This window comes from Phaeodactylibacter luteus, from assembly GCF_007993045.1.
GTDB lineage: Bacteria > Bacteroidota > Bacteroidia > Chitinophagales > Saprospiraceae > Phaeodactylibacter > Phaeodactylibacter luteus.
Genome location: NZ_VOOR01000002.1, coordinates 114,264 through 171,934 on the forward strand (window position 1 = coordinate 114,264; position 57,671 = coordinate 171,934).

General features: G+C 53.7%; 45 protein-coding genes (2 of these 45 cut by a window edge). 20 read left to right on the top strand and 25 right to left on the bottom strand.

Features of this window, described 5'->3' with window-relative positions; translation table 11 throughout:
• On the top strand, positions 1 to 1,240 hold the 3' portion of the coding sequence (ade, locus tag FRY97_RS01440; protein WP_147165632.1) for an adenine deaminase. It extends 398 nt beyond the left edge of the window; 1,240 of the gene's 1,638 nt are visible here — the last part of the coding sequence; its start codon lies off the left edge, out of view; the stop codon is at positions 1,238 to 1,240.
• 83 nt (positions 1,241 to 1,323) lie between these two features.
• On the opposite strand, the gene FRY97_RS01445 is transcribed toward ade, so the two are convergent.
• The gene (locus FRY97_RS01445; protein ID WP_147165633.1) at positions 1,324 to 2,439 is read right to left on the bottom strand and encodes a fatty acid desaturase family protein; all 1,116 of its coding nucleotides are present in this window, start codon (positions 2,437 to 2,439) and stop codon (positions 1,324 to 1,326) included.
• Positions 2,440 to 3,095: 656 nt separating this feature from the next.
• Complete coding sequence (locus FRY97_RS22265; RefSeq protein WP_170254447.1) at positions 3,096 to 3,266, bottom strand: hypothetical protein; 171 nt, start codon at positions 3,264 to 3,266, stop codon at positions 3,096 to 3,098.
• 180 nt (positions 3,267 to 3,446) lie between these two features.
• Here FRY97_RS22265 and miaE point away from each other — a divergent pair, with 180 nt between their 5' ends.
• Positions 3,447 to 4,070: a tRNA-(ms[2]io[6]A)-hydroxylase gene (gene miaE / locus FRY97_RS01450; protein ID WP_147165634.1), complete on the top strand. Its 624-nt coding sequence runs from the start codon at positions 3,447 to 3,449 to the stop codon at positions 4,068 to 4,070.
• Between the two features lie 283 nt (positions 4,071 to 4,353).
• Positions 4,354 to 7,611: a maltose alpha-D-glucosyltransferase gene (gene treS, locus FRY97_RS01455; protein WP_147165635.1), complete on the top strand. Its 3,258-nt coding sequence runs from the start codon at positions 4,354 to 4,356 to the stop codon at positions 7,609 to 7,611.
• Positions 7,612 to 7,654: 43 nt separating this feature from the next.
• Here the strand turns inward: treS and FRY97_RS01460 are convergent, their stop codons facing one another.
• From FRY97_RS01460 to FRY97_RS01490, 7 genes are all read right to left on the bottom strand, one after another.
• Positions 7,655 to 8,290, bottom strand: coding sequence for a phosphoribosyl-AMP cyclohydrolase (locus FRY97_RS01460; protein ID WP_147165636.1), 636 nt, complete (start codon positions 8,288 to 8,290; stop codon positions 7,655 to 7,657).
• Between the two features lie 617 nt (positions 8,291 to 8,907).
• The gene (locus FRY97_RS01465) at positions 8,908 to 10,977 is read right to left on the bottom strand and encodes a TonB-dependent receptor plug domain-containing protein (RefSeq protein ID WP_170254448.1); all 2,070 of its coding nucleotides are present in this window, start codon (positions 10,975 to 10,977) and stop codon (positions 8,908 to 8,910) included.
• Between the two features lie 64 nt (positions 10,978 to 11,041).
• Positions 11,042 to 12,097, bottom strand: coding sequence for a hemin-degrading factor (locus FRY97_RS01470; RefSeq protein WP_147165638.1), 1,056 nt, complete (start codon positions 12,095 to 12,097; stop codon positions 11,042 to 11,044).
• Positions 12,078 to 12,953, bottom strand: coding sequence for a heme ABC transporter ATP-binding protein (locus tag FRY97_RS01475; protein WP_449429898.1), 876 nt, complete (start codon positions 12,951 to 12,953; stop codon positions 12,078 to 12,080). Before FRY97_RS01475 ends, FRY97_RS01470 begins: the two co-directional genes overlap by 20 nt.
• A gap of 3 nt (positions 12,954 to 12,956) precedes the next feature.
• On the bottom strand, positions 12,957 to 14,003 hold the full coding sequence (locus FRY97_RS01480; protein WP_170254449.1) for a FecCD family ABC transporter permease: 1,047 nt from the start codon (positions 14,001 to 14,003) through the stop codon (positions 12,957 to 12,959).
• Positions 13,978 to 14,889: a heme/hemin ABC transporter substrate-binding protein gene (locus FRY97_RS01485; RefSeq protein ID WP_147165641.1), complete on the bottom strand. Its 912-nt coding sequence runs from the start codon at positions 14,887 to 14,889 to the stop codon at positions 13,978 to 13,980. Before FRY97_RS01485 ends, FRY97_RS01480 begins: the two co-directional genes overlap by 26 nt.
• A gap of 41 nt (positions 14,890 to 14,930) precedes the next feature.
• The gene (locus tag FRY97_RS01490; RefSeq protein WP_170254450.1) at positions 14,931 to 16,208 is read right to left on the bottom strand and encodes a T9SS type A sorting domain-containing protein; all 1,278 of its coding nucleotides are present in this window, start codon (positions 16,206 to 16,208) and stop codon (positions 14,931 to 14,933) included.
• Between the two features lie 97 nt (positions 16,209 to 16,305).
• Here FRY97_RS01490 and FRY97_RS01495 point away from each other — a divergent pair, with 97 nt between their 5' ends.
• On the top strand, positions 16,306 to 16,743 hold the full coding sequence (locus FRY97_RS01495) for a hypothetical protein (RefSeq protein WP_147165643.1): 438 nt from the start codon (positions 16,306 to 16,308) through the stop codon (positions 16,741 to 16,743).
• A 351-nt stretch (positions 16,744 to 17,094) separates the two neighbouring features.
• On the opposite strand, the gene FRY97_RS01500 is transcribed toward FRY97_RS01495, so the two are convergent.
• From FRY97_RS01500 to FRY97_RS01515, 4 genes are all read right to left on the bottom strand, one after another.
• Entirely contained in the window at positions 17,095 to 17,775 is a 681-nt protein-coding gene (locus FRY97_RS01500) for a DUF2490 domain-containing protein (protein WP_147165644.1), read from the bottom strand.
• 244 nt (positions 17,776 to 18,019) lie between these two features.
• Positions 18,020 to 18,763: a tRNA1(Val) (adenine(37)-N6)-methyltransferase gene (locus tag FRY97_RS01505; RefSeq protein ID WP_147165645.1), complete on the bottom strand. Its 744-nt coding sequence runs from the start codon at positions 18,761 to 18,763 to the stop codon at positions 18,020 to 18,022.
• Between the two features lie 86 nt (positions 18,764 to 18,849).
• Entirely contained in the window at positions 18,850 to 20,871 is a 2,022-nt protein-coding gene (locus FRY97_RS01510; RefSeq protein ID WP_147165646.1) for a DUF5689 domain-containing protein, read from the bottom strand.
• Positions 20,872 to 20,911: 40 nt separating this feature from the next.
• Positions 20,912 to 23,701: a carboxypeptidase-like regulatory domain-containing protein gene (locus FRY97_RS01515; protein WP_147165647.1), complete on the bottom strand. Its 2,790-nt coding sequence runs from the start codon at positions 23,699 to 23,701 to the stop codon at positions 20,912 to 20,914.
• A 297-nt stretch (positions 23,702 to 23,998) separates the two neighbouring features.
• Here FRY97_RS01515 and FRY97_RS01520 point away from each other — a divergent pair, with 297 nt between their 5' ends.
• From FRY97_RS01520 to FRY97_RS01550, 7 genes are all read left to right on the top strand, one after another.
• Positions 23,999 to 25,036, top strand: a complete 1,038-nt coding sequence (locus FRY97_RS01520) for an endonuclease/exonuclease/phosphatase family protein (RefSeq protein ID WP_147165648.1) — start codon at positions 23,999 to 24,001, stop codon at positions 25,034 to 25,036.
• Between the two features lie 32 nt (positions 25,037 to 25,068).
• Entirely contained in the window at positions 25,069 to 26,367 is a 1,299-nt protein-coding gene (locus FRY97_RS23245) for an ATP-dependent DNA helicase (protein WP_147165649.1), read from the top strand.
• Positions 26,368 to 26,478: 111 nt separating this feature from the next.
• On the top strand, positions 26,479 to 27,213 hold the full coding sequence (locus tag FRY97_RS01530) for a class I SAM-dependent methyltransferase (RefSeq protein WP_147165650.1): 735 nt from the start codon (positions 26,479 to 26,481) through the stop codon (positions 27,211 to 27,213).
• 7 nt (positions 27,214 to 27,220) lie between these two features.
• Positions 27,221 to 27,811: a phosphatase PAP2 family protein gene (locus FRY97_RS01535; protein WP_147165651.1), complete on the top strand. Its 591-nt coding sequence runs from the start codon at positions 27,221 to 27,223 to the stop codon at positions 27,809 to 27,811.
• Entirely contained in the window at positions 27,798 to 28,535 is a 738-nt protein-coding gene (locus tag FRY97_RS01540; protein ID WP_147165652.1) for a ZIP family metal transporter, read from the top strand. The genes FRY97_RS01535 and FRY97_RS01540 overlap by 14 nt, the downstream gene beginning before the upstream one ends.
• 237 nt (positions 28,536 to 28,772) lie before the next feature.
• Positions 28,773 to 31,550, top strand: coding sequence for a TonB-dependent receptor domain-containing protein (locus FRY97_RS01545; RefSeq protein WP_246141505.1), 2,778 nt, complete (start codon positions 28,773 to 28,775; stop codon positions 31,548 to 31,550).
• Between the two features lie 51 nt (positions 31,551 to 31,601).
• Positions 31,602 to 33,164, top strand: a complete 1,563-nt coding sequence (locus tag FRY97_RS01550) for a T9SS type A sorting domain-containing protein (protein WP_147165654.1) — start codon at positions 31,602 to 31,604, stop codon at positions 33,162 to 33,164.
• 95 nt (positions 33,165 to 33,259) lie between these two features.
• Here FRY97_RS01550 and FRY97_RS01555 read toward each other — a convergent pair whose 3' ends face one another.
• Positions 33,260 to 33,607, bottom strand: coding sequence for a n-acetylglutamate synthase (locus FRY97_RS01555; protein WP_147165655.1), 348 nt, complete (start codon positions 33,605 to 33,607; stop codon positions 33,260 to 33,262).
• Between the two features lie 380 nt (positions 33,608 to 33,987).
• Here FRY97_RS01555 and FRY97_RS01560 point away from each other — a divergent pair, with 380 nt between their 5' ends.
• Positions 33,988 to 34,725: a PPK2 family polyphosphate kinase gene (locus FRY97_RS01560; protein WP_147165656.1), complete on the top strand. Its 738-nt coding sequence runs from the start codon at positions 33,988 to 33,990 to the stop codon at positions 34,723 to 34,725.
• Positions 34,726 to 34,748: 23 nt separating this feature from the next.
• Entirely contained in the window at positions 34,749 to 35,141 is a 393-nt protein-coding gene (locus tag FRY97_RS01565) for an RNA-binding S4 domain-containing protein (RefSeq protein WP_147165657.1), read from the top strand.
• 16 nt (positions 35,142 to 35,157) lie between these two features.
• On the opposite strand, the gene tilS is transcribed toward FRY97_RS01565, so the two are convergent.
• The 3 genes from tilS to FRY97_RS01580 form a co-directional block, all read right to left on the bottom strand.
• A complete protein-coding gene (tilS, locus tag FRY97_RS01570) occupies positions 35,158 to 36,504 on the bottom strand; it encodes a tRNA lysidine(34) synthetase TilS (protein ID WP_147165658.1) in 1,347 nt (448 codons plus the stop codon).
• Complete coding sequence (locus FRY97_RS01575) at positions 36,501 to 37,505, bottom strand: carbohydrate kinase family protein (protein ID WP_147165659.1); 1,005 nt, start codon at positions 37,503 to 37,505, stop codon at positions 36,501 to 36,503. Before FRY97_RS01575 ends, tilS begins: the two co-directional genes overlap by 4 nt.
• Positions 37,506 to 37,623: 118 nt before the next feature.
• Positions 37,624 to 38,937 carry an aspartate kinase gene (locus FRY97_RS01580; protein WP_147165660.1) on the bottom strand — a complete coding sequence of 438 codons (1,314 nt, stop codon included), beginning with the start codon at positions 38,935 to 38,937 and terminating at the stop codon, positions 37,624 to 37,626.
• Between the two features lie 151 nt (positions 38,938 to 39,088).
• Here FRY97_RS01580 and FRY97_RS01585 point away from each other — a divergent pair, with 151 nt between their 5' ends.
• Positions 39,089 to 39,649, top strand: coding sequence for a sugar O-acetyltransferase (locus FRY97_RS01585; protein WP_147165661.1), 561 nt, complete (start codon positions 39,089 to 39,091; stop codon positions 39,647 to 39,649).
• A 230-nt stretch (positions 39,650 to 39,879) separates the two neighbouring features.
• Here the strand turns inward: FRY97_RS01585 and FRY97_RS01590 are convergent, their stop codons facing one another.
• A complete protein-coding gene (locus FRY97_RS01590; RefSeq protein ID WP_147165662.1) occupies positions 39,880 to 41,214 on the bottom strand; it encodes a tetratricopeptide repeat protein in 1,335 nt (444 codons plus the stop codon).
• Between the two features lie 124 nt (positions 41,215 to 41,338).
• Positions 41,339 to 43,954: a DNA gyrase subunit A gene (gene gyrA, locus FRY97_RS01595; RefSeq protein ID WP_147165663.1), complete on the bottom strand. Its 2,616-nt coding sequence runs from the start codon at positions 43,952 to 43,954 to the stop codon at positions 41,339 to 41,341.
• Between the two features lie 212 nt (positions 43,955 to 44,166).
• Here gyrA and ubiE point away from each other — a divergent pair, with 212 nt between their 5' ends.
• The 6 genes from ubiE (at position 44,167) to FRY97_RS01625 (ending at position 51,169) form a co-directional block, all read left to right on the top strand.
• Entirely contained in the window at positions 44,167 to 44,895 is a 729-nt protein-coding gene (gene ubiE / locus FRY97_RS01600) for a bifunctional demethylmenaquinone methyltransferase/2-methoxy-6-polyprenyl-1,4-benzoquinol methylase UbiE (protein WP_147165664.1), read from the top strand.
• On the top strand, positions 44,844 to 45,620 hold the full coding sequence (gene porT, locus FRY97_RS01605) for a type IX secretion/gliding motility protein PorT/SprT (RefSeq protein WP_147165665.1): 777 nt from the start codon (positions 44,844 to 44,846) through the stop codon (positions 45,618 to 45,620). Before ubiE ends, porT begins: the two co-directional genes overlap by 52 nt.
• Positions 45,621 to 45,763: 143 nt before the next feature.
• Positions 45,764 to 48,184: an endopeptidase La gene (gene lon / locus FRY97_RS01610; RefSeq protein WP_147165666.1), complete on the top strand. Its 2,421-nt coding sequence runs from the start codon at positions 45,764 to 45,766 to the stop codon at positions 48,182 to 48,184.
• Between the two features lie 564 nt (positions 48,185 to 48,748).
• Positions 48,749 to 49,813, top strand: a complete 1,065-nt coding sequence (gene rsgA, locus FRY97_RS01615; protein ID WP_147165667.1) for a ribosome small subunit-dependent GTPase A — start codon at positions 48,749 to 48,751, stop codon at positions 49,811 to 49,813.
• A gap of 148 nt (positions 49,814 to 49,961) precedes the next feature.
• Positions 49,962 to 50,726 (top strand): peptidoglycan editing factor PgeF, encoded by a 765-nt coding sequence (gene pgeF, locus FRY97_RS01620; protein ID WP_147165668.1) that lies wholly within the window; start codon positions 49,962 to 49,964, stop codon positions 50,724 to 50,726.
• A gap of 29 nt (positions 50,727 to 50,755) precedes the next feature.
• Entirely contained in the window at positions 50,756 to 51,169 is a 414-nt protein-coding gene (locus tag FRY97_RS01625) for an EVE domain-containing protein (protein WP_147165669.1), read from the top strand.
• 219 nt (positions 51,170 to 51,388) lie between these two features.
• On the opposite strand, the gene ilvA is transcribed toward FRY97_RS01625, so the two are convergent.
• The 6 genes from ilvA to FRY97_RS01655 all read right to left on the bottom strand — a co-directional run.
• On the bottom strand, positions 51,389 to 52,657 hold the full coding sequence (ilvA, locus tag FRY97_RS01630; RefSeq protein ID WP_147165670.1) for a threonine ammonia-lyase: 1,269 nt from the start codon (positions 52,655 to 52,657) through the stop codon (positions 51,389 to 51,391).
• A 93-nt stretch (positions 52,658 to 52,750) separates the two neighbouring features.
• The gene (gene ilvC / locus FRY97_RS01635) at positions 52,751 to 53,815 is read right to left on the bottom strand and encodes a ketol-acid reductoisomerase (protein WP_147165671.1); all 1,065 of its coding nucleotides are present in this window, start codon (positions 53,813 to 53,815) and stop codon (positions 52,751 to 52,753) included.
• Positions 53,816 to 54,126: 311 nt separating this feature from the next.
• Entirely contained in the window at positions 54,127 to 55,491 is a 1,365-nt protein-coding gene (locus tag FRY97_RS01640) for a TrpB-like pyridoxal phosphate-dependent enzyme (RefSeq protein ID WP_147165672.1), read from the bottom strand.
• A 102-nt stretch (positions 55,492 to 55,593) separates the two neighbouring features.
• Positions 55,594 to 56,232, bottom strand: coding sequence for a class I SAM-dependent methyltransferase (locus FRY97_RS01645; RefSeq protein WP_147165673.1), 639 nt, complete (start codon positions 56,230 to 56,232; stop codon positions 55,594 to 55,596).
• Positions 56,233 to 56,244: 12 nt separating this feature from the next.
• Positions 56,245 to 57,402 (bottom strand): DUF3419 family protein, encoded by a 1,158-nt coding sequence (locus FRY97_RS01650; protein WP_147165674.1) that lies wholly within the window; start codon positions 57,400 to 57,402, stop codon positions 56,245 to 56,247.
• 84 nt (positions 57,403 to 57,486) lie between these two features.
• Positions 57,487 to 57,671, bottom strand: partial view of a DUF488 domain-containing protein gene (locus FRY97_RS01655; protein ID WP_147165675.1) — the end only. 190 nt of this gene lie beyond the right edge of the window; the window shows 185 of its 375 coding nt (coding positions 191–375); the start codon falls outside the window, past its right edge — the gene reads right to left on this strand; the stop codon is at positions 57,487 to 57,489.

Below are 57,671 nucleotides of genomic sequence, written 5' to 3' on the forward strand. Positions count from 1 at the left end.
AGCCTTGCTTGACCGGCCGGAAGTCCTCTACCTTGCCGAAATGATGAATTATCCCGGGGTGCTGCACCAAGACGAGGGTGTCATGGCCAAGATCGCTGCGGCCCGGCAGGCAGGCAAGCCCATTGACGGGCATGCTCCGGGGCTGCGGGGCGAAGCAGCCGAGCAGTATTTTGCAGCCGGCATCACTACAGACCACGAATGCTATACTTATGAGGAAGGGCGGGAAAAAGCGCTGCTCGGGGTGAACATCCTGATCCGGGAGGGGAGCGCCGCAAAAAACTATCAGGCGCTTGCCCCCTTGATCAAAGCCTTCCCTAGCCAAATCATGTTCTGCTCAGACGACAAGCATCCGGATGATCTGCTCAAGGGCCATATCAATACAACTGCTGCCAGGGCGATACAAGAAGGGTATGATTTTTTTGACGTCTTGAGGGCAGCCTGCATCCACCCCATCGATCATTACCGCCTGCCCGTTGGGCAGCTTCGGGAAGGCGATCCCGCTGATTTTATTTTGGTGGAGGACTTGGAGCGCTTTACGGTAAGGGCTACTTTTCTAAGCGGGGCTTGCGCTTTTTCAGACGGCGCCTGCCAATGGGAGCGCGCGCCTGTCAAAATCGTCAACCAATTTTCAGCACAGCCCATTAAGCCTGAGCAGTTGCAGATCCCGGAAAAAGAAGGGGCCAAGGTAAAGGCCATCCGTGCACACGATGGAGAACTGATCACGAGCACCACCCTGCTGCCGCCCAAGAGCGAGGGCGGCTTTTGGCTTTGCGACCCTGGCCAAGACCTCCTCAAAATTGCCGTCTGCAACCGGTACAAGGCAGCCCCTGTGGCTACTGCCTTCATCACCGGCACCGGCATAAAAAAAGGGGCGATTGCCTCCTGTGTAGCACATGACTCCCACAACATCATTGCCATAGGAGCAGACGATGAATCTATCTGCCGGGCAGTCAACCTGATCGTCAGGCACAAAGGAGGCATTAGCGCGGCGTGGGAAGAAGGGGAGAAAGTCTTGCCGCTGCCAATAGCCGGGATCATGTCCGAGCAAGACGGCGAGCCGGTGGCCAAGGCCTATCAGGAGATAGATGAATATGCAAAGACTCTGCTGGGCAGCACTTTGAGCGCACCTTTCATGACCCTTTCCTTTATGGGGCTGCTGGTGATCCCCCAGCTAAAGATGAGCGATCTAGGGCTATTCGACGGCCAGGCGTTCCGCTTTACGGAAGTATGGCAAGCATAGCTGTGCTGCAGCGGGGACAGCCTGAAAATTCAATGGCCCACTGCGGTATTGCAGCGGGCCATTGAAAAGGCGCCCATCAAAATTTAGGCAGCAACAGGCAAGACGGTTGCCCCATTGCCCAGCGTTTTCAGCATACGCCAGTGGATGCGCAGAGCTTCCCGGAAAGTGGGCAAAGACTTATAAGGCAGATTATACTCTTTCGCCGTTTCGCTCACGATCTGAGACAGCTTGCGGTAGTGGATGTGGCAAATATTAGGGAATAAGTGATGCTCTACCTGGTAGTTGAGCCCGCCAACGAACCAAGACAGCAGACGGTTGCCCGGCGCATAATTTGTTGTCGTCATCAGCTGATGCACCGCCCAGTTGTACTCTAGATTGCCATCCTCATCGGCCGCAGGGAAGTGAGAAGATTCCATGACGTGGGCCGTTTGGAACACACAGCCCAGCAGAAAGCCCAAGGCACTGTGCATCAGCAAGAACCCGATCAGGGTGACCCACCATGCGAAAGGCGAAAAAACCAGAGGGATGACGAGCAGGTAGGCATAGTACACGACCTTTACCAACAAAAGGTGGGAAAAGGCCCCTGCAAAACTGATGCTGTGCTGCTCAAGCAGCCCGTTGTTTCGGTAGCGAAACAGCTGCTTGAAGTCCTTCGTAGTGATCCACATGTGGGTCATCAGGCTGTAAAGGAACCAAGCATAAAGATGCTGAAAGCGGTGGAACCAAAGGTGCTCTTGCTCCGGTGAAAAGCGCAAGAGTTTGCCTGCGTCAATATCTTCATCCATCCCATGGACATTGGTAAAGGAATGGTGCAAGGTGTTGTGCTGTATCTTCCAGTTGACCGAAAAACCGCCGATGAGGTTGATGACCCACCCTAGGACACCGTTGACGTATTTATTGCGGCTGTAGGCCCCGTGGTTGGCGTCGTGCATGACAGAGAAGCCGATACCTGCTGTGACTATGCCCAGGGTTATCCAGGCTAGGATAGCAAGCCAAGGGGTGGCCACCCACCCGGTGATGATCGCAGCATAAAGTGCCGCGAAAGCGCCGATCAGTACAACCGTTTTGGTGACCATGGCTGCGTTGGCGTACTTAGATATGTTGTTGGTTTGGAAATAGTCGTTCACCCTTTGGCGCAGGGCAAGCGTAAACTCTTTTTGCCACTTATCGCGGCTAAACTTGAAGTCCTGTAAGTTCATAAATAAAAATTGGAAGAGAAGTAGGTTGGAAATATGTGATGGAAAACCACCATTGCGTTTGATGAATCGTATGGCATTTCGCATGGCAGCCTTGGGCAGCCGCCTTCGCCCTTCAAATATACCAAAGATTGAGGAGCCCCGTGCTAATATTCAGGATATTAACCTCTGCTTAAGGCGCGGGGCGCATTAAATGACACAGGTGTGAAAAAAGAGGAGAGCAGCCCCTAAGCACATGCCTGGGGCTCGTTCCTATTGCGAATCAACGCCTTATGAACCTAGCCCTGTACTATATGAGGGGCCTGCCCCTGCCCGATGGCAGGTGCCGCTATGCTCCGGGGCTCGCTGTCCGCTCGGCCCTGTCGGGCTTGCCACCCCTGCGCAGCGCTAGGCCAATGCCAGCCTACGAGCGTGTTGGGATTTTGGCCTTCTAATCGAAAATTAGTGCCTCAAGCCATTTTTTGATTAGCCGAGGCCCGACAACCGGAGTTTAGCCAAAGTTTCGGGGCGAAGTACAAGCGAAAAAGTGTCCCGCTGTCTAGCGGGACAGACCGATTTCTAAAGCCCCAATACGCTCTAAAGCTCGAAAAGCATAAACGCCTGCGGCAATTTAGCTTACCCCCACAGCGCCCACCCTCGATCTTGTTGGCGCGCGGTGTTCAGACCGCTTCAGGTGTCTGCTCTTCCACCTCGTCCGGCGCATTGATACTGTCTGCTTTGCCTTTCTTTTTGGTGAAAGCCACTAGGATGATCCAGACCGGGATAACCACTAGCAGCACGACCATAACGATAAAGGCCGCTTTGGCCGCGAATAAATCTAGGAGGAACATATTCAAAGCTTTTTGTTGAAAAATAGCCAGGCACAGCGGGCTTTTACGGTTCAATATTAAACGCTTCCCCGCAAGAGGCCTGTGATTTTCCGCAGCGCCTGCCGGTGACATTCGTCAGCCTTTGGGTAAATCCCTATATTTGCCAGGCGAAGCATCATTCCAAACCGAAGGCGATACCTTATGAGTGCTCAAACCAAAGAAGAAGAACTGCGCGCAGTCCAAATGCTGGGGCTGCAGCTGCCAACCGACCCCCGCTGGGTCAACTTGGCAGAGATGGACCTCGAAGAGATCCTGAGCGATCATGCTTACTGCGAACAGAAAGCTGCGACCTCCTGCATCTCACTGATTCAAGGCTATCCGGAGCATGCAGCGCTGGTCCGTAGCCTTGCCCCTATTGTCACAGAAGAGTGGGGCCACTTCCGCATGGTGCTCAATGAAATGGAAAAAAGGGGGCTGCAGCTTGGCAAGCAGCGCAAGGACGAATATGTGAACAAGCTGCTGGCGTTCAATAAAAAAGGAGGCAGCAAAATGGACCGCCTGCTCGATAAGCTGCTGACCTGCGCCCTGATCGAAGCCCGCAGCTGTGAGCGCTTCCGCCTCCTTTCCTTACACATCAGCGACGAAAAACTCAAAGACTGGTACCACAAATTCATGGTAGCTGAAGCCGGGCACTATGTACTGTTCATCGACCTTGCCAAACAGTACTGTGAGGAGGAAAAAGTAAAAGCCCGGTGGAAGGAATTCCTGGCCCGGGAAGCGGAGATCATGCAGGAGCTCGAGCTGCGTGGCGACCGTATGCACTGAACAAGCCCCCCCTCCAAACCGCTTGCCCAAAAGCCCTGCCGGGCACTTCCCGCAGGGCTTTTTTAACGCCCTTCCGGCAGAAAGGCTCAGCATGGCTTCCCTTTCTCCCCTATTCTGCCTATTATTAAGCTTCCCGCCAAAGAAGACCACGTTCAAGTACTGCCCAAGCGGCTGCCGGCTCCTGCAGAATGCACATTTGCCCTGCAGCTGTGTTCCCTTTACAGGAATGCCCATGCCGGGCGCAAGTACACTACAACTTTAACTTTGCAAATCCTATCTGCGAATGCCGAAGCCACAAGCCAACGGAAAAGACCCACTTTGGTTCAAAGACGCCATCATTTACGAGCTCCACATCAAAGCCTTTCAGGACAGTAATGCCGACGGCATTGGCGATTTCCAGGGGCTGATCGACCGCCTCGACTACCTGCAGGACTTGGGCGTGACGGCCATTTGGCTATTGCCCTTTTACCCTTCCCCTCAGCGAGATGGCGGGTATGACATTTCGGACTACTACAACATCAACCCTGACTACGGGACCATCAGCCAGTTTAAGGCCCTGCTCGATGAAGCCCATAATCGAGGGCTGAAAGTCATTACCGAGCTGGTCATCAACCATACCTCTGATCAGCACCCCTGGTTTCAGCGGGCCCGTAAAGCACCGCCGGGCAGCCCTGAGCGGGATTACTATGTCTGGAGCACCACCACAGACCGCTACAAGGACGTCCGGATTATTTTCCAAGATTTTGAACGCTCGAACTGGACCTGGGACGAAGAAGCACAAGCCTACTTCTGGCACCGCTTTTACAGCCATCAGCCAGACCTCAACTTCGACAGCCCGGAGGTGCAGCAGGAGATTTTCAACCTGATCGACTTTTGGACGGATATGGGCGTGGATGGCTTCAGGCTAGATGCCATACCTTACCTTTTTGAGCGGGATGGGACCAATTGCGAAAACCTGCCCGAGACCCATGTATTCCTCAAAAAGCTGCGGGCGCATGTCGAGGCCCGCAACCCTAATGTGATGCTTTTGGCGGAAGCCAATATGTGGCCAGAAGATTCTGCCTCCTACTTTGGCGAGGGGGACGAATGCCATATGAACTACCACTTCCCCATTATGCCGCGCATGTTCATGTCGGTTAAAATGGAAGACCGCTACCCTATCATCGACATCATTGAGCAAACCCCCGAGATACCTGAGAATTGCCAGTGGGGCATTTTCCTGCGCAACCACGATGAACTGACTTTGGAGATGGTCACAGACGAAGAGCGCGACTACATGTACCGGGCCTACAACAAGGATGCCTATTCCAAAATCAACCTAGGCATACGGCACCGCCTTGCGCCCCTCCTGGATAACAACCGGCAAAAAATCGAACTGATGAATGCCCTGCTGTTCAGCTTGCCGGGCACCCCTGTGCTGTACTATGGAGATGAAATCGGGATGGGCGATAATGTGCACCTTGGCGACCGGGATGGGGTGCGCACCCCTATGCAATGGAATGTAGACCGCAATGCAGGGTTTTCTCATGCTCATCCGCACAAGCTCTACCTCCCGCTGATCAATGACCCCGAGTACCAATACTCTGCGGTAAACGTAGAAGTGCAGCAGAACAACTCCTCCTCCCTGCTCTGGTGGATGCGCAAGGCCATCAATATCCGTAGGCGGTACCAAGCCTTTGGGCGTGGTGACATACAGTTTTTATCTCCCGAAAATGCCAAAGTGCTGGCCTTTACCCGCTCTTGGGGGCAGGAGCACCTCCTTGTGATTGCCAACCTTTCCCGCCATGCACAATCCGTTGACCTAGAGCTGCCCGATTTTGAACACTACCATCCGGTCGAGGCATTCGGGCAGGCAGCGTTCCCGCCCATTTCGAGAGGGCAAAACCGCTTCACCATTGGCCCCTACGGTTACTATTGGTTTGAGCTGCAGCCTGAAGAAGGGCAAAGCGGGGCACCACACGAGGACCCCCCCGTATTTGAATGGAAGCCTGAAGACTGGGTGCAATTGGGGATGAGCAAAACGGGCAGGCCTGTGCTAAAACAGATCCTGACCGAGTTTATCCAGCGTACGCACAAATACCGGTCAGGGGGGCGCAAGCTTGACCGCGTGGACATCCTCCGCGCGGAAGCCTTGAAGTACGAGGGCGGGCGTTCGCTTTTGCTGATCATACAGAATCAATATACGGAAGGTTTCCCTGAAGTATACTTCCTGCCGGTTGCTATGCGTAAGGGCGATTTCCGAAAGCAGCCGAATGCGCCTAATGACAACGCCATCCTTTGCCGCCTGCAAGGAGCGGAACAGGAGGGCTACCTGCTAGAAGCCACAGAGAGCAGTGGGTTCCGGAACTACCTGCTGCGCTATCTTCTTGGCGGGAGCAGCCAGCTGCCAGAAGGTTTCGCTTTTCAGCAAAACCCAGCCGAGGATTTGTCCCCTCCAGAAGAAAGCCTGCCCCCAGCAAGGCCGGTGAGCACACAGAGCAACCACCGGGCCCTTGCTTTTGGAGACCAATACTTCCTTAAGATCTTCCGCCGGCTGGAAGGCAGCATCAACCCTGAGCTAGAGATCAACCGGATAGGGCATGAGGCCCAGCTGCCGGTCCCAGGCTACCTCAGCCATTTGGAATGCCAAGCCGACGGGGCTTCCCCTTATGTCCTTGCCATTTTGGAGCCATACGTTGCCAACCAGGGCACAGCCTGGCAATATTTCTATGACAGTGCGCTACGGTTTGCCGAAGAAGTGGTGCAAGCCAATCAGCCCTTGCCCAAAGCAGGGGATACTGGGCACATGCGTGAAAAAATAGGGGACATCACCCTATTGCGGGCCAAAATGCTGGGCGAAACGACCGGGCGCTTCCATCAGATGCTAGCAGCGCACACCGAGCCCGGCTTCGAGCCAGAGCCTTTTTCCCTCCACTACCAACGGTCATTGTTCTCTGCCTGGAACTCACAGCTGCGGGCTACGATGCAGGCATTGGGGCGCAAGGCGGGCAATGAGCACCTGAAGGCACAGCTCGGGCCCCAAAAGGCCATTATTGCTGAGCGCCTCAAGAAAATTTACAGCCACAAGATAGACGCGGCAAAAATCAGGGTGCATGGCGACTTGCAGCTCGAAAAGGTACTGTTCACCGGCAAATCGTTTACCATTTTTAATTTTGAAGGGGAGCGTACCCGGAGCTTCAGCGAGCTGCGCCTCCGCAAATCGCCGTTGCGCGATGTGGCCAGCCTTTGCAATTCCCTTTTCTATGCAGCTGGCTCGGCTTTTGCACAGCAGGTACAGCCTGCAGGGCTGTTAGAGACGGCGTGGCTGCCTTTTGCTGAGACATGGTACGCAGTAATGCAGGAAGCTTTCCTGAGCAGCTATCTCCCTATTGCCAGGGCGGCGGGGCTTTTGCCAGATGGCGAAGAAGACGTAGCCATGCTGTTGGATACTTTCCTGATGGAAAGGTACCTGTACGAGCTAGGGTACGAGCTGCGGAGCCAGCGTGGGTGGGAAGAAGTGCCCGCTGCGGGGCTGTTGCACCTGTTGAGGCAAAAAGGTTAGAAAAGCGGGCCGTAGGCTAAAGCCCCCTACGGCCCTTACTGCATTATGGGTTTGGCGCATAAGGCAAAGAAGACTGATGGGCTGCGATGCGCAGCTTACCGTTCTTATCCTTTACGTAGGCGAAGGTATATTCCACTTTCACATCATCCCCTCCTGCAGCAGGAGTAAAAAAGTAATTGCCCATGGCGATGGCTACCCGGCAGTTGTTGTTGATGATGCCGATGTTCTCAAATTTCACATTGGTATAAGGCTTGATCGCAAAACCCTTATCTTCTGGATAGGCATCGTTGCCCCCGACAAAGTAAGACAGGGCGGCATCAAAACTTGGGCGGAACTGCCTTTCAGAGGCCAACGTTGGCTTGAAGAGCACGCTGCCAAGGTCATAGCCGTACATCTCCTGTATAAATTCTGCCGCTTCCTTGCTGTAATCCCCTCCTTTTGAAAACACATTGCCTATCCGGACAATGCCGTCTCCCCATTGCTTTTGTGCTTCCACGACTTCCAGCTCAGAAATGCACTCGTCAGAATACAGCAATGCGTTTTCTTCACTGCTCTTCTGAGGCGCTGCTCCTGTGTTCTGCACCACGGTGCCATTGCCATTAGGGCTTGTACAGCTCATGGCACCTAGTGCTAAAAATAGCGCTGCAAGTACATTGAATCCTGAAAAAAATACCTTCATTGTTTTTTGTGTTTGATTATGATAAATGAGTTTAGAAAGCATGCTGTAGCCCAAAGGCAGTGCACCTTGATGCTGTGGAGGGCCCTTCCGAAGCTTGGCAAAAGGGCATAACAATGACAGCTCAATGGCGCTGGCCATGAGGGAAGCTGACAGCCCCAAGCATAAACCACAATGGCCTGCTAGGACTGGCAGATGGATTTGAACATGTTTTGAGAGGTATTAGAGAGCGGGCGACAGCTGCACTGCCCGGAGACAGTTTGCGCCTTCAACCGGATAAGTGTCAGGCACAAGGCCGGCTGCCTTAGCACTAAAGGCTTTTTCTGCTTTTTGATCTGAATTTGACAAAAAGCGGATGGCAGCTCTTGCGGACAGGCAGGGTTCGGCTGTTTGTACCTTTAAGGAGCGGTGTAGATTGGAAACAACGAACTAAAAAACGCTCCGGTTTTTCTTTTGTTCTTGTGCAAATGGAAAATCCCCTGCCGTAGGGGGCAATTTGAGTAGAGATGACCAATATTTGTCATTTGGGGCAGATACGGCAGCTAAAAGTTGGTCCGAGGAAGGTTTAAGGCTTGCAGCTTGCTTTCAGCCAAGCCGCAAGACCCTCAGCAACGAGGAGGCTACCCCCCTTTTTTTAAAGAGAGCCGCCAAGCAGCTTGGAGAAAGAAGCTCCGCCCCGGGCTGACCACCACCGCTCCTGCCCCCACGCTGTGCGCACCTCCGCCATCAGCTCCTGTGACGTTGGCTTGGCGCACATCAAGCAGGTTGCGGGCACCAGCTGTGAGGCTTAGCTGTTTTTCCTTGCCCAGGGCCTTACGCAGGGTCAGGTCTGCCATAAAAAAACCATCCTGAATGCGTTGCCCGGCAAGCTCACCTGCAGTTGGGCTAGGGAAGTAGCTCACATGCCGGTCGTTGTAGCGCCCCATCAGGGCTATGTTAAGCCCGATGGGCTGAATGCTGTAAGCCACTTGACCCGACAGCTCAAGGGCATAGGTGAATTTCGGCAGGTCGGGCGCTTCCTCGCTCAAGGGCTGGTAATAGCCGACTACAGCAGCGCTCCCCCGGATATCCCAAGCAGAAGTCTTCAAAAAGGCTTCCATCCTGCTGCCCTGCGCAATATATTTGGCCTGGTTGAAATAAGTAAAACGCAAAGTAGAGGTATCTACTGCCGGGGCTATGCCCTCAGGCAACTCCACAAACTCGAACAGGCCAATTTTGTCTTGGATATAATTGTAGAAGAGCTTGGCATTGATGCCCCACCGTGCGCCCTTCTTTTCCCAATTGCGAGAAAGCCCTATCTGAACATTATCAGATATTTCGGCCCCAAGCTTTGGGTTGCCTATGATAAAGTGGTTGATGTCAATAAAATTGAAAAACAATTCTTTTAAGCCCGGGCTACGGAACCCCCGTCCATAGCCAGCTCTCCATTGCCAGCCGGAAGGCGTTTCTATTTTGAGCTGAAGAGAAGGCACTACAGGTGCCTGATACCTGTCGTTCCAAGCATAGCGCCCCCCCAGCTCGAGCTGCAAAAAGCGGCTTGGCCGGAAACGCACTGAAGCAAAGCCTGCTACATCAGCCATATCGATAGGCGCATTGACGGTATCCTGCCCCAGCCGGGCACCAACGCCTTCATCGTAGCGGGCATCAATGCCCACCTGAAACTGCAAAGGCACCTCTTTTTTGGCCCAGCTATAGGCTGCCCGGGCCATAGCGCCAACCAGGCTGCTTGTGTCCTGCATCCCCTCCACCAACGAGGTAGTGTCTGCCTCCATATCGAGGCGGAAAGTGTTTTTTTCCCTCAAAAAGTGGTTGAGCGCTGCTGTTGCCTTCAGATAGCCATTTGCCCCTACCCTGCCCTCAAAATTTAAGGCCTGATCGATGCGGCGGGTAAAGAAGCGGTCATCAAAAGCATAGGGGCGGAACTGTGGCCTGCGCAAATTGCCTGGGCTGGCGACCACCTCTGCAAAATAGCGAGACTGCAAAGCCAGGCGCCCATGGCCGAGGCTACGGTGCAGCACGCCATCGAGCTGCAGCTGTTCTTTTGGGTTCCATAGCATAGCGCGGAGGCTGTCTTGACCAACCCCTGTAAAATGCCCCCAATTGCCTCCAAGCCTTAGCCCCCATTTTGAGCCTAAAGGCGCTAGCAGGCTAACCGAAGCATTGCGCTCTGCCCTGCTTTCTGCCAAGGCCTGTAGCTCCAATGAGGGCGTAGCCCCAACTGCTTTTTTTGTGATCAGGTTGATGACCCCCCCAATGGCATCTGTCCCATATACTACCGACATCGGGCCTTCGACAATCTCAACCCTTGCTATTTGCTGTAGGTTGATCTGGCCTAAGTCGATATGGCCGTCCTGCCGCCCCAATACCGGTACGCCGTCAATAAGGATGCGCACCTGCTGCCCATCGGTACCCAGCAAGCTTAGCCGGCTGCCAAGCACCCGGTCCTGCCCGATACGGACACCGGTTTCCTGCTGCAGCAGCTGTTCTAGGCTGTTGGCCCCTCGGGCTTCGATGAGCGCCCGGTTGAGGACACGGACTTCGTGCAAGGACGCTGCAGCCTTCACGGGGCTGTATTGTGCGGTAACGACAACCTCCTCTGTGCTCAAAGACAAAGCAATGCTATCGGTATCCGTTCCCTGTGCCTGCAAAAAACTGCTTGCCCAAAAGAAACTGGCAACGAAAAAAGCCATTGCTGCACAGAGCCAATTTTTTTGATCAAAAACTCCCATAGTGGTAATTCCGGTTAGCAGCTGTTTAGCCGTTGGTGACGAGCTCGCTCAAGGGGCGTAAACTCCCCAATATCTCCCGCCAAGCACCAAGCTCAGGCTTGCCTGGCTTCCGCGCACCAAAAAAGTAGGCGATCAGGCTGCCAGCTGCATCAAAAAGCTCAAGGGCTGTTACAATCCCATCATTCGTTGGCTTTCGGACAATCCACGACTGTGCCACCCCTTCGAGGTTGAGATGGAGGTTAAAATCGGGATCCATGATATTAAACCAATTGCCCATATCTACCAGCCGCTTCACCTCCCCCGTATGTATCTGAATGCAGCCGGGGCTGTTCACAAACACCATGACCGGCACCTCCCGCTCTGCGGCTTGCAGCATGGCCGCCCGTACCGCCGTTGTGCCGACTTCGATAGCCATGCCTACAGGAGCATGATGCAGTGCCTGCAGCCTACTGACCGCATGCTTGCGAAGCATAGGGAAAAAGTCGTGGGTATCTTCCAGCCCAAGCCAATCTTTTTGGAAAGCAGCTTTTTCGGCAAAGCCCAGCTCATCTGCTAGTGCCTTTTCTTTGACAGGCGAGGGCAATGGCTTTATGGTAGAATCCTGATCAGGCGCCCGGTACGCCCTCAACAGCTGTTCGAAAGCCATCTCATCAGAAGAGGGGGTAAGGTAAATTTTGTGTACCGCCCGGCCATGCCCATCAAAAAACTGGAAGCCTTTCAATACACGATTGCCTTTAGGCACAGCAACAGCATAGCCGTATGCCCATTGGTCCATGAAAAACCGGAGGTCAATGTCAGGATTTACTGCTATCCCCATTTGCCCCTCTCCAATGAAGGATACATTCTGGTAGATGCCTTTACGTTCGTGGACGGCATACTCGTTCCGCGTCAGTGCCATGACTTTTCCTAGTGGGGCCAGGCTCCTCAGCAGTTCCTTCCAATCGCCAGACAAGCGGGTTACAGACTGCCCAAGGCTGGTCTCTAGCAATTCTAGCTCGCTGACGCCAAGGATGTTTGCAGCCTCCCGTATCCGGATGCCAGGCTTTGCCTCTTGCAGGCTCTTATAAGTTTGCTTCAACATAGTTGCTATTTTTTGAATTTTGATCAATAAGCAGGGGCGCTGTACGTTCGGCCACTGTGAAGTGCAGATAAGACAGGCTGTTGTGTGTGACAGGCTGTACGTTGGTGCGATACGCTCTGCTCAGGGCCTCGGCAGAAAGCGATTGCCCCGGCGGCCCTGAGGCCACAACCCCACCATTTTGCATTAGCCATACCCGGTCTGCATACCTGGCTGCCAAGTTGATGTCGTGAAGTACAGCTACTACTCCGATATTACGCTCTTGTGCACAATGCCTGGCCAGTTGCAACAGTTCGTGCTGCCATTTCAGGTCGAGGCTAGCCGTCGGCTCGTCCAGCAATAGGAAACGGCTGTGCTCTCCTTCTCCTTGCAACTGCAGCAGTGCCCGTGCGAAATGCACCCGTTGCTGTTCCCCGCCAGAAAGCGTTTGCACCGACCGGCCCCAAAAGCTAGATAGCCCGACCTCTTTTAGTGCCTTCCTGGCCAATTCTCTGCTGCGCCGCAGGGGCTCTGTATAGGGGTAGCGCCCTAGCATAGCCACTTCCCCCACGCTCATATGGTAGGCGACTTGAAATTGCTGGCTGAGCACTGCCCTGTATTTTGCGAGCGCCACAGCCTTGAACCCTTGTACCGGCCGGTCGTGCAGCAGTACCGATCCAGCTGTCAGAGGGAGCTCGCCAGACAGTGCCCGCAACAAGGTCGACTTCCCGGCCCCGTTAGCACCTAGCACGACCCCTAATTCGCCCGGCAAAGCCGCAAGGCTGACATCCCGCAGCACACTTTCCCCTCCCAGCGATACTTTAACCCCGATAGCTTCTAACATATTGGCATGGTTTAACAATCTAAGAAATCGCCTCAAGGCTTATCCCATGGGCAAGGCGCCACTGCGCATTTGCCTCAGCAAGAGCCAAAGGAAAAAAGGTGCACCCAAAAGGGCAGTAATGATGCCAATGGGCAGTTCCGCAGGTGCGATACAGATCCTGGCGGCTGCATCTGCTACAACAAGCAGGGTGCCGCCCAAAAGTGCTGCTGCTGGCAAGAGCCCACGGTGGGAAGGGCCCTGAAGGGTCCGTACAGCGTGTGGGACAACTAATGCTACGAAAGAGATAGCCCCACAGGCTGCCACTCCTGCCCCAACGCCTAGTGCAGCCGCTGTAATGATGCCCCATTTGACGGGCTGTACTTCCAGCCCTGCATAAAGGGCTTCCCGCTCCCCCAGCAGCAACAGGTCTAAGGCTTGGTGCTGCCGCAGTAGCCAGGCGGTACTCGCCAAGACGAAAGGGAGCGTTGCCAGTACCTGTTTCCATCCCACACCTCCCAGGCTGCCCAGTGTCCAGAACGTGATATCCCGAAGTTCATCTTCCGTAGCCAGGTAACTGAACAGCCCAACGATTGCGCCGCCCAAAGCAGTAAGTGCTACCCCGGCAAGGAGCATAGCTCCTATGCGGGTCTGCCCATTGTAAGTAGCCAGGCGGTAGACCAGCCCGGTAGACAGCAAGCTGCCCCCAAAGGCCAGTAGTGGAATGAGAAAAGCTTGGGCACTGCCGAGAAATGGCAGGCTGCTAAAAGCGACTATCCCTATGACTGCAAAGACCATGGCACCACTTGAAATCCCGATAAGGCCAGGATCGGCCAAGGGGTTGCGGAATAGCCCTTGTATGGCAGCCCCTGCTACAGAAAGCCCAGCCCCGACAGTAAAACCCAAGGCCAGCCTCGGCATGCGGATATGCCATACAAGATAGCTTGTGCCTTCCATATGGAAAGGCCCTTGCAATAGGGCGGATGGCCATTCAGATGGGCTGATGACGTAAGCCCCTGCTGCCAAGCTGCCTAATAAGGCACCAATCGCTGTGCCCCAGTACAGCATTTTGCCAGCCTTAGATTTATAACTCAGCATCTGTAGGCTCATAAGCTTCAGTTCCGCGCTGTGCGATGCTGGCAAAAAAGGCAGACAGCTCGGCCGCTGCAGCTGTGGCCCGTGGGGTAAAACCCAATAGGTACAGCCCATCCATACCAAGTATGTCCCCGTTCTGGCCAGCAGGTGTCTGAAGGAGCCCGGGCACCTCAGCTAATCCTGCTGTCCCGCCCAGGCTCTGTATACCAGAATCGAAAAATAACAAAGCTTCCGGGGCTGCCGCGATTAGCCCTTCAGCAGATAAGGACCGGAACCCCTCAAATTCATTGATGGCGTTCTGCCCACCGCTGTGCCGGATCATGGCGTCTGCTGAAGTGCCTTTGCCGGCAACCATAAGGCTCCCTTTGCCTCTGGCGTAGACAAATAAAGCCCGTACGGGCCTCTGCCCGGCAGCCTTAGCTTGCTGCAGTGCCTCATGCCCTTTCGACCAAACTTGCCTGACCGGTTCGGCAAGAGAAGGGTCGCCCCAGTATCCGGCCAATACCTCCGCTTGCTGCAAGGGCAGCTCTAGCTCATGCCCCGCAGGGAGCGCCAGCATCGGCACCCCACTGTCGGCGATCTGTTTCAGGGCAGGCTCTGACAGCGCAGCAGAATCAAGCACGATGAGATCAGGGCGGAGCGCAAGGACGGCCTCTACATTGAGATTACGGACGTGCCCTAGGTTGGGCAGGGTAGCCGCCAGCTGCTCGGGGTAAGTACTTGTGACATCTCTCCCAACCAGCTGACCTGAAAGCCCCATGGTGTAGAGCAGCTCTGTAATGCCTCCGGAAAGGGATACCACCCGTTGTGGGGCTCTAGCTTGCCGGGGCGTTTGGGCAGCTTGTGGGGCACATGCCCAGCACAGCACGGCAATGGCAGATAGCGTTGCGATTCGGCTCATGTCGTTCTTAATTAGAGGTGGAAAATACAGCAGTTAGCGCGCTACCTTTTGATGGTTATACGGGCAGCGGCAGACTGCCAGGATGCCCCTGAAAGGCGGAGGGCATAAACTCCGTTTGGCAGGCCATTTACGGGCAGTGAAAGGGCATTTAGCCCGCTATTTACCTCCACCGGCACTTCCATTAGGCGTTGCCCATGAATGCTCCAAACCGTGAGGCTAGCGCTCCCGGCTGAGGCAGCGTCAAAAAGGATTTGGACTTCGTCTCTAGCAGGGTTCGGGTAGGCCTTCAGCGCGGTGCCAAGTGAGCTTTCCACTTTAGTGGAAGACAAAATGCCAAGCGGTTCAGCCTGCAGTACGGCTAAGCCTGTAGATGCCCCTTCAAAGTCGACAAAACTCAGTTTCCACGTCTCGCCTGAAGCACGGCGGACAAAATAAACGCGGTCTTGGGGGACCATCCACTGGAAAGTCCCTAGATCGAACGTTTTCCAGTCATAGCCTATGGCATCTGCACGGGGGTTCAGGCTAGCAGCGTAGTCAGCAAATTGGACAGCTGTGGGGTCTACCCCATTTGCAATAGCTACTTCCACTCCGGGCGCAGAAAGCGTACCGGCCACTAGATAGTCAAGCGTATTGCCTTCGCCGTCGTCGAGCGGTGTGATGTAGCGGGTAAACAACAAGTCCCAATTGGAAGTGGCAGGGATGTTAGTGGCTATGGTATTCGAAGAGATATTGACAAAAGCCAAGCTGGTGTTGGTGAAGCCTGCCTTGTCCACCTCCAATACCTGTTCATCGCTCCCGTCTAAATTCGCATGGCGTATGGTATATACCCCATTTGACAGGCTTTCAATCCATATTTTGCGGAGGCGCCCGTCCCGGAGCTGCAGCACGAATACCCTGTTGCCTGAAATGCTATGGGAGGTGGTGCTATATTGCCCCCAACCATAGTCGAACGGATCCTCTGGGTCGCGCAGGGTATTGAAAGCACCATTGGACCAATCGGCCTCTGTGTTGAAAATTGGCCCTTGGAGGCTTGCTTCCCCAATGTCCGCTCCGAAATCTGTTTCATCTGTATAGAAAAGGTTGAGCGGTGCCCCTTCGCTACCGGCCGCCTCATTGAGGAAGATGCCGGCATCCGGGCCTGGGGCTACCGACAGCGCCAAGTCCCATGTTGTGTTCCCTACAACCGTCTGCTGCCCGCTTTGCAGGTCCAAAAAAGCTTGCTGGGCGTAACCAGCCCCATAGGAGACTTCTATAAATTGGGCTTGCCCGTATTGCAGGGTACCGAAAGCGAGTAGCAGCAGTAACGACGCTTGTCTCATCTTAGATAGGCTTTTGCAGTTCATTATGTTTATTTAGACAAAATTTAAATAATGATGCAAATGTAGCCTGCTCCTGCACTTGGGGCAATACCGTCCTTTGGGTAATTCGAAAGTGGGCTATATGAGCTGCCTGCCAAAATTAGGTACCCAAAAGTGGGCATTATCATGGCTGCAGAAGGAGCAGATGCCGGGCACAGAAACAAAACGCTCCGTATACCTCCGCGCCATCCCTGTCTCCGTGACGAAAACAGACACAGAGGCACTGAGATCACTGAGGCGCACAGAGGTGAAATGCTCCGTGTACCTCCGTGCACTCCCTGTCTCCGTGACGAAAACAGACACAGAGGCACTGAGATCACTGAGGCCCACAGAGGTGAAATGCTCCGTATACCTCCGTGCACTCCCTGTCTACGTGACGATGACAGACACAGAGGCACTGAGTACACAGGGCGTGAACCAAAATATCGTAGGCGTTTATACTTTTGGGGCTCTAGCCTGGCATTGGCCTAGCGCTGCGAAGGGGCGGCAGGCCTGATAAGGCCGAGCGGATAGCGAGCCCCGTAGCATAGCGGCACCTGCCCTCACGGCAGGGGCAGGCCCCCAAAAAAACGACAATCTGGTTTGCGCCCAGTACACAAAGCTGCACAGAGATAAAATGTTCCGTGTACCTCCATGCACTCCTTGTCTACGTGACGATGACAGACACAGAGGCACTGAGTACACAGAGCTGCACAGAGATAAGATGCTCCGTGTACCTCCGCGCACTCCCTGTCTACGTGACGATGACAGACACAGAGGCCCACTATTACATTCCGCCATATATGCAAAGAGGGCGGGACAACTATTTGCTGCCCGCCCCCAGGTGTGCCCTGCACAAACTCCTTAATTATAAAGTCATATTGTGGTGCAAGGAAAGCTGCAGCTGCCCTTGGTTGCGGCTATTCAGCATTTGGCTCATATACCCTAGTTGGACGCCAAGGTTGTCGCGGAGCTTGTACCCCATCGCACCATAAAGGCGGTTGCGGTCAAAAAGCGGGATATTATCAAGGCGTTCGCCATTGATGAAAATCTCATTGTAAAGCGCTACATACACGCCGCCTTTAGCAAACTTCTTTGCGGTGACCGGCACGTTGATGAAAAGGTTGTAGCGGAAACGCGTCCGGAAGTCCTGCCCATCGATAAACCGCTGCTCGTAGCGGAATCGGTGCAGGAGCTGCACCGTGCTCACGCCCTGCCGGAGGAGGGCTTCCTGGTAAATGCGGTTTTCGTTTACACGAAAGTCTTCATCCCCTACTGGCTCTGAGCCGATATAACCATACCCGAGCGTAAAGGTGGCGCTATTGTCCGGCAGGTTGTATTGGATGCCGCTCCGGATCAGGAGCTGCTCGAGGTCTCCGATCATATTATGGTTCCGGTACTGAATTTCACCGTGCAGGCTGAAAGGGCTATCCGCAGGGCGAAGGTTGCCAAAGTACATATACCAGGCGCCTGTGCCCCGGTCGTCTTGTGCCCATGCGGCAGTGATGGTAATACAGAGAAAAAATACGAGAGCAATTTGTGCTTTCATGTTGTTTGTGTTTGGTTAAGTGAAAAGGAAGGACTGTTGAAGCGGCTGTGGGCCAACTCTACAGGGGTATACAGTTTTTGCATTTTCAGCAATCACCGTATCAACAACACTTCAGCGGGTGTAGATTGGGCAAAACGCCATAATGGCGGGAATTGGGCAAAGCTGTGAAAAATTGCTTGCCCGACTTGTATGTTGTGAAAATCAGTTGCGCGCTGGTTCAAAAACTAAGCAAATGCCTAAAGTTCTAAAACTTTAAATAAAAATCCTGAGTCAGCGCCTTGTACTCCGGGGTATAATCCGTCTCTGCTGGCCCAAGCCGTACGACAAGCTCATCTGTCCTGCAGCGCCCTTGTTCTCTTTCAAACTGCATCAGCAAGCGCTCAGTAGGCTTTGCCGGGACGGTACGTACTTCTGTGCAATGCCGGCAGTACAGGTTGTACTCTTCTGCCCGCTCCTGAAACCGGAGCCCTTCCAAATAAGGGAGCACGACGCAAAGCCGCCCTTGATCAGACAGAAGCCGGCGGGCAGCCACGAGCAAGTCTCCGTGCGGGAGCTTTACGGTATGCCTTACTTGGTTGCGGTCTTCGCGATTACTGAAGGTGCCCCCGGAAAAGAAGGGAGGATTGCTGACGATAAGGTCGAACACACGGCCGGCAGACCGGGCGTAATCCTGTATGGCCTCGGCCACAATATGCACCCTCCCTGCAAAAGGGGAAGCCGCTGCGTTCTGCCGGGCCTGCTCGCAGGAAAGCGCATCGATATCTATGCCGAACACCTCGGCAGAGGGCATGCGCTGTGCCAGCATAAGGGCAATAACGCCAGATCCGGTACCTATATCTAGGGCACTGCCGGCCCCTTCGGTACTGGCCCAAGCCCCGAGCAGTACACCGTCTGTGCCAATCTTCATGCTGCACTGGTCTTGTTGCAGTTCGAATTGTTTGAAGCGGAAAGGCGTGGGCGCTGCCGGTGGGGTTATTTTTTCTGACATAGCATTTTGCGGATTAAAAAAGGGGGAACGAGTAGCCCCGTTCCCCCTTTTAACACTTTTCCTGGGCATCGGTTGAAAGCCCCTGCTTATTGCTCTATATCTGAAAGGTTGCGGATATTGAGCTGAGGCGAATTGAACTGTGACACCAAAGCAGTAATGGTGAATGCCCCTTCTGGCAGGCTGCTGCCCGAAAACGTAGCCTGCGGGCGGGTGTAGATGTCCATTGTGCCTGTCCCGTCGTCGAGCACTTGTGTGCCCTCGAAGGTACCTGTGCCCGTGAAGCTGACATCGGTAATGCGGACCAGCGTGGACTCCCAAGTCTCGAGGTTGCTCAGCACCTCTGCGATGGTAGCTTCCCGCGGCTCAGGAATCTCGCCATTGCCCTGTGTGACCGCATTGGCATTAGGCACATTATTGACCTGCAGCAAGCCATTGAACTCGCTCAGCTCCAGTGCAGAGACATTGATTTCTACTTCTTCTCCCAGCGAGAAATCGTGGTTGTCTTCAAAGCGGACCACAATGCCCCCGGTCGCATCTTGTATGACCATATTCCGGCCAGTGATATTGCCTGCGTCTTTGTCAGAAACCACGATGGCCTTCACAAAGCGGTTAGCAGGAGCAGCACTGCCGCCAGCCTCAAAGACGTCGCGCAGGTTCTCCAGGAAAATCTGCTCTGGGTCGCCATTTCCGGTAGGCTCCCCCCCTACGTCTTCCAGATTGCGGATCAGCAGCTGTGGGTCGTTAAACTGTGAAACGATGGCTACCATATCAATGGGCTCCCCGGGCAGCGGGCTGCCGGAGAATGTCGCTGCACTGCGGGTGAACATATCCATGCTCCCACTTCCATCGCTGACGGTGGTGGAGCCGTTGAACGTTGCACCGCCAGAGATGGTTGCGTTGAGGATCTGGACCAAAGTAGACTCCCAGACTTCAGCGTTTTCCAGTACATCGTTTACTGTAGCCACACGAGGTACTACTGATTCGCCCATGCCATTGGATGTTGCCAGGTCGTTGTTCACAAAGTTCACTTGCAGCAAGCCATTGAATTCGCTCAGCTCCTGGCCAGAGACGACGACCTCAATTTCTTCGCCTTGAGCAAAGTTGTGGGGGTTCTGCAAACGGACTACGATGCCCGCCGTGTTGTCTTGCATGACCAAGTTGCGGATATCGATATTGCCGTTGTCTTTATCCGAAATAACAATGCCCCGGATTTTCTTGTCGGCTGGGCCTTCCAGCGCACCGCCCGCAAAGGCCTCCCGAAGCTCGCGTATGCTCATCAGCTCCTCTTCTCCAGTACCTGCATTGCAGCGCGTGCCGTTCAGCTGTACATCCTCGGGGTTGCGCAGAAAGAGCTGCTTGGTATTGCCAAACACACTGTAGACCGCAGTCAGTGTACCCCGGCCAGCAGGGATGGTATCACCCGCAAAATCAGCAAAGCCGCTCGTTCGGACTACAATCTCATTGCCGTCGCAGTCCTGTAGTGTGCGGTTTAGGGTTTGGAAACCGAAAGGGTCTGCGTAAGTGAGCCCTACCTCGAAAGAGGCAAACTCGACATCTTCCAGCTGCACGAGCGTAGTCACATCAGCTGCGCCAAGGCTGCTGATGGTGCGCACAGCCGGGGCGGGCTCTCCCACGAGGCGCCCACGGTAAAAGCGGGCGTTGAGGTCTACGATATCCCCCAGCTGGTCTGCGCCGTTCTCTTTGTAAATGTAGCCGCCGAGCTGTACGACACCATTGTACTCGCCCAAGACGAGCCCTTGGCAGTCGATGGCGATTTCGCGCCCCAGCGGGTAGAGGTTGAACGCATCGGTCAGGTTGATGAGGACTTCAATGCCGGCTGTACTGTCTTGTACGATCAGCGAACGGAAGAAGTTGCCCCCGGCATCGTTCCCGACCACGACCCCCTGAATGACGGCCTCTTGTTCAATGACAGTGAGGCGGCCGGGGAGGTACAGGTTTTTGAGTTCTTCGATAGTCGTGTTGCCCGTCACCTTGAGGTCTTCCCCTGTTACGGGCGGTTCTTCAAAATCGGTGTCTACGCAAGCAGGCAGTACAGTGAGCCCTAGCAGGAGGCTCAGCAAGAAGAGTTTTGAGAATTTGAAAGTCATGCGATATGCAGTTTTAGCTTTTTGCAAAAATGGGTTGGGGTTAAAACCTGAGGCTGACATTAACGAAAAAGTTGCGGCCATAGAGGTAGTAATACCTTGGCTGGAATACCGAGTTCTGCCCAGCCCGGGCATCAAAATCAAAACGCAGCTGATCGAAGCCGCCGGTAATGAAGTCGGTATTGTCCAGCAGGTTATTGACCCCTGCGTTGATGTAAAGGAAGGTATCCCCAAAACGGAAAGACTTCCCGCCGAAGAGGTCAACGGTAAACTGCCCATCGGCTTGCCGCTGCCCGGTCACCGTTTCATACCCTGGAGATTCCGGGTCGAGCCCGATGACTGCTTCCGTAGTCCGGCTGAGGGGGTTGTAGTCGATGAAGATGTTGTCAAAGTAGTTGAAGTTCAGGTAAGCGAACCAGTAACCCGGGGGGCGAAGGTTGAGCCCGAGGGTATAGGCATTTTGTGGGCGGCCAGGCACCCTAAGGCCTTCAGAATACACCTCAAATTCACTATTGAGCAGTTCGAAAGTCTCCTGGTCGTCCCCATACAAAGCACCCTGTGCCCGGCTATTGTAAAAATACTCGCCTACTGCTGCCACTCCACGTATGCTGAGGCTTGGCGTCACTTTTGCTTCTACAGCCAGCTCGATACCCTGATGCACTTCGTCCTGCCCGGTCAGTACCAAGCTGCCGAAGGTCCGCTGTAGGTCATTGTAAAAGCGGACGATCTCAGTGCGGTTCTCAAACTGTGTGAAGTAAAGCCCCGCTCTTGCCTGCACATTGGGCGAGCGCAAGAGGTAGCCGATTTCGCCACCGTAGATGGTCTCGCTCTCCAGGCCGGGCACCAGCTGATCGCGGGTACGCGGTGAAACGTAAGCATTGCGTGTGAAGGGTGCGCGTGTCATGTGGATGCCATTGGCAAAGATATAATTGCGGCCATTCGCCTTGAAGGTAGCCCCGCCTTTGATGCCAAGGTTGTTGAAGGTCTGCTTTTCGGATTCGCCGAAGGAGTTGTCCGGGAAACGTCCGGTTTTATATTTGCCATCCCGCCAAAAACGGGTCTGAGAAGCTTCAGCAGCCACGAAGAGGTCAAACCGGGGCAAGGTGAACTGCCCCTGTACCCATCCGCTGACCTTGCGCACATGAATGTCATAGCTATAACCAAAGCGGTCGCCCTCACGGACCACCCGGTTGGGGTTGTTGACATCGCTCTGCTGTACTACAGGGTCATCTGGGAAGTCGCGCACTGCAAATGCATCTATATCGACGAAGTAGTCCGCGCCCAGCAGGTCTTCCACCACCTTGAAGTTGTCGACCGTCTGCCCTTGATATGCGAGCCCGGCGGTCAGGGTAAAGCTCTCGCTGAGCACATGGTTGTAGTTGGAGTAGAAGTTGTACTCTTTGGAATCGTAGCGGCGGTCTTCTATCATGTACTGTGCCCAACGGCCTTGCGCCTCTTCGGTCACAAACTGTGGGTATTTTTCAGCAAGCGCTGAGCTGCGGTTCACCTCATAAAATTCATCCCAATTGATCTGCCGTGCGGACTCGTCGTTGCGGAGGCGGTCTGCAATAACTGCTGCGGCTTCCGGCTGCCCAATGGATTCAAAGTAGCTGGGGAGGCTTCGGTAATAATCTGGGCGGGGGTCGGCAGCTTCGAACCAATTGAGGGCGGTACTTCCAATACGGCCAAACTGGTAGGAGGCGGTGGTCGTAAGCGTAGCAGCCTCGCTGATGTTCCAATCGTGCCGCAGCATCAGTACCGGCTGATGCGTATTGGAGACCCTTGAGTTGCGCTTCTCCCCATTTTGGTACCCCCAAAAGGGATTGTAGAAGTTGTCACCAGCCAGCTCATACATTTCCGGGGTGCTCGCGCCTGCGCGCCCGCGCTTGGTCGGTGCGCCAAAAGTGGTAAAATTGAGCAGGTGTCTGTCTCCCAGCTTGCGGTCTATAGCGAGGAAGTAAGCATAGGCATCATAAAATGTGCCTGGCTCATAGCCCTCTTCTGCCCAGCGGTGCGAGCCAGAAAAAGCTACGGCCCAGCCATTGTCCATCATTCCTGTTGCCAGCGTCGCCATGGTCCGCCAGCGGTACCCACGGTTGGTCGCAGAAGTAGTGAGGCGGACCTGCTTCCGCTGGGAGGAAGCGCGCATATCGATTTCAGAGCCGCCGCCTACCCCGCCAAAGGAATAAGAAAGGGGCGCCAGGCCGATCTCTGCGCTACGGTTGCGGGTCACATCGTTCAAGCCGCCAAGGGCGCTCCAAAAGGCGCGGCCGTTCTCCAGCTCATTGAAGGGCACACCATTGATATAAACCGACGTGTTTTCAGAATCGTACCCGCGGATGCGGAAACGGGCAGGGCCAAAGGTGAAGGCTGCCGCAGAAACGAATACATCGCGGGATGCAGCAAGCACGCCCGAAATGTTCTGATTATCGTTTTCCTGCTCCAAGTCCCCATCGGAAAGGGTGATGGTCGGGATGAAGTCCTCTTTGTTCGTAATCCCCTCCTCCCGGGCAGTCGGCAGTAGGGTGACGACGCCAAGGTCCACCACCCGCTGCCCATTGGCTTCAATCAGTGTCCGCAGCGTTTGGTCAATATAATCGCCTTTGCTGTGATAGGTAAGATCGTACTCTCCTTCCGGCACCTCGTACAGGGAAAAGCTCCCCTGTGCATCGGTGACGCCGGTAAAAGGCTGGCCCTCAATAGTGACAACAACACCGGAGACCGGGAGCTGTGTTTCACTGTCGAGCACAACGCCTTTCACTTCCACCTGCGCGTAGATGCCATAGGCCAAGAACGCCAACAGACAGGATAAAATCGTGCGTTTCAGTTGCATAAATACATTATGGTTTAGATCAGTAGTATTTCCTTTGGGGGTGCCTATTGCCAAGTGCTAGCAGAACACTGTCTTTAAGGAGGCCACGGCGCGGCAGAGCATCAAAGGCCTCGGCGTCGGAAAAGGGCGGCTTAAAGGGAGGCTGTTGCTTAATTTCCAGCAAAAGTAGCAGTTTATTCTGTTATCTGAAGCACTGAATTTCAAAAATTAATAGCCAGTTAATGTAATACAGCCTGCCCTATCCGTTTTGAGAATCCTTAATTTCTATATTTGCACCGCACAAAAGCATGCCTGCATATGAAGCTTACTGTCCGCTTGCTGTTCATCCTTTCTCTGCCGTTCGCACTTAGCGCACAGCAGAATTATAAAGTCGGGGCCATCGGCTTTTACAATTTTGAAAACCTGTTCGACACCCTGGATACGGAAAATGTCAGGGATACGGAGTTCACCCCTTCCGGGGAACGGGTATGGAACACCGAGCGCTATACCCAAAAACTAGACCGCCTTGCGAAAGTTGTTGCCGAGCTGGCCACCGAAGTAACACCGGACGGTGTGGCAGTGCTTGGCGTTTCCGAAATTGAAAACCGGAGCGTGCTCGAAGACTTCGTCGCTCATCCTCTCATCAAAGACCGGGGGTATCAGATCGTGCACGAAGACTCCCCCGACCTAAGGGGCATCGATGTGGCGTTGATCTACAACCCCAGGTACTTTACGGTGCTCGGGCATAAAATGTTAGAAGTTGAGCTTTTCCGGGAAGACGGAAGCCGCAGGTACACCCGTGATGTCATGCTGGTATCTGGAACTTTTGACGGCGACCCCATCCACATTATGGTCAACCACTGGCCAAGCCGGAGCGGGGGCGAAGCGGCGAGCCAGCCGGGGCGCAACAAAGCAGCTATGGTCTGCAAAATGGCGGCTGATTCGATAATGGCTCAAGACCCTGAGGCCAAGATCATCATCATGGGCGACCTCAACGACGACCCGGTCAGCCCTTCTGTAAAGGAAGTGATCGGCGCAAAATTTAAGCGCAAAAAAGTAGGCAAAGGGGAATTTTACAACCCCATGTACGATCTGTACCGCAAAGGCATTGGCACGCTTGCATACCGTGACACTTGGAGCCTTTTTGACCAGCTGCTGTTGTCTTACGGCCTGGCTAACCCCCGTGCTGAAGGCTACCGCATGTACCAAGTCAAGGTGCACAACCCCAACTACCTTTTCCAAAAGCATGGGCGCTTCAAAGGCTACCCTTTCCGCACATTCGGCGGAAGTGAGTATCTTGGGGGCTACAGCGACCACTTCCCGGTTTATTTGCTCATGATCAAGCCTGCAGCCTAGCGCGATTGTAGGCCTAAAACCTACTCTGCCTTTTGGACAAACCACCTCTGGAACTCAGCCGAGATTTCGAACAAGCCCTGCACCTGATTGAGGATGAAGGGCGTAATGTTTTTGTTACCGGCAGGGCGGGCACCGGCAAATCAACCCTGCTCCAATTGTTCAGGCGCACTACCCGAAAAAAAGTGGCCGTCGTTGCACCAACAGGCATTGCCGCGCTGAACGTGGGCGGGCAGACCATCCACTCTTTTTTTGGCTTCCCTGCCAAACCCCTCACAAAACAGGAACTGAAAAAACGGCGCGACCGCAAGCTGTACAAAAACCTGGAAGTGCTTGTCATAGACGAAATCTCTATGGTAAGGGCCGATTTGCTAGACAATATCGACCATTTCCTTCGCCTCAACCGGGAAGTGCCCGCCCCTTTCGGCGGCCTGCAGGTGGTCTTCTTTGGCGATGTCTTCCAATTGCCGCCTGTTGTCGCCAATGATATCGAGGCGATGCGCTTTCAGCTGGAGTATCAGTCCCCCTACTTTTTCTCTGCCCATGTATTTGACGACCCCCTGTTCAGTATGGACATGATGGAGCTCAACAAAGTCTATCGGCAGGACAACCGCAACTTCCTTCGCCTGCTCGAAGCCGTCCGGCTCAACCGGGTAGATTATGACGACCTCGACGACCTCAACAGCCGCTATCTTCCACAATTTGAAGCCGAAGACTACTACATCACCCTCTCCGCCCGGAATGCTACCGTAGACCGGATCAATGATGCAGAGCTTAGCCGCATCCCCTTGGAAGAGCAAGTATACCCGGCCAAGATATCAGGGCAGTTCAACCCCCGCCTCTACCCTGCCGACCCCTTGATGAAGCTAAAATTGGGCGCGCAGGTCATGTTCGTCAAAAATGACCCCGACCGGAGGTTTGTCAATGGCACAATTGGCAAAATCGTAGGTATGGGGAAAGACGCTGTGACGGTACAGGTAGAAGGCCCGGATGGCAGCCCACAAAAAATCGAGGCCTCCCCCGTTGAGTGGGAAATCTTAAAGTACAAGCCTTCAGAAAAAGACCCTTCCGCCATAGAAACCGAAGTCCTCGGCACTTTTGCTCAACTGCCCCTAAGGCTCGCCTGGGCCATTACCATACATAAATCGCAGGGCAAGACCTTCGACAAGGTCATTATAGACATGGGCAGGGGCGCATTCGAACACGGGCAGACCTACGTGGCCCTGAGCCGGTGCAGGAGCCTTGGCGGTATAGTGCTCAAGCAAAAACTCCGGCATCAGGATATCCTCACCGACCAACGGGTGGTCGAATTTTATGAAGCCCATTTCAGGTGATGCCCATCCTCCAATTGGGATGCTTTAAGTTTTCTATATTTGCGCCGTTCTTTTTATTCTCTGCCCTGTCTTATTCATAAAAGCCAAGGCCCTGTGGCCGACTGACAAGATATGACAAAGCCCGAGTGGTTTGAAAACTGGTTTGACTCTCCCTACTACCACATCCTTTATAAGTATAGAGATGAACAGGAGGCAGAAGCTTTCATTAATAAACTGCTAGCCTACTTGGACATCCCCGCCGGGGCCGAGGTGCTCGATCTGGCCTGTGGCCGGGGCCGGTATGCCCTTCACCTTGCCAATCAGGGGCTGCAGGTTACGGGAGTAGACCTTTCGGAAAACAGCATCGCCTATGCAAAAGCGCTAGAGCATGAGCACCTCTCTTTCTACCGCCACGATATGCGGGAGCCTTTCCAGGAAGCAGCGTTCGACTATGTATTCAATTTCTTTACCAGCTTTGGGTACTTCAAAACCAGAGCTGAGGATTTGCAGGCCCTGCGCAGTGCCTGTGCCAACCTCCGGGCCGGCGGCACTTTCGTCCTGGACTTTTTCAATGCCAACTATGTACAGCAGCGCCTTACTGGCCGAGAGAAGAAAGTCGTGGACGGGATCCATTTTGACATCCAAAAGTACACCGCAGAGGGGCGGGTCATCAAGCAGATCTGCTTTGCACATCAAGGGCATACCTACTGCTTTGAAGAGCAGGTCAAGCTATTGGGCAAGGCTGACTTCGAGCTGCTGCTCGCAGAGGCGGGCTTCCGGCTGGAAACCGTATTTGGCGATTATCAGCTTGCCCCCTTCCACCCTGCAGACAGCCCACGGCTGATCTTGGTAGCCACCAAAAACTAAAGCGCTTATGTTGGAGCAAATGCTAGCGCTCGACCACCAATTGTTCTACCTCATCAACAGCGGCAGTGCCAATGCGCTGTTTGATGCTGTAATGCCTTGGTGGCGGGACAAAACCACTTGGATCCCCCTTTACCTTCTCATTGCTGGGGCGAGCCTATACTATTTCCGTTGGCGGGGCTTGTACTTCATCCTTGCGGTGGCCCTCACCGTGGGGGTTGCAGACACCGTGAGCAGCAAGATCATGAAGCCAACCTTCGAGCGGGTGCGCCCCTGCAACGATACCGCCCTTGAAGTGCCGGTCATACAAAGAGGGGGCTGTGGAGGCGGCTACAGCTTCACCTCCTCCCATGCTACCAACCACCTGGCCATTGCTGTGTTTATGGCGCTCACCCTGGGCGCTGTCTTTAAATGGGTCCGTATCCCACTGATCTTCTGGGCCCTGAGCATTGCCTACGGGCAGGTCTACGTAGGGGTCCACTTCCCAGGCGATGTCATAGCTGGCGGGGCCATCGGCACGGGCATTGGCATTATTTTAGGCTATATTTACCAGCGGCAGCCGATACTGCAACTCAAAAAGCGAGAAGATGGAATGGTTTGAATACCTCATGCTGATTATAGCGGTGCTTGCGGGCGGATGGCTAGGCTTCCGCTTTAGCGACCAAAGCGGGCGGTGGCTCAAACTGGCCTTGTCCTTCAGTGGCTCTTACATTTTGGGGATGACCGTGCTGCATTTGATGCCCGGCGTGTTCGAATCTGGAGGGCACAGCGCCGGCGCCTGGGTTTTGGCCGGTTTTTTCGTACAACTGCTGCTCGAACAATTCTCAAGAGGAGTTGAGCATGGGCACATACATGCCCACCACAGCCGCCCAAGGACGCTGGCCATTCAAGTCATGGCCGGGCTTTCCCTTCATGCTTTCCTTGAGGGGATGCCCTTGGGCTATTTTGAAGACTTCCATACGGCCCATCACCATCATCATGAGGGCAGCCTACAGTTTCTGGTTGGCATCCTGCTCCACAAGATACCCGCAGCTTTTGCCCTGATGGCGCTGTTGCTGCGGGCCGGGCTGCCCTACAAAACGGTTTGGGGCTGTCTGGCAGGTTTCGCACTGATGTCGCCAGCAGGGGCCTTCACAGCCAGCTACCTGCAGCTGGGGAGCGAGGGCATCACCTTCCTGCTTGCCTTCGTCATCGGTGCCTTTCTGCACATCAGCACGACCATTTTATTTGAAGCCGATGACACCCACGAGCACCGCATTTCTATGGCCAAGCTCCTGGTCATCCTCTTCGGTGTAGGGCTCTCTATTGTGGCCGATATTATTTAACACCGCTAGCGAATTTTCGCTAAGTAATTAACACATTGCCCGGTTGATAATCAGTTGTTTACCCGGGAAAGCAGAATCTATGCGGGTCCAGCGACAATTATTTTATGTTAGGGCTGAGTTAATTCTATCCAAAAATCCCTATTTTGGCGACTGCATTCAGAATTTATTTTCCAAACCATAGAGGTGGATGACATGAAATTTGCAAGCAAGAGATTGTTTCTAAATATTGTTCTTGGATTGCTGTTTGGGCAAGGGCTGCTGGCGCAGGCTTCATTGAGAGGGTTTGTGTTCGATGCCACCACAGATGACCCACTGATCGGGGCCAGTGTGGTGGTAGATGGGACGACGGATGGCACCGTAACCGATTTTGATGGTGCTTTTGAAGTGCGGGCCAAATCTGCATTCCCGCTAACGCTCAATATCTCCTACATCGGCTATGAAGAAAAGCAGGTTGTGGTAGAGCAGGCAGGCCAGGAGCTGCGCATCAAGCTGTCGGAAGCAGTCATTACCACAGAGGTCGTGGAAGTGCGGGGGCAGAGGATATCGGATAAGCAAAAATCATCCCCCCTTACTGTTGAATCCCTTGATGTCCTAGCCATTAAAGAAACAGCCGCTTCTAGTTTTTATGATGGGCTGGGCAACCTCAAAGGGGTAGACCTGACTGCGGCCAGCTTGGGCTTCAAGGTCATCAATACCCGGGGGTTCAATAGCACGAGCCCTGTACGGTCCCTTCAGCTCATCGACGGGGTGGACAACCAAGCGCCGGGGCTCAACTTCTCTCTTGGCAATTTCCTTGGCGCGCCAGAGCTTGATGTGCGCAAGGTGGATATCATACAGGGGGCAAGCTCCTCTTTCTATGGCCCCAATGCGTTCAACGGGGTGATCTCCATGGAGACAAAAAACCCTTTCTACACGGAGGGGTTCTCCGCTCAGGTCAAGTACGGGGAGCGCAACTTGCTCAACCCAGAGATCCGATGGGCAGACAGTTTCAAGAACAAGGATGGGCAGAAAACGGTAGCCTATAAATTCACGCTCTCTTATTTGCAGGCGGACGACTGGGAGGCAGAAAACTATCAGGCTGTAGATGGCTCGCAAACCCCCACGGGCAACCCCGGCGGATGGGATGCAGTGAACATCTACGGCGATGAGTACGATATTTTTGGGGACTTCACCCAAAACACGACCAACTCCTTTAATGATGCAGCAGGCCTGCTCACCGTGCACCGCCCGGGCTACCGCGAGCTCGATCTAGTGGATTATGACACCAGGAATATTAAGGCACTGGGCTCCGTCTACATCCGCACCAACCCCAAGCTGGCTGAGGATTCGCCCGAACTGATCTTGGGGATGAGCTATGGCAACGGCACTACCGTCTATCAGGGCGACAACCGCTACAGCCTCCGGAACATCTCTTTTTATCAGCCGCGCATTGAGTTCCGCAAAAGGGACGATTTCTTCATCCGCGCCTATATGTCCAAAGAAGATGCCGGGGACAGTTACGACCCCTACTTCACTGCCCTCCGTCTACAGGAGCGCGGGCAGACAGACGGCTCTTACTACAACCGCTATAAAAAATGGTGGGAAGACAACGGCATTGCCAATATGATGGTGGAAATGGGCTATCCGGAGGCCGGCATTATTTTTGACCCGGAGACCGGCCAGGTGGTAATTGATTTTGACCGGGAGGAGGCTGCACAATGGCTTGCGGACAACGCGGACTTCATGAACGAAGCCCACGAAATGGCACGGGACTTTGTCAATGCGCCGACCAATGATTTCTCAGGCCGCTTTGAGCCTGGCACACCCGAGTTCGACCAAGCCTTCAACCAAATACGTACAGCCTACAACAACGAAGAAGGCGGTACCCGGTTTTACGATAAGTCTGCCCTGTACCATGTCCATGGCGAAAAACGCTTCAACCCTGAGTTTGGCGAAATCATCCTCGGAGCCAATGCCCGCCTTTACACTCCGGATACCCGGGGCACCGTTTTCTATGACACCGCAGGCATACAGATCACCAACTTCGAGTACGGGGTCTATGCTGGCTTGAACAAAGTCTTCTCCGATGGCAAATGGCGGACCAATGTCACTGCGCGGATGGACAAAAACGAGAACTTCGACTACGTGTTCTCCCCTGCTGCCTCTGTCGTTTGGAAGCCACGGCCCAACCACTACCTCCGGCTCAGCTTTTCTTCAGGAGTGCGCAACCCGACCCTCGCAGACCAATACCTGTCTTTGGATGTAGGGCCGGCCATTCTGGCTGGCAACCTTGCCGGTGCAGACAGCGTGATCACCCTGTCTTCTTTCCAAGACTACCTCAGCGGCTTCCTTCAGCGGAGCTTGCTGGATTACTACGATATAGACCCCATACGCCCAGAGCGGGTACGGACGGTCGAAGGCGGTTACCGGGCTACCCTTTGGAATAAGCTCTTCGTAGACGCCGGTTACTACTTCAATGTCTATACAGATTTTATCGGCTTCAACATCGCCATACAGGCTGAGTTCGAAGATGAGACTTCCTTCATCCCCGACGATGTCCAGGTCTTCCGGTTCGCATCCAATGCAGAATCACAGGTGACGACCCAAGGCTTCTCTCTTGGGCTGAACTACTACTTTGCAGATTATTACTCCATAACCGGGAATTACTCTTACAATGCCATCGTCTCGCAAGAAGATGACCCCATTATCCCTGCGTTCAACACCCCGGAGCACAAGTTCAATATTGGCATTTCTGGGCGCAACATTCGGATGGGCAAACTCAAGAATTTCGGGTTCAACCTGAATTACAAGTGGATCGAGGGCTTCCTTTTCGAAGGCTCCCCTCAGTTCACCGGCTTTATCCCGAGCTATGACCTGCTCGATGGCCAGATCAACTACTTTTTCCCTAAGGTAAATACCACAGTTAAACTTGGCGCCACCAACATACTGAACAATCAGGTGTTCCAAACTTACGGCGGCCCACGGATAGGAAGGCTGGCTTACATCTCCTTCTTGTACGAGTGGAAAAAGAAGTAGCACGATAACCCTTGCACAGATAATTTGAAACTCAATATTAAATGTTTGACTATGAAGAAATTTAACTTCATGCTTTTCGCTTTCCTGCTGTTCTTATCAGCAGGTGCGCTCCGGGCACAAGATGGCCCTTACCTGGAGGCTCAGTACGATGTTCAGGTGACCCTGAACCAGCCTTACGGGGTGAACGCCACTATCCTGCCGCTGATTTTCCAGCAATCGACGGAAGCTATCCCCCGCCCTTTGGTGATGGATATCTACGAGCCTGTTGGAGATGACAACACAGCACGCCCGGTCATGCTGGTGTTCCATACCGGCAACTTCCTGCCTTTCCCGCAGAACAACGGAACAGGCGGCACGAAATCAGACTCTACTGTAGTGGAAGTCTGCAACCGGTTGGCGCAGCGCGGCTTCGTGGCTTGTGCTATCGACTACCGCTTGGGGTGGAACCCTATCGACCCCTCACAGGACATCCGGAAGTTCTTCCTGATCAATGCGGCTTACCGTGGCGTTCAGGACACCCGCACTGCCGTCCGCTATATGCGGAAATTGGCTCAGGATGAAAACAACCCGTACAATATCGATCCCGAGCGGATCGGCACTTGGGGGATTGGCACCGGCGGTTACATCGTGGCAGCCAATGCTACGCTCGAGCAGTATGCAGAAATTGTGGTGCCTAAATTCCTGATCGACTTGGGAACAGGCCCTGTGCCTATGGTCATTGAAGGAGTAAACGGCAACCTCGACGGTACGACCGTGGGCATTGTCCCTCCGGGATACCCGGTGCTCCCTGCTGGCGATACCCTTTGCTACCCCAACCACGTGACGTATGAGGATGGCACGCCTATCCCTTCAGACATCTCGTTTACTGTCAACAATGGCGGCGCACTGGGAGATATCAGCTGGATAGATGAGGAAACCAAGCCTTGGGTTTCTTTCCACGTCCCCACCGACCCCTTTGCACCTTATACTACAGGTACGCTGACTGTGCCTGGCACAGGTGACCCCGATGACCCAACCGATGACTTCGCCGTTGTGGAAATTTCTGGCTCTTATGACATTCAGGCGGAGCTGAGCGGGCTGGGCACTAATGACCTTTTCAGTGGCATCCCTGATGCATTCATCGATTTCAGCGAGGTGGCTGACAGCCGCAATGACGGATACGAAGGGCTCTTCCCTTTCCCTACCGACGATCCGCTGAACTCTGCTCCTTGGGACTTCTACGCACTGGACAACCCCAATGCTGATGATCCCCCCGCAGATCCTGTCGTAGCGCGTACTTACTGGGACACCGTCTTTGCTTACGTTGGCCCACGTGCTTGCCTGGCAATGGACCTCCCATGCAACCTGACAAGCCTCGAGCGCCTCGATGCTGCTGAGATTGGCCTCAAAGTAATGCCTAACCCTGCTACCTCTGAGGTACAGATCGTGGCGGCGCCAGAGTATACCATCAAAGCGATCGAGATGTACGACGTTAATGGCCGTTTGGTACAGACGTTCTTCGACATCAACCACCACACTTATCAGCTTCCGCGTGGGACAGCACCTGCTGGCATGTATTTCCTGAAATTAAGGATGAAAGAAGGCATTGCAGTGCAAAGGCTGATCTTCAAATAAGCCTGGCACTTTCGTGCTTTCCAAAAAAACAAACAGGCCGTTGCTAAATGCGCAACGGCCTGTTTGTTTTCCAGAGGAGCCTAAGCGCTGCTGCGCTAATCGATCGGCAAGACTTCTTGGAGCAAGGACTCTCCTTGCGATTGGTCCCCATTGAGCCACTGCCACTTTTCGCGTAGGCGAAGCTCGCCATTGCTGCCTTGTTCCGGCACAGAACGGCACTTGCCAAGCCTAAGCTCATGCTGGGTGTCAATGTGCTGATAATGGAACTCAAGCGTGCCGTCTTCATGCACTAGCCCGGTCAGGGTGCCGGCGATAATCTCACCGCCTTTGTACGTCCCCCAAAGTACACGCCCTACCTGATGGTAGAAAAAACGGGTTTGTCCTGATACCTGCCCATTAGCGGAATTGGATACGGGTTCAAAAATTCTTCCATTGTAGTTCATCGCACCTGTTTTTAATTTCAAGTGTAAATTTAATGGCCCACTGAATATGAGGGGCTACTGCTTAAAAACTATTTTGACGCCATAACGCACAAGCGTAAATCAGATTGTCGTTTTTTTGCCTGCCCCCTCCGCAAGGATTGGGGCCTGCCCCTGCCGAGAAGGCAGGTGCCGCTATGCTGTGGGGCTCGCTATCCGCTCGGCCCTGGCGGGCTTATCACCCCTCCGCAGCGCTAGGCCAATGCCAGGCTATAAAGCCCGAAAAGCCTAAACGACTGCGACATTTTGGCTTGCGCCCGAACGCACTGCTAAGAATTTGATAGGGCCAAACATTTCTAAAAACCGGCATTGTTTTTATCTTTCAACAGAAAATCTGAACCGCTATGATCAAGCTACACAGCATACCTACCGGCCCGCCGGCCCAACTCAGCCGGGATGATATCGAGAAAGAAACCAAAGACCTCGCCGAACGGTTCGGAGCGCTGCAGCGAAAGTTATATGCCGGGAAGGAATATGCAGTGCTTATCCTCTTTCAAGGCATGGACGCAAGCGGCAAAGACGGTGCATCTAAACATGCTTTCGCCGACTGTCACCCGCAGGGCGTCAATATTTTCAGTTTTAAAAAGCCGACAGAAGAAGAGCTGTCACACGATTTCCTTTGGCGGGTCCACAAAGTAGTACCGCCCAAAGGCATGATACACGTGTTCAACCGGTCGCATTACGAAGATATCCTCATACAACGGGTGCACGGCTGGATAGATGAGCAGACCGTCACCAAGCGCATGCAGGCCATCAATGCTTTCGAGGAGCTGCTGGCAGCAGACAATCAGACGCTTATCTTTAAGTTCTACCTCCACATCTCCTTTGAGCAGCAAGCTATAGAGCTGCAGGAGCGTTTGGACGAGCCGGACAAACACTGGAAGCACAACCCTAACGACTGGAAGGAGCGTGAGCATTGGGAACAGTATATGGCTGCTTATGAGTACGCCATAAATGAAAGCCGCATACCTTGGGTCATCACTCCTGTGGACAAACGCTGGTACCGGAACTATATCGTCCTTAAAACGTTAGTTGAAAAGCTAGAAGGGCTGAATATGGCCTACCCTCCTTTACCCCTGTGACGGGGCACTCATAAAAACAAGGTATGTCAAAATCCGAAAAAGTACGTGTTGACCAATGGCTTTGGAGCGTCCGGATTTTCAAGTCCCGGACCCTCGCTACCGATGCCTGTAAAGCCAGCAAAGTCAAGGTAAATGGTGTGAATGTAAAACCGGCCTATGGCTTACAGATTGGCGAGAAGGTAGAAGTTAAAAAGAATGGCTTCAACTTCGAGTTCAAAGTGCTCGACCTCATCAAAAAGCGGGTGGGCGCCCCCTTGGCCCAGAAATGCTATGAAGACCTTACCCCTACTGAGGAGCTCAATAAATACAATGAATGGTATGTAGGCAAAGCACAGCCGGAAGCCAGGGAGAAAGGCGCCGGGCGCCCGACTAAGAAGGACCGCCGCCGTATCGACCGCTTTAAGGACGATGTTTAGCGCATATTTGGAGCGCTTAGCCCCCCCGCTCGTAAACCGCCTCATAGTAGCGGCTTGTTGCGCGCTGCACCCTTCCTTTGTGTGAAACCCGGTGGCCTGCTACCCAGAGGATATCCCCTTCTGCATCTACCAGCAGAGGGGTTTTCTCTTTCTCGATGACCGACAGCTTTTGGTTGTTGAAATAGTCTTTGAGCTTTTGGCGCTGCCCGCTCATCCCCAAAGGGGAGAACTTATCCCCGGCTTGCCACCCCCTTACCCTTAATGGGAATTTTAGCGCAGCTGCATCGAAAAATGCTCTGCAAGGGCTTGCTAAAGAAAGGTCGGGCTGCCCCAAGCGATAAGACAACGACAGTACTCCATCTGCCCATTCCAGGGCTCCGCCCCCTTCAGCCAGCTCACCTTCTGGCCAGCCGGCTTGAGTTTTTGGGGCAACGGCTAAGACCTTGTGCCCTATTACAAACCGATGGGTAGCTGTTTCTAAAAACCTGCCTTTTTTCCCTTCCAAGACCAAATCCGCGGCCTGTTGTGCCTGCCCGGGCTGAAGCCCGAACGCTTTGCCCAGCTCCCACATGACCGTAGGCAGGGCCTCTGCCGATTGCTGCAAGGGCCCCAATCGTAGGGTGTATGCTTCCTGACCGGGCAATAGGGCTTGCTGCGCTATCGCTCTGACCGCCTGAAGGGCCAGCCATTCGGTTTCCCTCAACCGCTGATGTGTGCGCTGCAACGATTCATGGAACTGAGGGTTCACTTCTAATACACGGGGGATGATGTTGTGGCGGATAAAGTTGCGGGTATAGCCATCGGATTGATTGGATGCGTCCTCCCGCCAGCTGATGTTTTTGGCATCCAAATAGGCTTTTAATTCGCCAGGCGCTTCGTTCAGCAGAGGCCTTATAAATTTCCCGCGCACAGGCGGGATGCCCTGCAACCCTGATACCCCTGTCCCTCTGATCAGGTGGTGCAGGGTGGTTTCCGAGCTATCGTGCAGATGGTGTGCCGTCGCACAATAAGCAAAGCCGTATTGTGCGATAAGCTGCTCCAGCCAACTGTAGCGCAGCGCCCTCGCTGTTTCCTGAACCCCACTGCCCCGCTTGCCGGCTTCAGCCTTTGTATCCCAGGAAATGCTGTGGAAAGGCACCTCCAAACGGCCGGACAAGCCTGCTACAAACGCTTCGTCCTCATCGGAGGCCTCGCCCCTTAGTTTGAAGTTGCAGTGGGCAATAGCGAATTGAAGCCCCAGCTCATGAAAGAGGGCCGCCATAGCTACAGAATCGCCTCCCCCGCTGACCGCCAGCAGAAAGGTGGCGGAATTGCCGATACCGTGAACGGCCAGCCAATCCTGCAAACGGCTGCTCAAACTCATACCCTTGCATTGGACTTATAATGCTCCTGCAGAATCGCTTTGGTAGCTGCAAAAGGCTTGAAAACCTCAAAAGTAGTGCCTTGCGTACGCATCGCACCCAGCGCATTGGCAAATTGCGCAGCCCGCACATAGTCGTCAGGGTTGCCCAACAAACCAAATGCAAGCCCACCTGCAAAGGAGTCGCCGCACCCAGTAGTATCTATCACTTCTTTCACCGGTATGCTAGGGACAAAAACCGCGGACAGGGTGCCATTGGGCAAGCTGTAAACCATACACCCTTTTGCATCCAAAGTAATGATCAGGGCCTTGATCCCCCGCTCTAAGACGTGCAGGGCAAACTCCGCCATTTCTTTTTCGGTAAGCTCATGGTAAGGCTTCTCTTGATCTCCTGTACGGAAAGTTTTGCCGAACCAGCTGCAGCCTGCTTCTTCAAGGTTCATCTTGAGGACATCAATATAAGGCAGCCAAAGGTCCCGTTCTACCCAATACCGGCGCAGACGGTCTCCGGTCACCGTGACCGTCGTGGTGGGACCGTGCGCATCGAAGACGGTAATCGCCCCAGGCTTACGCCTCTCATAGATGTAGCGCAGCGTCTCTAGGGGCACTTCATAATCTGAAATTGGGACCCCAACAAAAACGTCGCTATCCAAGAAGGGCTCCACATCTTCGGGCCGGATCGGCGGCATCAAGCCGGTCTGTTTTTCCAAGCGGTTATTCTGGTCTATAAAGTTCAAATGGATGACATCGCCTTGGTCCAAGTGAGAATAGACCCCTTTCAGGCTGATATTCGGGTACTGCCCCAACAGCTCTCGTACCGCCTGCTCATCAGATTGGCGGATATGAGTGATGGGCACTACCCTGCCCTGCCCTTCCAGCAAGGCAGAAAGCCCAATCGCCGTATGTGTGGCGCAGCCGTACTTGATGATCTCTTGCCCTTTGCTCGTTACAATGTGGTCAAAGGGGATTGGCCCTAAAACAGCAACCTGAAATTTTTGATCCATGGTATCCTCGTCATTTGGCGGTCCAGCTGAGCGATAGCTTCTAACCTGTAGCCTTCGCCCTTTCTTTACAGTTTAGAAAAGCAATAACGCGGCTTAGCGCATGTGGAGCGCTTAGGCACTATACCGTGGGGATGGCTTTTCGGCGCATCACCGGCACATCTTTTACGACCATTTGCACGGTAGTGTCCTTGATACGCCCTTCCAGCATCACAATTTTGCCGCGCCGCAGGTTTTCAAGTATGGCCTGATCGTGGTGCCTTACTGTAATGAGCTCAAGCCCGCGGTCGATCATCACTTTGTATTCACGCTGTATGCGTGCAGCAAACTGGTCCGCTTTATCATCTATATCATTGATGCACAAGCTAAAGCTGATGGCAGAATTCTGCATCATATTCACCTGTATGCGCAGCTCAGCGATAAGGTTGAACAGCTCGCGGATATGGTGCTCTGCCACAAAAGAGAAATCCCTTGTGCTGACCTGCAGCAAGGCCTGATCCCCTTCCACTGCGACCATGGGCGGGTAGTTGTCCTCTATTTCGTCGGAAATGTGGGTCCCGTCACCTTTGGGGTTGATGAAGGATTTTACAATAAGCGGGATGTTCTTATTCTGCAGGGGCTTTATGGTCTTTGGGTGGATGACCTTGGCCCCGTAGTAGGTCATTTCTATGGCTTCCCGGTAAGAGAGCCGGTCCAGCTTAGTGACATTATCGAATTTGCGGGGGTCGGCAGTGAGCACCCCGGGTACGTCTTTCCAGATCGTCATGTCCTCGGCATCAAGGCAGAAAGAGAAAATCGCAGCGGTATAGTCAGACCCCTCCCTGCCCAGGGTGGTCGTAAAGTTCTCTTTGGTGCTCCCAATGAAGCCTTGGGTGATCACGAAGCCCTCGTTTTCCAAAATCGGGGCAACCACCCGGGCTGCTTTTTCCTGCGTTTCGGGCCATTGCACCCAGCCTTCGCGGAAAATATTGTCGGTAAGGATGACATCCCGTGCGTCGACCCAAGTCGTTTTGAGCTGCACCTGGTTCAGAAAAGCCCCGACTATTTTGGAGGAGACCAATTCGCCTACAGAGACGATTTGATCATACATATAATCATAGTTGTCGTGAGGCTCATCATCCAAAACCCATTCTATTTCAACGAAAGTATCGTTGATACTGGCAAAAACCTCCTCGGCCGGCCCCTCAAAGAGCTCCTTCATAATCTGGTAATGACGAGCTTTGACCTCATTCAGCAGGTCGAAAGCCTTCCCATTTTGGGCAGCATGTGCTGCGGCCACTTCTTCCAGCGAATTGGTAGTTTTGCCCATAGCTGATACGACGATTACCAATCGCTCCTCCTTATAGCCTTTAAGGATATCAGCTACATTTCTGATGGCATCTGCATCTTTCAAGGAAGCGCCTCCGAACTTGAAGACGCGAACCGGTCGCTTCATAGTACTTCTTTTATTCAAACAGGTTATGCATCGGCTTGGCAAGCCAAAGTAATCAAATTGAAACAAAAAACAGCCGGAATCCTGAATGGGTTTAAGGTTTATTCCAACCTCAACCCCTATCTTGCTTGTGCTCAACAAATGCTCAGGAAGGATGCGGACCGAAAAAGAAAAGATGATCGCAGGCGAAATGTACTCCCCTTCTGACCCTCAGCTGTCGGAAGAACGGAAAAACGCCCGTATGCTTTTTCAAGCGTTCAACGCCATGCGTGAACCAGAATCGACAGCCCGGCAGCAGGTCTTGCTCAAGCTGCTGCCCAATGCCCGCCCAGATATTTTCATTGAACCGCCTTTTTACTGTGACTACGGGTACAATATCGTAGCGGGCTCGAGGGTGTTCTTCAATTTCAACTGCACCATTTTGGATGTTGCCCCGGTCACCATCGGCCACCGGGCCATGTTTGGCCCCAATGTGCAAATCTATACGGCTACCCATCCGCTTGAGGCGGAAGCTCGCAGCAGCGGCAAAGAATATGCCAAGCCCATCCACATAGGCGATGATGTATGGATCGGGGGCGGTGCTATCCTTTGCCCGGGGGTGTCTATAGGCAGCCGGGCAGTGATTGGGGCTGGCAGTGTAGTGGCCCGCGATGTCCCGGCAGGCACCTTCGCTGCCGGCAATCCTTGCCGGGTTATCCGGCAAATAGAGGGTTAAAAAACCAAAGCGGCTGCCGGACATAAGCTCGGCAGCCGCTTTGGGGTTTGGGCCAACGGCCAAGGCTAGTGCCTCAAGCCATAAATCCTTGCCACCTCAAGTTTCGTTCTTTCCCGCCTACTCTTCGTTAAAGAACCGCTCCTTTAGCTCGGGCTAAAGTCGCGAACCTTCGCCTTGATTAGCCGGAAAACAACTTCAACTTAAGTATCAGAGATTTATGGCTTAAGGTACTAGTTATCGAAATACGCGTCTTCGATCGTCTCGCCTGCTTGCACCTTATCAATGCGCTCCTTGAATTCGTTGGACTTCTCGAGGTCGTCCTTGCGAGCATAAATCTCTTTGAGGGCGATCAGAGTGTTGAGATCGCTTGGATTAAGGGCCTCTGCGCGCTGGAAATAAGGCAGCGCCTTATCAAACTCTGCAAATACCTTCTCCTTGATCTCCTCGTACTTCTTCAAGCCTTCTTTGGAGTAGTCGTCCGCATACTTGTTCAGCTCCTGAGTCATCAGTGCTGCCTTGTTGTAGTACAGGGCGCCGATGCTGTAAATCGCGTCAGAGTATTTGGGGTCCTTATCGATGGCCTGCTGGTAATAATCCAGGGAGTTGCTGAAGTACTCCTCAGCTTTGGCTTCGTTACCCGCTTGCTGCTCTTTCTGGTAAAGGTTGTCATAGACATTGCCCAGGGTAGAATACAAGGAAGTGTTCTCCGGCTCCTTGTCAATCGCAGCTTTCAGCTTGTCGATCAGGGCATCTAGCTTGCCTAGGCGGAGGAAGTGGTTGATTTCCGCAAACAGGATAGAAACTTCGTCCGGGAATAGCTTCCGGCCTTCTTCCAGATATTTGTAAGCCTCCTCCATGGAAGCCTCGTCATCGCCTGCGTTAATTTTGTAAAGCGACTCATAGATCGCAGGCTTGTCGTACTTCATGTCGTACAACTTCTGGAAGTACATTTTTGCAGCGTCCATTTCATTGGCGTTCAGTGCTGCAAGGCCTGTAATGTAGAGCTGATTGTTGTACTCCTCATCAGAAGGCAAGCTAGACGCTTCCCCCTCCTTTTTCAGGATTTCATCCAGATCGAGCACCATTTTGAAATCTTTGTACGCTTTCGCAAAATCTCCAGTTTCCTGGAAAGCGGCGACGCCTGCATTGCTCAGGTGGCCCTGCGCCTGCAACATGCCTTTGCAAGCATCACGGATCTCCCACTTTTTCTCGGCCAATTCATAAGCCTTTATGTAAGCCCCTGCTGCCATTTCTGCTGCATTGTCAACTTTTGGCAGGCCTTCTGTAGACTGATTGAGCTGTGCAGCGATCAGGTATTGGTTAGCGATTTCGTTATAGATTTCGCCTTTTGTAAGATGCGTCTTCGCATCTTTTGCGGTTTCGGGATCGTTGACAGCAACCTCTATTTCATCGATTGCTTCCTGCAATTTGGCCCGGTTGTTCGTCTGGTCAAGGTTAAAGGCGCCCAAAGCGCTTGAGGCTTTACGGACCGCTTTTTTACCATCCTGTGCCTGTGCTGCGAAAACCATAAGAATTGCAGCCAGGGCAAAGATCAGTTTTTTCATGTTAAATATTTTCTGTTTTGATGTACAATCAGTTCCCTTTCGGGGTTATACACTGTAAGGACGAAGGTCTGGAACTCATCGGTATTTACAAAATGTTAAAATCCGAAAAAACCAGTACCTGTGCCTATTCCTCTTCTTCACGCCCTACGGCTCCATCTTCGCCCTGCCCTTCTGCCAGCACTCCTTCCACTTCATCCTCTTCGGATTTGCGGATAACGGCAATATCGGCCAGTTCGTCAGCCTCATCAATGCGGATCATGCGGACGCCTTGAGTAGCACGCCCCATTACCCGGATATCACTGACAGCCATACGGATGACGATGCCCGAGCGGGTCGTGATCATCAGGTCATTCTCTTCGCTCACTGCTTTTATGGAGAACACCCCGCCCGTCTTGTCAGACACCTGCATATTCTTTACCCCTTTTCCTCCCCGGTTGGTCAGGCGGTAATCGCTGTAAGCCGTCCTTTTGCCCATGCCCCGCTCTGATAGGACCATAATCGCGGTGTCCTGTTCATCAGGCGGGATGCACACCATGCCTACGGCGATGTCTTTCCCATCCTCGTTGAGGCTGATGCCCCGCACACCGGCTGCAGTACGCCCCATGCCCCTCACTGCACTTTCGTGAAAACGGATTGCGCGGCCACTGCGGCTGGCAATGAAGATTTCCTGGTCCCCGTTTGTCAGTTTCGCTTCGATCAGCTGATCCCCCTCGTTAATGGTGATGGCATTGATGCCGCCAGAGCGGGGGCGGGAATAAGCTTCAACGGAAGTTTTCTTGATGAGGCCATTGCGGGTACAGAATACGATGAAGTTGTTGTTCACAAACTCCTCGTCGGTCAGGTTCTTAATATTGATATAGGCCTTTACGCTGTCCTCCTTGGGTATAGAAAGGATATTTTGGATAACCCGCCCACTTGAAGCCTTGCTGGCTTCCGGGATTTCGTAAACCCTGAGCCAATGGCAGCGCCCCTGTTCTGTAAACAGCAACAGATAGTTGTGGGTACTGGCAATGAATAAGTGCTCTACAAAGTCTGCGTCCCGGGTTTTGCTCCCTCGGGAGCCGCGCCCTCCGCGGCTTTGTTTGCGGTACTCAGAAACAGGGGTGCGCTTGATATAGCCAAGATGAGAAATGGTAACGACCACATCTTCATCTGCAATAAGGTCTTCAATGCTGATTTCACCGTCTGCAGCAGTAATGGCAGTCCTGCGCTCGTCCCCATATTTTTCCTTAACCTCCAGCAGCTCGTCGCGGGCGATATCGCGCTGCATCGTCTCGCTATCGAGGATAGCCTTCAGGTGGGTAATCTTTTTCACCAGTTCATCATACTCCGCCTGCACCTTGTCCCGCTCGAGCCCGGTGAGTTTCTGTAGGCGCATATCCAAAATGGCACGGGCTTGGGCTTCAGAGAGCGCATTGCCCTCTTCTCTTGGGTACTCATCGGTATCTGCTTCTCCGATAAGCGGGCCGAACTTGGCCCAGAAAGCATCCTGGTCTTTGATGAAAGCGCCTTCCATCAAGCCATTGCGGGCCTCCTCCGGACTCGCGGAGCCGCGGATGAGGCTGATGACCATATCGATGTAGTCCAGTGCGATCAGCAGGCCTACCAGGATGTGGGCCCGCGCAATCGCCTTGCGGAGGTCAAAGCGCGTGCGGCGCACAATCACCTCGATACGGAACTTGATGAACTCGGTAATGATTTCCTTTAGGTTCAGCACCCTTGGGCGGCCGTTGACCAGTGCAACGTTATTGACACCGTAGGAGGTCTGAAGCGCTGTATATTTGTACAGCTGGCTGAGCACAACGCTGGCCATAGCATCGCGCTTGACGTCCACCACAATCCGCAGGCCGTCCCGGTCAGATTCATCGCGGATATCGCTGATGCCAATAATTTTCTTTTCGTTGACCAGCTCCGCAATTTTGGCCACCAAGTTGGCTTTGTTGACTTGGTAGGGGATTTCGGTCACGATGATGTGCTCCCGTCCATTGTCTGTGGCTTGTATTTCCGCTTTAGCCCTTACCACTACCCTTCCGCGGCCGGTATGGAAAGCCTCCCGTACGCCTTTGGTGCCATAGATGATCCCTCCGGTGGGGAAATCCGGGGCTTTAACGAACTGCATGAGCTCATCAATGGAAATATCAGGGTTGGCGATTTGCGCAACGATGCCATCTACCGTTTCTGAAAGGTTGTGCGGCAGCATGTTGGTCGCCATGCCCACTGCGATACCGGATGCCCCATTGACCAGCAGGTTGGGGATGCGCGTAGGCATGACCGTAGGCTCCTCGATAGTGTCGTCAAAGTTGAGGGCAAAATCAACGGTATCTTTATTGATATCGGCCAAGAGCTCATCGGAGATGCGCTCCAGGCGGGCCTCCGTATAACGCATAGCAGCGGGGCTGTCCCCATCCATAGAACCGAAGTTGCCCTGCCCATCAACCAGCGGGTAGCGCAAAGACCAGTACTGCGCCATGCGCACCATGGTATCGTAAACAGAGGAGTCGCCGTGAGGGTGGTACTTGCCCAGCACCTCACCTACGATACGTGCTGATTTTTTGTAGCTCTTGTTGTAGGAAAGCCCGAGCTCCGACATGCCGTAGAGCACTCTGCGGTGGACAGGCTTCAGCCCGTCCCGGACATCAGGAAGGGCACGTGAGACAATGACCGACATTGAATAGTCAATGTAGGCCGTTTTCATCTGATCCTCGATATTAACGGGGATAATTCGCTGATTTAAAGACATGTACGCTGTTTATCTTTTTGCCGTTTGCCTTCTGCAAAGGCAGGTTCTTCTAGCTCCTTACCGGAAAGCGGCTCCCGGTGCCGGCTACAGGCTTCCCTGTACTGTTTTGCCATTTTTCAAAGACAGGCAAAGATAGGAAAAATTGAGGATTTTGCTTTACTATGGCCACTCCTGTCTGGCCAAAATATATCTTTGCACAAATTTTCAGATATATGGCAGAGGAAGTAAAGCCTTACGAAGAAAAAGGGAGCAAAAAGGAACAGGTTTCTCAGATGTTCAACGGTATCGCCCGGTACTATGATTTCTTGAACCGCCTGCTTTCTGCGGGCATAGACCGCGTGTGGCGCAGAAAGGCGATAGCAGAGCTGAAATCAGCTCAGCCCAAGCTGATCCTTGATGTAGCTACAGGCACCGCCGATGTTGCACTGGAAACAGCCAAGCAATTGAGCCCTGACCAAATCATCGGCATAGACATCTCCACCAAAATGCTGGATATCGGGCGGGCTAAAATCAGCAAGCGGGGCCTCGATACCCTTATTGAGCTCAAAGAAGGAGATTCTGAGAATTTGCCTTTTGCAGACAATACCTTTGACGCCATCACCGTTGCTTTTGGGGTACGCAATTTTGAAAACCTGGAGCAAGGGCTACAGGAAATGTACCGCGTGCTCAAGCCCGAAGGGAAGCTGGTCGTCCTGGAATTTTCCAAACCGCAGATCTTCCCCTTCAAGCAACTGTACAACTTTTATTTCCGGAACATTCTGCCGGCCATCGGGAAAATCACTTCCCGTGACCCCAAGGCTTACCGGTACCTGTACGAGTCCGTACAGGCTTTCCCCGATGGGGGGAAATTCACTGGCATACTCGGGAAGGTCGGTTACAAATCCAATCAATGCAAACCACTAACGCTTGGCATTTGCTCCATCTACACGGGCATCAAATAAACCGCCGGGGCAAAAAAGCCCTGCTGCCGGCAGCGCTGCTCCTTTGCTTTTTACTGGCACAAAGCCTTCCTGGCCAAGCCCAGATCCGTGGCGGCAATTATAACTTTTTCGATTTCCAGCAGAAGCCTTATTATTTTGGGATCACCCTTGGCTACAACTCCTCCCGCTTTAAGCCTTATCAGTCGGGAGGTTTTTTGGAAAGCGACTCCATACGGGTGGTCGAGTCCGCATCTGGCCCCGGCTTCAACCTTGGCATCGTTACGAACTTGAAAATGGGCGATAATTTCGATTTTCGCTTTTTGCCCACTTTGTCTTTCGCCGAACGGAGCATTTCCTACACCCGCTTCGGCCGCCGCTCCAACTTCAGCGAAAGGCGGGTAGAGTCTGTGCTCGTTGAAATGCCTTTCCACCTGCGCTACAAATCTGCGCCTTACAAAGATATGCGCCTCTTCCTGATCGCGGGGGTCAAGTACGCTTTTGATGTGGCCAGCGACTCACAGACCCGGCAGGCAGAGACGCTGGTAAAAATCGCCCCCAACGAATTTTCAGTCGAATATGGGGCTGGCATTCAGTTCTTCTTCCCATTCTTCATTTTCTCCCCTGAGGTGAAAGTCTCTCACGGCATTGGCAATACCTTGATCTACAACGAAAACGTGGAAGAGTCTACCGTCCTGGAAAAACTCCTTTCGCGCACCTTCACGCTTTCCCTTCATTTCGAGGGGTAACCCCCAAAGACAAATTGACAGACAGGCTGGCAGGCTCCTGCCAGCCTGTCTGGTTTTTAGGCCATGGCATAGGTCTTGTGTGGTAGAAGGGGAAAGCCTCCAAGGCTACTTGACCACTATCTCTCACCCAATATCAAGGAGCTATGTCAGATGAACTGATCACCGACCAGCACATTATAGAAGAAGTGATGGCTGAAACAGAAGGCAAAAGCCTGCAGCCAACAGAAACTTTCCTGCCTCAGCATTTGACCATACTGCCCATTCAGCAGCGGCCGGTCTTCCCAGGGCTAGGCATGCCGCTTGCGTTCAAGGGCAAGGCCCTCATCAATGCGATAAAAAAAGCGGTAGAGGAACAAGACGGCTACGTCGGGCTGTCGCTTTCCGCTGGCCCGGCAGCTAAAGAGCCCGGAGACGAAGACCTCAGCGAGATAGGCACCATTTTCCAGATCGCTCGCATACAACAGCATGGCCCTGAGCTGATCCAAGTAATGGGCCGGGGGATTGCCCGCTTTACCAAAAAAAGGGCCATCTTGGTAAAGCCCGTACTCAGATGGGAGGTCACCCCTTACCCTGAGCCCGAAAACGTCAAGCCCGACCAAGATCTTAAGGCTTATATGATGGCCATCAGCGGAGAGATCAAGTCGCTCCTGCAGCTCAACCCGCTCTTTAAAGAGCAGGTCAACCTTGTGGCCTCACAGTTGAATTACGATGCCCCTGGCCATACCATGGATGTCATCAGCAATCTGCTCTCTTCAGAAACGGATGCCCTGCAGGAACTTTTGGAGACCTTCGGGCTGCACGAACGTGCACAGCTCCTGCTCCGCCTCATCAAAGAAGAGCTGCAGATTGCCCAGATCCAAAAACGGATCAATCAGCAGATAGAAGAGAAGGTCAACAAGCAGCAGAAAGAGTTTTTCTTGCGCGAACAGCTCAAAGCCATCAAAAAAGAGCTGGGGCTGGAAAAAGAGGAGGGGGAATCTGAGATCGAGAAACTGCAGAAGCGGCTGGAAGGCAAACACTTGCCGGAAGAGGCCCGCAAAACGGTAGAGGAAGAGTTTGAAAAACTGCGCACGCTGAATGTACAGTCACCCGATTTCAATGTCACCCGCAACTATCTCGAGACCATTGCCAGCCTCCCTTGGGGGCAATATACTGAAGATAGCCGCGACATCCGCAAAGCGCGCAAAGTGCTAGATGCGGAGCATTATGGGCTGGAGGAAGTCAAAGCGCGCATCTTGGAGTTCCTGAGCACGGTCATCAAGCGGGGGACGGTGAGCGGATCCATTATTTGCCTGGCCGGCCCTCCGGGCGTGGGCAAGACTTCCATAGGAAAATCGGTGGCACATGCCCTTGGGCGGGAATTTTACCGGTTTTCGGTAGGCGGTATGCGGGACGAAGCCGAGATCAAGGGCCACCGCCGGACTTACATCGGGGCCATGCCGGGGAAATTGATCCAAGCCCTGAAGCGCACCGGAGCCTCTAACCCTGTTATTATGCTCGATGAGATCGATAAAATCGGGAGCAGTTTTCAGGGGGACCCGGCCTCTGCACTGCTTGAGGTGCTTGACCCCGAGCAGAATGGCAGTTTTGTAGACCACTACCTCGATCTGCCGTTCGACTTGTCCAACGTCTTGTTCATAACAACTGCCAACCAATTAGAGACCATCCCTGCCCCTTTGCTCGACCGCATGGAGGTCATCCGGCTGGCAGGCTATATCACCCAGGAGAAGGTGCAGATTGCGAAACGCTATCTGCTCCCCAAGCAGCTCAAAGAGCACGGCTTTGCCCCAAAAGAAGTCAGCATTTCGGAGAAAGCGCTCGAGAAGATGGTGAACGACTATGCCCGGGAAGCGGGCGTCCGCAACCTAGAACAGCAAATCAAGAAAGTCATCCGCAAAGCTGCGCTTCAGCTCGCAGAGAGCGGGCAGGCTGCCCTCAAAGTCACCAAGCGCAACCTGGAAGAATTCCTTGGCAAGCCTGTATTCCGCTCTGAACGGCTTTACAATAAGGCTACGCCAGGCGTAGCCCTGGGGCTTGCCTATACGGCTATGGGCGGGGCGACCCTCTATATCGAAGCCAATGGCATCCCTTCCGCTTCCCCGGGCTTCAAACAGACTGGGCAGCTGGGGGATGTGATGAAAGAGTCGGCCGTAATTGCCAATACCTACATCCGTTCCCTGCTCGGTGAAGGCCGGCAGGAGGGCGGCAATAGCTACTTTGAGTCTCATCAAGTCCACCTACATGTGCCAGCTGGCGCTACACCGAAAGACGGCCCCTCTGCGGGCATCACTATGGCGCTGGCCTTGTACAGCCTCGCTACGGGGCAGCCTGTGCGGGACGATATCGCCATGACGGGCGAGCTGACCCTGACCGGGAAGGTGCTGCCCATTGGCGGGGTAAAGGAAAAGGCTATTGCGGCCCGGCGGGCAGGGATACATCACCTCATTTTACCGGAAGACAACCGCCGCGACTTTGAGGAGCTGCCGGCTCACATCCAAGAAGGTATAGCCGTACACTATGCTGATTATTTCGAGGATGTGCTAAAAGCTGCTTTCCCGGCTTGATTGCAGGGCAGATGCCGGACCGGATACTCGGCTCCCCGCGATAGGGGCTCCGCTGATGACGCCTCCGGCGGAGCTGAAAACCTCTTTGGCGATTTGTAGTCCTCCAAGGCGAGATTAATGCATTTTGACTTGCTCTTTTTCCCGCTCGCTGCGCCTGCTTGCGCACCGCAGGCAAGTTGAAAAGCCTCGCCGACTTCATCGTGGGGCCATGCTTTGTGTAGGCTATGCCTGCGTTTTCCGCCTTGCGAGCGGAAAAAATACCTGCGCCAACTTTGCACACCACGCAGCTGACGCGGAGCGAAATCCTGCCTTAGAGAACTATAGCGTCCGCCCACCCCAGGTTGATGGACGATATGTTGTTATATTTAGCCCATCTTTTTGTTGTTGGAGGCGGGGCGTAACGCCAAATGCGGCTAGTGCCTAATGCCAGCCGGCCTAGCGCTGCGAAGGGGTGGAAAGCCCGATAGGGCCGAGCGGACAGCGAGCCCCGCAGCATAGCGGCTCCCTGCCGACAGGCAGGGGCAGGCCCCATAAACAAAACATGACCCAGAAAAAAGCATGCCGATGAAACTTGAAGATTTAGGATACGATGCAGCGCTAGAGCGCTACAGAAAAAGCCAGAACCTGGATGCTTTTGGCGTGGGGCGGGTCATCTCAGAACACAAGGAAAGGTATGTGGTAAAAACCCCTGAAGGAGAATATGAGGGCGAAATGGTTGGGAACTTGCGTTTCACAGCGCAAAGCAGGTCTGATTTTCCTGCTGTTGGCGATTGGGTCGCTATTTCCGAATATGACGACCATAAAGTACTTATCCATTCTGTCTTCCCAAGAAGGACGGTTATCGAAAGGCAGGCTGTGGGGAGACAAGGGGAAAAGCAGATCATAGCCACGAATATTGATTATGCCTTTATTGTTCAAGCTGTTGACCGGGATTTCAACCTCAACCGGATTGAAAGGTATTTGACCATTTGCAATGCATCCAACGTAAAACCAATTATCGTTCTCAATAAAATTGACCTGATAAGCGGCAGCGAATTATCCGCGCTGGCCAGCAAAGTCCAGGAAAGGGTAAAACATGTCCAGGTCATACCAATAAGCAACGAGCATCGGACGGGATTGGAGAAGCTCAAAGCGTGTATTGAAAAAGGTAAGACCTACTGTTTGTTGGGCTCATCGGGAGTAGGGAAATCGACCCTGTTCAACAACTTATCGGGCAAGCCGCTCATGAAAACCAATACGGTCAGCAGCAGCAACCATAAAGGGCGGCACGTTACCAGCCACCGCGAATTGTTGGCCCTCGAAGAAGGGGGGATCCTGATAGATAATCCAGGGATGAGGGAAGTTGGGATTGCGGATGCTAAGGATGGGTTAGAAAAAACATTCAGTGCAATATTTGAATGGTCCCAAGGCTGCAAATTTAAAGATTGTACACACACCACCGAAGTAGGCTGCGCCGTGTTAAAAGCTGTTGAGGATGGCCAGGTCGATCGTTCATCTTACGAGAACTTCCTGAAAATGGAACGTGAAAAAGAGCACTTTGAATCCACTGTCGCTGAAAAGCGGAAAAAAGAAAAGGCGTTGGGGAAAATGGTAAAGCATTACAAGAAAGTGAATTACAAAAACCGTTAGGCTGGGTTAAGCGCTTTGGGGCTTTGCGAACTGGAGCAGCTGCCACCTGTGGCAAAGGCTTGTGAAGGGTACAGCTCCATGGCTGTGCCCCCCCTCCCACTCAGTACACTGTCCGCCTTTTTTGGTTACTTTACAGAAAACGCCTGCCATGCCAGCCGATCCAGCCTTCTACCGCCCCTCCATTTTCGAGCCTTTCCCGGGGCTGACCGCTGCGGAGAGCCGCCGGACAGGAGGCTTTAGCCCTGCCCCTTATGCCTCCCTCAACCTAGGGCTCAATACGTCAGATGAAGCGGGGCTGGTTGCCCGCAACCGAGCGCACTTCCTCAGCAGTTTAGGCTGGCACCCTGCCCAGCTGGCATACAGCCATCAAGTGCACGGGGCAGCGATCCTGACGGCCAACGGGCCTGTGCAGGAGAAAGGTTACGACGGGCTGGCCACCCAAACTCCCGGGGTTTTGCTCGGCATCACCATTGCCGATTGCGCGCCGGTCCTCATCTACGATCCGGTACAGCAGGCGGTGGCCGCCCTGCATGCGGGCTGGAGAGGGACGGCAGCAGGCATTGCGGCAAAGGGCGTACGGGCTCTGCAAAGCCAGTTTGGCTGCCAGCCAGAAAACTGCCTGGCTTACGTAGGCACCTGCATTTCCAGCGCAGCCTACGAAGTGTCGGAAGAGGTGGCTGCACAATTCCCCCCAATATGCAAATCGCCCAAGCCTGGGCTGCCCGGGAAGTGGTGGCTCGATTTGAAAGCGGCCAATGCCTTGCAGCTGCAACAGGCTGGCTTACGCCCGGAGCATATTGAGGTGTCGCCCTTTTGTACCTGGGCCAATAATGACCTTTACTTTTCACACCGCAAGGAAGAGGGGGCGACAGGCCGGATGCTGGCTGTCATAGGCTTGCAAAACGAGGTTTAGCCCCTCTCCATACCAAAAAAATCACCGTTATGAATTACTGGCTGGTCAAATCAGAGCCCGAAGCGTACGGGTACCAAGACCTTGAACAGGAAGGCACCGGCCGCTGGGACGGCGTGCGCAACTATGCCGCCCGCAATCATCTGCGGGGCATGAAAGCAGGGGACTATGTCCTGTTTTATCACAGCCGGACCGGGCTTGAAGTCGTTGGCATCTGCAAGGTGGAAAAAGAGGCCTATCCCGATCCCACCGCTGAAAAAGGGGATTGGAGCGCAGTCGACCTTTCCCCCTTCAAGCGGCTAAAGGAGCCGGTCTCTTTAAAGGCCATCAAAAGCAACCCCAAACTGCAGGATATGCCCTTGGCCCGTATCGGCCGGTTATCGGTCATGCCGCTCAGCGAAGCTGAATTCCTGGAAGTGCTCAGGATGGGCGGTACAGAATGGTAAGCTGCGCCTTCCCAAGGCAAAGCCTAGCAGCCTGTCGGAGATGTGCTGATGCGGCGAGAGCGAGATAATATTGTTCTGAACAAGGCGCGATATATTCAAGAATGGGACAAAAGGGCCCCATTCTTGAATCCAATAGCCTGAGCTACGTGACTAATAAGCAACGAAGTGCAGAATAATATTTGCCGTTCGCAGACCATTGAGCGCCTCTCCGACAGACTGCTAAACTAATAGATCAAAAAGCATCTTGCTGTCATTGAGCGTCTGATAATCGATATGGCTAGCCTGCATGCGCTGTAGGAGCCCATCGTAATCTTCCCACTTTTGCACTTGTATACCGACCAAAGCCGGGCCAGAATCCCGGTTGTGCTTTTTGGTGTATTCAAAATGGGTGATATCATCATTGGGGCCTAGCACGTTGTTCAGGAAATCGCGCAAAGCCCCAGCCCTTTGCGGGAAACGAATGATGAAGTAATGCTTTAGCCCTTCGTAGAGGAGGGAGCGCTCCTTGATCTCCTCCGTGCGGGTAATGTCATTATTGCTCCCACTGAGGATGCACACAACGTTTTTGCCGGCAATCTGCTCTTTGTAAAAGTCCAGTGCGGCTACGGTAAGGGCACCGGCAGGCTCTACTACGATGCCTTCTTCGTTGTACAGCTGCAGAATAGTGCTACAGACTTTGCCCTCAGGCACGAGTATCATGTCGTCCAATACTGTTTGCGCGATCTTGAAGGTCAGGTCCCCTACTTTGCGCACAGCAGCACCGTCTACAAAGCTGTCGATATGCTCTAGCGTGACCGGGTGCCCTGCTTTGAGAGACTCGAACATAGCAGGCGCGCCAGCAGGCTCCACGCCGATGATCTTGGTGTTGGGCGAAAGCTGATGGAAATAGCTGCCCAGCCCAGAAACCAGCCCTCCCCCTCCGATCGCACAAAAGACATAGTCGAGGGCGTCATTGCAATCCTCTAGAATTTCCAGCCCGACGGTCCCCTGCCCTTCGATGACCCGGGGGTCGTCAAAAGGGTGGATGAACTGCTTGCCGTTTGTTTTTGCGTCATCGACAGCCTCCCGGTAGGCATCATCGAAGGTATCTCCGGTAAGGACGACTTCCACCCATTCTTTCCCGAAGGATTTCACTTTTTTGACTTTCTGTTTGGGGGTGACGCTAGGCATATAGACCTTGCCCTGCACTTCCATTTTTTGGCAGGCAAATGCAAACCCCTGGGCGTGGTTGCCTGCACTGGCACAGACCACGCCATTGGAAAGGCTGGCGCGGTCGAGCGTAGCCATTTTATTGTAGGCCCCACGGATTTTATAGCTGCGAACCACCTGCATATCCTCCCTTTTCAGGAAAACCCGGGCCCCGAACTGTTCGGAAAGGTTGTAGTTGAAAGTCAGGGGGGTCGGCTCTGCCACCCCCTTGAGGCGTACTTTGGCTCGGTAAATGGACTCGACGGAAGCAAGGGGGGCTTTTTCTACGGAGGCAGGCATGTCAGTCTTTATTTTGTTGGCTGTATGAAAAAACGAAGGGCACCACAAAGGCGGGAATACCCTTGCAGTGCCCTTATGGTATAGAGATAGCTTCTATTTTTCTACTGCTTCAGGCTGATTTTCAGGGCGGAGGCTGCGGACCGTTTTGCCGGCGCGCCACATTTCGCTTTCGCGCAATTCGGCCAGCTCTGCATCCAGTTTTTCGCGGTAGTCCTCTTTGCTGTTGGAATCGATAGACCGCTGCGCTTCCTCTCCAGAGGCCACGCTGTCGTAGAGGTCTTCAAAAACAGGGGCTACGGCATCCCGGAATTTCTTCCACCAGTCCAGTGCTCCCCGCTGAGCAGTAGTGGAGCAGTTAGCGTACATCCAGTCCATGCCATTTTCCGCCACAAGCGGCATCAGGCTTTGCGTGAGCTCCTCCACAGATTCGTTGAACGCCTCGGATGGGCTGTGGCCACGGCGGCGCAGCAGGTCGTACTGAGCGGCGAAGAGCCCCTGAATAGCGCCCATCAGTGAGCCGCGCTCCCCGGTAAGGTCGCTGTAGACCTCCTTCTGAAAGGTCGTCTCGAAGAGATAGCCAGATCCAACGCCTATGCCTAATGCTACCACCCGCTCCTGTGCGCGGCCGGTGGCATCCTGGAAGATAGCGAAGCTAGAGTTCAGCCCTTTGCCTGCTACGAACAGCCTGCGCAAGCTCGTGCCAGAGCCCTTGGGGGCAACAAGGATGACATCAATGTCTTTCGGCGGCACAATACCTGTACGCTCCTTATACGTAATGCCAAAGCCATGGGAAAAGTACAGCGCTTTCCCCGCAGTGAGGTGGGGCTTGATGGCCGGCCAGAGCGCAATTTGGGCGGCATCGCTAAGGAGGTACTGAATGACGGTACCCCGCTTGGCAGCTTCCTCGATTGGGAAAAGGTTGACGCCCGGCTCCCAGCCGTCGGCCACGGCTTTGTCCCATGTTTTGGACTCCTGCCGCTGCCCTACGATTACGTTAAAACCATTGTCGCGGAGGTTGAGCGCCTGCCCAGGCCCTTGGACGCCATAGCCAATTACGGCTATAGTCTCCTCTTTCATGGTCGCTCTTGCTTTCTCCAGTGGGAATTCGTCGCGGGTAACTACATTTTCCTCTACCCCGCCAAAGTTCATTTTTGCCATAGCTGAACAGTCATTTCTTATTTCGTAAATCGTCCTAGTCGTGCTAGTTTTATGAATCTGTCAGCTAAGTAAAGGAAATTATCCCCGCCAGGCAGGTCAATCCTCCCTGCTTTACCCGACCCTTGAAATACATTCTGCATGCCGAAAAACAGGCAAAATTCTTAAAGCAACGCTACAACCGAAAGCACCTTAACCCTTGAATTGCAGTAAAATAGAAAACAGGCAGGCTGGCTTAAAACCAACCGGCCTGTTTGGCTTGCCTGCAAGAACGGCCACAAGCGTATTACGAAATCCAAGAACCTCGGCTGCTCTTAATCGATAGTGGGCGTATCGAGCTGCGCCAGGTTGGCCTCAATCTCCTCCTGAGTGACTTCGTGGTGCTCGAGGTTGCCGCTGAGGTAAGTCTCGTAGGCCGCCAAATCGAAGTTGCCATGCCCACAAAGGTGGATCAGGATGGTTTCGGCCCTGCCCTCTTCTTTGCAGCGTTTGGCTTCCTGAATAGCGGTTGCAATAGCATGGTTGGTCTCCGGTGCAGGCAGTATGCCTTCTGTTTTGGCAAAAAGGACGCCTGCCTCGAAGCACTCGAGCTGATCATGAGCACGTGCTTCGATGAGCTTGTCGCGGAGCAATTGGCTCACGACGACGCCTGCACCGTGGTACCTCAGCCCTCCAGCGTGGATAGGCGCAGGCACAAAGTTGTGGCCCAGGGTGTACATGGGGAGCAGCGGGGTCATGCCCACCATATCGCCGAAATCGTACCGGAATACGCCCCGGGTCAGTTTGGGGCAGCTGGCCGGCTCGCTGGCAATACAGCGGATGTTTTTGCCTTCCTCCAGGTTTAGGCGCAAGAATGGGAAGCTGATGCCCGCGAAATTGGAGCCTCCGCCAAATGGCGCGACCACGATATCCGGCAGGTCGCCGGCTTTTTCCATTTGCTTTACGGCCTCCAGCCCGATCACGGTCTGGTGCATGAGCACGTGGTTGAGCACACTGCCCAGAGCGTATTTGGTATGCTCATCGCTTGCTGCCCGCTCTACCGCCTCAGAGATGGCGATGCCCAAGCTGCCTGGCGAATCCGGGTCCATTGCCAGGACTTTCCGGCCAGCCTCGGTCGTGTCAGTCGGAGAAGCATAAACCTGCGCCCCCCAAGTGTTCATCAGGATTTTCCGGTATGGCTTCTGCTTAAAGCTGATTTTGACCATATAGACCTCGCATTCGATGCCGAAGTGCTGGCAGGCGAAGCTCAAGGCGCTGCCCCACTGCCCTGCGCCAGTCTCTGTGGTGATCCGCTTTACGCCTTCCTGCTTGTTGTAGTAAGCTTGGGCGACCGCTGTATTGGGCTTGTGGGAGCCGGATGGGCTGACGCCTTCGTACTTGTAGTAAATTTTGGCTGGCGTGTCCAACGCTTTTTCCAGGTTGCGGGCACGGAACATAGGCGTAGGGCGCCAGATTTTGTACACCTCGCGCACTTCTTCCGGGATTTCAATCCATTTTTCCTGGGAGACCTCCTGCTGTATCAAGGCCATTGGGAAGAGGGGCGCAAGGGCTTCGGGCCCGATAGGCGCTCTCGTTCCGGGGTGGAGGGGCGGGAGCGGCTTGTTGGGCATATCGGCTACGATATTGTACCAAGCTTCCGGGATTTCCTTTTCTGAAAGTGTGATTTTCCGAGTGCTCATGCGATCTGTTTGAGAGTTAAGTATTGGTCAATTGCTCGTTAATTTATAACAAATACGGCAAAACCCTACCCTGCCCAAACAAAGTGCCTTGATTTTTACGGTTTACTTACGTGCGATCTGCATGAAATAGTGCCAGACCCCTCCGTATGCCGGTTTCACGGTAAGGCTGACCGGGTCGAAGTTCTCTTTGATCCACGGGGACAGGTGGGCATCCATTCGTACATGGTTGTTGCCCATGTGTGCTTTGAACCAAGGGAAGCGGGAATCGTGGAAATCTGCTACGGCGAGCACACCGCCGGGCTTCAGGTCTTCATAGGCTTGCTGTAGGAGCGATTTCCAGTGTGGGTTGATCATCGTCAGCGAATACGAGAACAATACCGCATCCATCTGATTGTTGAAATGCATATCGCCCAGCTGATACGGCCGCTGCTCCAGCTTCACCCTTCCCCCGAAAGGTTGTACGGCTTGGCTCGCCCGGCTGATCATATGGCCGGAAACGTCTAAGCCCGTGATTTGCGCCTTGGGGAAACGCTTGGCGAGCAAACGGAGGTTATACCCCGTGCCACAGCCTACTTCCAGTATCCGCTGCGGGGCGCTACGGTCTAAAGGGAGCCGCCGGACAATCTCTTCCCGGCCGAACAGAAAAGCCCAACGGGTAAGGTCGTAAATTTTGGACTGCAGCACGTAGTACTGCTCCATCGCCTGATTCTGTTCTTCTGCAGAAGCGGTCAGTCTTGACATAGGTTCATTTTTTTACCGGACTACCCCCAAGTATACGCTAGCGTAAGTCCCTACCCGGTCTAGCCGGTGGGTTTTGGCGGTCAAGGCTTGTTCAAAATCAAGGGCATCTTGGACAAAATCAGGGAAGAAGCCTACCTGATGAGCAGCAGAGCGGAGGAGGATGCGGGTGCCGGGGCGGCTGTTGTCCAAAATGAGCCGCCACTCTTCCGCCAGCGCTGTCCTGTTGTTGGCGGCAAGCCAATCCTGATGATCGAGCAAGACGAAATGGGAATAGGCTCCGGGGTTGTCCTTTAAGAATTGTGCAATAGTAGTAGTCTGTGGGTTGAGGCGTGTTTCTCGGGAGCGCAAAGCAGCGAAGTGCCCGGGCAGCAAGTAGTTGGGGGCACAATCTTTGGTATAGGAGCCATAAAGGTACAGGCGCCAAAAATAGTTGTCGTGCAGGGGCAGCTCCATAAAGACTTTCCGCAGGCACTCTTGGATAAACCCAAGGGCTCCCCTTTCATACCTACGGATAAAGAGCTCCTGCTGAGCGCGGGGGACGCCCACAAGGCACATCGTCAGATGGCGGTTGACCATCCACTCTACCATATTGTTGAGGAAGCGGGGCTCAATGCTTTGGTACAGAGCTGCCTGCTCTTGCAGGGTAGCCGCTGAAAACATTTCCTCTACCTGCCGGAACAGCCCTTTGCGGCTGCGCAAGTAGTTGCTGGCCAGCCAGGCGAAGGTGCCGGAAGAGCCATAATGGTAAAAAGACTTCCTCAGCCCACGGGCATTGAAATAAGCAAGGTGGCTGTCCCAGTAGTCTGCTGCATAACCTGGCAAGGCCGGGCGCAGCACCTGCTGATAATGGCTGGCAAAGCCTTCCCAGGCCCCTTCTCCAAATGTGCTGAACAGGGCTTCATGCCCGCTGTTGCGGAAAAAGGCACGCTTGAGCTCTAGAAGCGCATTCTGCCTTGGGTTCATATCAATGCAGTGCACCGCTTTGGGGCTATCGAGCAGATAATCCAGTGCATTGCAGCCAGCGCTTGTGATCATGACAATTTCACTATCGGGGCGGATATCCATGAGCTCCCGGTCGCAGCGGGGGTCTTCCCAGCAAGTGTTGTAGACTAGGTTGTTGGTGTGCACCTTTTGGAAAACCCAGTCACGGAGGCGGTTGATCTTTGTCACTTTTTATTTTCAAAGATAGCCTGCCCTCTGCGGCAGGCTGTTTGCCCACCTTTAAGCTTTTGATAATTAATTGTAAAATGTAGCTCAAAGCAGGCGGGGAAGGATATGCTTGAGCGCAACGGCCTGATTGTACTGTTCGTCCCGGGCACTGTAAAGCAGTGTGACAGGACCTTCCTTCAGCCATCCCCTGAAACAGGACAGGACTTCAGGCCGGTGTTTCAATTCTTCTTCATACCGTGCAACAAACCCTTCCCATCGCTCGGGCTGAT

Excerpts from the sequence above, each read along its gene's own strand:
- FRY97_RS01445 (WP_147165633.1), bottom strand. The coding sequence starts at position 2,439 with ATGAACTTACAGGACTTCAAGTTTAGCCGCGATAAGTGGCAAAAAGAG.
- FRY97_RS22265 (WP_170254447.1), bottom strand. The coding sequence starts at position 3,266 with ATGTTCCTCCTAGATTTATTCGCGGCCAAAGCGGCCTTTATCGTTATG.
- miaE (WP_147165634.1), top strand. The coding sequence starts at position 3,447 with ATGAGTGCTCAAACCAAAGAAGAAGAACTGCGCGCAGTCCAAATGCTG.
- treS (WP_147165635.1), top strand. The coding sequence starts at position 4,354 with ATGCCGAAGCCACAAGCCAACGGAAAAGACCCACTTTGGTTCAAAGAC.
- FRY97_RS01460 (WP_147165636.1), bottom strand. The coding sequence starts at position 8,290 with ATGAAGGTATTTTTTTCAGGATTCAATGTACTTGCAGCGCTATTTTTA.
- FRY97_RS01465 (WP_170254448.1), bottom strand. The coding sequence starts at position 10,977 with ATGGCTTTTTTCGTTGCCAGTTTCTTTTGGGCAAGCAGTTTTTTGCAG.
- FRY97_RS01470 (WP_147165638.1), bottom strand. The coding sequence starts at position 12,097 with ATGTTGAAGCAAACTTATAAGAGCCTGCAAGAGGCAAAGCCTGGCATC.
- FRY97_RS01480 (WP_170254449.1), bottom strand. The coding sequence starts at position 14,003 with ATGAGCCTACAGATGCTGAGTTATAAATCTAAGGCTGGCAAAATGCTG.
- FRY97_RS01485 (WP_147165641.1), bottom strand. The coding sequence starts at position 14,889 with ATGAGCCGAATCGCAACGCTATCTGCCATTGCCGTGCTGTGCTGGGCA.
- FRY97_RS01490 (WP_170254450.1), bottom strand. The coding sequence starts at position 16,208 with ATGAGACAAGCGTCGTTACTGCTGCTACTCGCTTTCGGTACCCTGCAA.
- FRY97_RS01500 (WP_147165644.1), bottom strand. The coding sequence starts at position 17,775 with ATGAAAGCACAAATTGCTCTCGTATTTTTTCTCTGTATTACCATCACT.
- FRY97_RS01505 (WP_147165645.1), bottom strand. The coding sequence starts at position 18,763 with ATGTCAGAAAAAATAACCCCACCGGCAGCGCCCACGCCTTTCCGCTTC.
- FRY97_RS01510 (WP_147165646.1), bottom strand. The coding sequence starts at position 20,871 with ATGACTTTCAAATTCTCAAAACTCTTCTTGCTGAGCCTCCTGCTAGGG.
- FRY97_RS01515 (WP_147165647.1), bottom strand. The coding sequence starts at position 23,701 with ATGCAACTGAAACGCACGATTTTATCCTGTCTGTTGGCGTTCTTGGCC.
- FRY97_RS01520 (WP_147165648.1), top strand. The coding sequence starts at position 23,999 with ATGAAGCTTACTGTCCGCTTGCTGTTCATCCTTTCTCTGCCGTTCGCA.
- FRY97_RS01530 (WP_147165650.1), top strand. The coding sequence starts at position 26,479 with ATGACAAAGCCCGAGTGGTTTGAAAACTGGTTTGACTCTCCCTACTAC.
- FRY97_RS01535 (WP_147165651.1), top strand. The coding sequence starts at position 27,221 with ATGTTGGAGCAAATGCTAGCGCTCGACCACCAATTGTTCTACCTCATC.
- FRY97_RS01540 (WP_147165652.1), top strand. The coding sequence starts at position 27,798 with ATGGAATGGTTTGAATACCTCATGCTGATTATAGCGGTGCTTGCGGGC.
- FRY97_RS01550 (WP_147165654.1), top strand. The coding sequence starts at position 31,602 with ATGAAGAAATTTAACTTCATGCTTTTCGCTTTCCTGCTGTTCTTATCA.
- FRY97_RS01555 (WP_147165655.1), bottom strand. The coding sequence starts at position 33,607 with ATGAACTACAATGGAAGAATTTTTGAACCCGTATCCAATTCCGCTAAT.
- FRY97_RS01560 (WP_147165656.1), top strand. The coding sequence starts at position 33,988 with ATGATCAAGCTACACAGCATACCTACCGGCCCGCCGGCCCAACTCAGC.
- FRY97_RS01565 (WP_147165657.1), top strand. The coding sequence starts at position 34,749 with ATGTCAAAATCCGAAAAAGTACGTGTTGACCAATGGCTTTGGAGCGTC.
- tilS (WP_147165658.1), bottom strand. The coding sequence starts at position 36,504 with ATGAGTTTGAGCAGCCGTTTGCAGGATTGGCTGGCCGTTCACGGTATC.
- FRY97_RS01575 (WP_147165659.1), bottom strand. The coding sequence starts at position 37,505 with ATGGATCAAAAATTTCAGGTTGCTGTTTTAGGGCCAATCCCCTTTGAC.
- FRY97_RS01580 (WP_147165660.1), bottom strand. The coding sequence starts at position 38,937 with ATGAAGCGACCGGTTCGCGTCTTCAAGTTCGGAGGCGCTTCCTTGAAA.
- FRY97_RS01585 (WP_147165661.1), top strand. The coding sequence starts at position 39,089 with ATGCGGACCGAAAAAGAAAAGATGATCGCAGGCGAAATGTACTCCCCT.
- FRY97_RS01590 (WP_147165662.1), bottom strand. The coding sequence starts at position 41,214 with ATGAAAAAACTGATCTTTGCCCTGGCTGCAATTCTTATGGTTTTCGCA.
- gyrA (WP_147165663.1), bottom strand. The coding sequence starts at position 43,954 with ATGTCTTTAAATCAGCGAATTATCCCCGTTAATATCGAGGATCAGATG.
- ubiE (WP_147165664.1), top strand. The coding sequence starts at position 44,167 with ATGGCAGAGGAAGTAAAGCCTTACGAAGAAAAAGGGAGCAAAAAGGAA.
- porT (WP_147165665.1), top strand. The coding sequence starts at position 44,844 with ATGCAAACCACTAACGCTTGGCATTTGCTCCATCTACACGGGCATCAA.
- lon (WP_147165666.1), top strand. The coding sequence starts at position 45,764 with ATGTCAGATGAACTGATCACCGACCAGCACATTATAGAAGAAGTGATG.
- rsgA (WP_147165667.1), top strand. The coding sequence starts at position 48,749 with ATGAAACTTGAAGATTTAGGATACGATGCAGCGCTAGAGCGCTACAGA.
- pgeF (WP_147165668.1), top strand. The coding sequence starts at position 49,962 with ATGCCAGCCGATCCAGCCTTCTACCGCCCCTCCATTTTCGAGCCTTTC.
- FRY97_RS01625 (WP_147165669.1), top strand. The coding sequence starts at position 50,756 with ATGAATTACTGGCTGGTCAAATCAGAGCCCGAAGCGTACGGGTACCAA.
- ilvA (WP_147165670.1), bottom strand. The coding sequence starts at position 52,657 with ATGCCTGCCTCCGTAGAAAAAGCCCCCCTTGCTTCCGTCGAGTCCATT.
- ilvC (WP_147165671.1), bottom strand. The coding sequence starts at position 53,815 with ATGGCAAAAATGAACTTTGGCGGGGTAGAGGAAAATGTAGTTACCCGC.
- FRY97_RS01640 (WP_147165672.1), bottom strand. The coding sequence starts at position 55,491 with ATGAGCACTCGGAAAATCACACTTTCAGAAAAGGAAATCCCGGAAGCT.
- FRY97_RS01645 (WP_147165673.1), bottom strand. The coding sequence starts at position 56,232 with ATGTCAAGACTGACCGCTTCTGCAGAAGAACAGAATCAGGCGATGGAG.